At 64.6% G+C, this 41232-nt stretch carries 39 protein-coding genes (1 of these 39 running past the window's edge); 23 read left to right on the forward strand and 16 right to left on the reverse strand.

The genetic code is table 11. The annotated features are described in order from the left end of the window. The 3 genes from cysW to CSC73_RS15095 all read left to right on the forward strand — a co-directional run. On the forward strand, window positions 1-908 hold the 3' portion of the coding sequence (gene cysW, locus CSC73_RS15085) for a sulfate ABC transporter permease subunit CysW (protein ID WP_163841788.1). 61 nt of this gene lie to the left of the window's left edge; only the last 908 of its 969 coding nucleotides appear in the window; its start codon lies off the left edge, out of view; its stop codon occupies window positions 906-908. A 10-nt stretch (window positions 909-918) separates the two neighbouring features. Further along, entirely contained in the window at window positions 919-1968 is a 1050-nt protein-coding gene (locus CSC73_RS15090; RefSeq protein WP_163841791.1) for a sulfate/molybdate ABC transporter ATP-binding protein, read from the forward strand. Between the two features lie 162 nt (window positions 1969-2130). After that, entirely contained in the window at window positions 2131-2913 is a 783-nt protein-coding gene (locus CSC73_RS15095) for a TorF family putative porin (RefSeq protein ID WP_163841795.1), read from the forward strand. A gap of 172 nt (window positions 2914-3085) precedes the next feature. Here the strand turns inward: CSC73_RS15095 and tdh are convergent, their stop codons facing one another. Beyond that, window positions 3086-4120 carry an L-threonine 3-dehydrogenase gene (gene tdh, locus CSC73_RS15100; protein WP_211840899.1) on the reverse strand — a complete coding sequence of 345 codons (1035 nt, stop codon included), beginning with the start codon at window positions 4118-4120 and terminating at the stop codon, window positions 3086-3088. A gap of 146 nt (window positions 4121-4266) precedes the next feature. Here tdh and CSC73_RS15105 point away from each other — a divergent pair, with 146 nt between their 5' ends. From CSC73_RS15105 to CSC73_RS15135, 7 genes are all read left to right on the forward strand, one after another. Further along, window positions 4267-6432, forward strand: coding sequence for a S46 family peptidase (locus tag CSC73_RS15105; RefSeq protein ID WP_211840900.1), 2166 nt, complete (start codon window positions 4267-4269; stop codon window positions 6430-6432). A 194-nt stretch (window positions 6433-6626) separates the two neighbouring features. Then, window positions 6627-7271, forward strand: a complete 645-nt coding sequence (locus CSC73_RS15110; protein WP_163841802.1) for a histidine phosphatase family protein — start codon at window positions 6627-6629, stop codon at window positions 7269-7271. A 4-nt stretch (window positions 7272-7275) separates the two neighbouring features. Next, on the forward strand, window positions 7276-8679 hold the full coding sequence (locus CSC73_RS15115; protein WP_163841806.1) for a bifunctional folylpolyglutamate synthase/dihydrofolate synthase: 1404 nt from the start codon (window positions 7276-7278) through the stop codon (window positions 8677-8679). 68 nt (window positions 8680-8747) lie between these two features. Further along, complete coding sequence (locus tag CSC73_RS15120; protein WP_163841809.1) at window positions 8748-9770, forward strand: SPOR domain-containing protein; 1023 nt, start codon at window positions 8748-8750, stop codon at window positions 9768-9770. A gap of 69 nt (window positions 9771-9839) precedes the next feature. Then, the gene (locus CSC73_RS15125; protein WP_163841811.1) at window positions 9840-10598 is read left to right on the forward strand and encodes a CvpA family protein; all 759 of its coding nucleotides are present in this window, start codon (window positions 9840-9842) and stop codon (window positions 10596-10598) included. Window positions 10599-10618: 20 nt separating this feature from the next. After that, window positions 10619-12088, forward strand: a complete 1470-nt coding sequence (gene purF / locus CSC73_RS15130) for an amidophosphoribosyltransferase (protein WP_163841814.1) — start codon at window positions 10619-10621, stop codon at window positions 12086-12088. Window positions 12089-12184: 96 nt separating this feature from the next. Then, on the forward strand, window positions 12185-13030 hold the full coding sequence (locus CSC73_RS15135) for a ferritin-like domain-containing protein (RefSeq protein ID WP_425502331.1): 846 nt from the start codon (window positions 12185-12187) through the stop codon (window positions 13028-13030). 122 nt (window positions 13031-13152) lie between these two features. On the opposite strand, the gene lpxH is transcribed toward CSC73_RS15135, so the two are convergent. Next, window positions 13153-13899 carry a UDP-2,3-diacylglucosamine diphosphatase gene (lpxH, locus tag CSC73_RS15140; RefSeq protein WP_163841820.1) on the reverse strand — a complete coding sequence of 249 codons (747 nt, stop codon included), beginning with the start codon at window positions 13897-13899 and terminating at the stop codon, window positions 13153-13155. 136 nt (window positions 13900-14035) lie between these two features. Here lpxH and gltX point away from each other — a divergent pair, with 136 nt between their 5' ends. Beyond that, window positions 14036-15442 carry a glutamate--tRNA ligase gene (gene gltX / locus CSC73_RS15145; protein WP_163841822.1) on the forward strand — a complete coding sequence of 469 codons (1407 nt, stop codon included), beginning with the start codon at window positions 14036-14038 and terminating at the stop codon, window positions 15440-15442. A gap of 13 nt (window positions 15443-15455) precedes the next feature. Next, window positions 15456-15941, forward strand: coding sequence for a Fur family transcriptional regulator (locus tag CSC73_RS15150; protein ID WP_163841825.1), 486 nt, complete (start codon window positions 15456-15458; stop codon window positions 15939-15941). A gap of 89 nt (window positions 15942-16030) precedes the next feature. On the opposite strand, the gene CSC73_RS15155 is transcribed toward CSC73_RS15150, so the two are convergent. From CSC73_RS15155 to CSC73_RS15165, 3 genes are all read right to left on the reverse strand, one after another. After that, window positions 16031-17281 (reverse strand): MFS transporter, encoded by a 1251-nt coding sequence (locus CSC73_RS15155; protein WP_246197538.1) that lies wholly within the window; start codon window positions 17279-17281, stop codon window positions 16031-16033. After that, entirely contained in the window at window positions 17278-17724 is a 447-nt protein-coding gene (locus CSC73_RS15160) for a MarR family winged helix-turn-helix transcriptional regulator (protein WP_163841828.1), read from the reverse strand. Before CSC73_RS15160 ends, CSC73_RS15155 begins: the two co-directional genes overlap by 4 nt. 112 nt (window positions 17725-17836) lie before the next feature. Beyond that, window positions 17837-19894: a TonB-dependent receptor gene (locus CSC73_RS15165; protein ID WP_163841830.1), complete on the reverse strand. Its 2058-nt coding sequence runs from the start codon at window positions 19892-19894 to the stop codon at window positions 17837-17839. A 91-nt stretch (window positions 19895-19985) separates the two neighbouring features. Here CSC73_RS15165 and CSC73_RS15170 point away from each other — a divergent pair, with 91 nt between their 5' ends. Beyond that, window positions 19986-20399 (forward strand): MerC domain-containing protein, encoded by a 414-nt coding sequence (locus CSC73_RS15170; protein WP_093290015.1) that lies wholly within the window; start codon window positions 19986-19988, stop codon window positions 20397-20399. 64 nt (window positions 20400-20463) lie between these two features. Continuing rightward, window positions 20464-20649 (forward strand): 30S ribosomal protein THX, encoded by a 186-nt coding sequence (locus CSC73_RS15175; protein ID WP_163841833.1) that lies wholly within the window; start codon window positions 20464-20466, stop codon window positions 20647-20649. 166 nt (window positions 20650-20815) lie between these two features. Here the strand turns inward: CSC73_RS15175 and hutI are convergent, their stop codons facing one another. Together hutI and CSC73_RS15185 are read right to left on the reverse strand one after the other, a co-directional pair. Next, window positions 20816-22051, reverse strand: a complete 1236-nt coding sequence (gene hutI, locus CSC73_RS15180) for an imidazolonepropionase (RefSeq protein ID WP_246197539.1) — start codon at window positions 22049-22051, stop codon at window positions 20816-20818. Continuing rightward, window positions 22041-22220, reverse strand: a complete 180-nt coding sequence (locus tag CSC73_RS15185) for a hypothetical protein (RefSeq protein ID WP_163841840.1) — start codon at window positions 22218-22220, stop codon at window positions 22041-22043. Before CSC73_RS15185 ends, hutI begins: the two co-directional genes overlap by 11 nt. A 65-nt stretch (window positions 22221-22285) precedes the next feature. Here CSC73_RS15185 and CSC73_RS15190 point away from each other — a divergent pair, with 65 nt between their 5' ends. The 4 genes from CSC73_RS15190 (at window position 22286) to CSC73_RS15205 (ending at window position 27298) form a co-directional block, all read left to right on the forward strand. Then, a complete protein-coding gene (locus CSC73_RS15190) occupies window positions 22286-23560 on the forward strand; it encodes a formimidoylglutamate deiminase (RefSeq protein WP_163841843.1) in 1275 nt (424 codons plus the stop codon). 117 nt (window positions 23561-23677) lie between these two features. Then, the gene (locus CSC73_RS15195; RefSeq protein WP_163841846.1) at window positions 23678-25303 is read left to right on the forward strand and encodes a serine hydrolase; all 1626 of its coding nucleotides are present in this window, start codon (window positions 23678-23680) and stop codon (window positions 25301-25303) included. 23 nt (window positions 25304-25326) lie between these two features. Next, window positions 25327-26523 (forward strand): sensor histidine kinase, encoded by a 1197-nt coding sequence (locus CSC73_RS18580; RefSeq protein WP_281352956.1) that lies wholly within the window; start codon window positions 25327-25329, stop codon window positions 26521-26523. Window positions 26524-26536: 13 nt separating this feature from the next. After that, window positions 26537-27298 (forward strand): LytR/AlgR family response regulator transcription factor, encoded by a 762-nt coding sequence (locus CSC73_RS15205; RefSeq protein WP_163841849.1) that lies wholly within the window; start codon window positions 26537-26539, stop codon window positions 27296-27298. 75 nt (window positions 27299-27373) lie between these two features. Here the strand turns inward: CSC73_RS15205 and CSC73_RS15210 are convergent, their stop codons facing one another. The 3 genes from CSC73_RS15210 to CSC73_RS15220 all read right to left on the reverse strand — a co-directional run bounded on the left by CSC73_RS15210 (window position 27374) and on the right by CSC73_RS15220 (window position 31061). Beyond that, window positions 27374-27895, reverse strand: a complete 522-nt coding sequence (locus tag CSC73_RS15210) for a methylated-DNA--[protein]-cysteine S-methyltransferase (RefSeq protein WP_163841853.1) — start codon at window positions 27893-27895, stop codon at window positions 27374-27376. 130 nt (window positions 27896-28025) lie between these two features. Then, window positions 28026-29567, reverse strand: a complete 1542-nt coding sequence (locus tag CSC73_RS15215) for a DNA-3-methyladenine glycosylase 2 family protein (RefSeq protein ID WP_163841856.1) — start codon at window positions 29565-29567, stop codon at window positions 28026-28028. A 252-nt stretch (window positions 29568-29819) separates the two neighbouring features. Beyond that, the gene (locus CSC73_RS15220) at window positions 29820-31061 is read right to left on the reverse strand and encodes an alkaline phosphatase family protein (RefSeq protein ID WP_163841858.1); all 1242 of its coding nucleotides are present in this window, start codon (window positions 31059-31061) and stop codon (window positions 29820-29822) included. A 57-nt stretch (window positions 31062-31118) separates the two neighbouring features. Here CSC73_RS15220 and CSC73_RS15225 point away from each other — a divergent pair, with 57 nt between their 5' ends. Continuing rightward, window positions 31119-31667 carry a YybH family protein gene (locus tag CSC73_RS15225; protein WP_163841860.1) on the forward strand — a complete coding sequence of 183 codons (549 nt, stop codon included), beginning with the start codon at window positions 31119-31121 and terminating at the stop codon, window positions 31665-31667. Between the two features lie 105 nt (window positions 31668-31772). After that, window positions 31773-32114, forward strand: a complete 342-nt coding sequence (locus CSC73_RS15230) for a hypothetical protein (protein ID WP_163841863.1) — start codon at window positions 31773-31775, stop codon at window positions 32112-32114. Between the two features lie 137 nt (window positions 32115-32251). Here the strand turns inward: CSC73_RS15230 and CSC73_RS15235 are convergent, their stop codons facing one another. Beyond that, window positions 32252-32989, reverse strand: a complete 738-nt coding sequence (locus CSC73_RS15235; protein ID WP_163841866.1) for a ThuA domain-containing protein — start codon at window positions 32987-32989, stop codon at window positions 32252-32254. Between the two features lie 140 nt (window positions 32990-33129). On the opposite strand from CSC73_RS15235, the gene hutU reads away from it, so the two are divergent. The 3 genes from hutU (at window position 33130) to CSC73_RS15250 (ending at window position 37167) form a co-directional block, all read left to right on the forward strand. Beyond that, a complete protein-coding gene (gene hutU / locus CSC73_RS15240; RefSeq protein WP_163841869.1) occupies window positions 33130-34797 on the forward strand; it encodes a urocanate hydratase in 1668 nt (555 codons plus the stop codon). 232 nt (window positions 34798-35029) lie between these two features. Beyond that, on the forward strand, window positions 35030-36145 hold the full coding sequence (locus CSC73_RS15245; RefSeq protein WP_163841872.1) for a hypothetical protein: 1116 nt from the start codon (window positions 35030-35032) through the stop codon (window positions 36143-36145). A gap of 494 nt (window positions 36146-36639) precedes the next feature. Further along, on the forward strand, window positions 36640-37167 hold the full coding sequence (locus tag CSC73_RS15250) for an REP-associated tyrosine transposase (RefSeq protein WP_163841876.1): 528 nt from the start codon (window positions 36640-36642) through the stop codon (window positions 37165-37167). Between the two features lie 24 nt (window positions 37168-37191). Here CSC73_RS15250 and CSC73_RS15255 read toward each other — a convergent pair whose 3' ends face one another. The 5 genes from CSC73_RS15255 to CSC73_RS15275 form a co-directional block, all read right to left on the reverse strand. Continuing rightward, entirely contained in the window at window positions 37192-38028 is an 837-nt protein-coding gene (locus CSC73_RS15255; RefSeq protein WP_163841879.1) for a hypothetical protein, read from the reverse strand. A 62-nt stretch (window positions 38029-38090) separates the two neighbouring features. Continuing rightward, window positions 38091-38318, reverse strand: a complete 228-nt coding sequence (locus CSC73_RS15260; RefSeq protein WP_163841882.1) for a hypothetical protein — start codon at window positions 38316-38318, stop codon at window positions 38091-38093. A gap of 142 nt (window positions 38319-38460) precedes the next feature. Then, the gene (locus CSC73_RS15265) at window positions 38461-38877 is read right to left on the reverse strand and encodes a VOC family protein (RefSeq protein ID WP_163841885.1); all 417 of its coding nucleotides are present in this window, start codon (window positions 38875-38877) and stop codon (window positions 38461-38463) included. Then, window positions 38874-39302, reverse strand: a complete 429-nt coding sequence (locus CSC73_RS15270) for a helix-turn-helix transcriptional regulator (RefSeq protein WP_163841914.1) — start codon at window positions 39300-39302, stop codon at window positions 38874-38876. The genes CSC73_RS15265 and CSC73_RS15270 overlap by 4 nt, the downstream gene beginning before the upstream one ends. Window positions 39303-39595: 293 nt before the next feature. Beyond that, window positions 39596-41227 carry a trehalase family glycosidase gene (locus CSC73_RS15275; RefSeq protein ID WP_163841917.1) on the reverse strand — a complete coding sequence of 544 codons (1632 nt, stop codon included), beginning with the start codon at window positions 41225-41227 and terminating at the stop codon, window positions 39596-39598. Window positions 41228-41232 lie beyond the last annotated feature (5 nt).

The following is a 41232-nucleotide window of genomic DNA, read 5'->3' on the forward strand; positions in this document are numbered from 1 at the left end:
CCAGCGACCGCCGCAGCAACGCTACTCCCGCGATCACCGAACCGCGCTGGGTGCAGCTGCTGTTGATCGGCGCCGCGTTGCTGTTCCTGCTCGGTTTCCTGCTGTTGCCGCTGGTGCTGGTGTTCGCCGAAGCGCTGGGCAATGGCGTGCAGGCATTCGTTGATGCGGTTACCGAAACCGACGCCCTGGCCGCGATCGAGCTCACCCTGCTGGTGACCGCGATCGTGGTGCCGCTGAACCTGGTCTTCGGCATCGCTGCAGCATGGGCGATCAGCAAGCACGAGTTCCGCGGCAAGCGCCTGCTGGTGAGCCTGATCGATCTTCCCTTCGCGGTCTCGCCGGTGGTGGCGGGCCTGGTGTTCGTGCTGATCTTCGGCGCGCAGGGCTGGGCCTGGCCGTTGATCGAGGAAGGCTGGCATTTCGATCTCCCGTTGCTCGGCGCAACCACGCTGCAGTTGCCGAAGATCATCTACGCCGTGCCGGGCATCGTGCTGGCGACGGTATTCGTCACCTTCCCCTTCATCGCCCGCGAGCTGATGCCGCTGATGGAGCAGCAGGGCACCGACGAAGAACTGGCTGCGTTGAGCCTGGGCGCCAGCGGCTGGCAGACGTTCTGGCGCGTGACCCTGCCCAACATCCGCTGGGCGCTGCTGTACGGCGTGCTGCTGTGCAGTGCGCGGGCGATGGGCGAGTTCGGCGCGGTATCGGTGGTGTCGGGGCATATCCGCGGCCGCACCAACACGCTGCCGCTGCATGTGGAAGCGCTCTACAACGACATCGGCCAGAGCCATGGCGCCGCCTTCGCGGTCGCCTCGCTGCTGGCCATCACCGCGCTGATCACTCTGGTGGTCAAGGCATACCTGGAATGGCGGCACGGCGAATCGCTCGCCGCCAACCATCGTCATTGAGGCTGCACCCATGACCATCCGCATCGAAAACCTCAGCAAGCGCTATGGCGATTTCACTGCCCTGGATGGCATCAGCCTGAATGTGCGCGACGGCGAACTGCTGGCGTTGCTGGGGCCTTCCGGTTCCGGCAAGACCACCTTGCTGCGCGCCATTGCCGGCCTGGAACAGGCCGATGGCGGCCGCGTGCTGCTGGGCGGCGAAGACGCTTCGCAGTTGAGCGTGCAGGCCAGGCGGGTGGGCTTCGTGTTCCAGCACTACGCGTTGTTCCGGCACATGAACGTACGCGAGAACATCGCCTTCGGCCTGCGCGTGCGCCGCGGCGAAAAGCGCTGGCCCGACGCGCGCATCCGCGAACGGGTCAGCGAACTGCTCTCGCTGGTGCAGTTGGAAGGGCTGGAAGCGCGCTTTCCGTCGCAACTCTCCGGCGGCCAGCGCCAACGCGTGGCGCTGGCGCGCGCGCTGGCGATCGAACCGCGCGTGTTGCTGCTGGACGAGCCGTTCGGCGCGCTGGACGCGCAGGTGCGCCGCGATCTGCGCCGCTGGTTGCGCGAGATCCACGACCGCACCGGATTGACTACCGTGTTCGTCACCCACGACCAGGAGGAAGCGCTGGAACTCGCCGACCGGGTCGCCATCCTCAATCAGGGCCGCATCGAACAGCTGGGCAGTCCGGCCGAGACCTACGACGAACCGGCCAGCCCGTTCGTGTATTCCTTCGTCGGCGCGGTCAATCGGTTGCCTGGGCATTCGACGCAAGGGCGGCTGCGGGTCGCGGGGCTGGATCTGGATCTTCGCGACAAACCGGAGCTGCAGGGTCCGGTCGAACTCTATGTGCGCCCGGAGCATCTGGCGGTGACCGATTCGGGCGATACCTGGCTGGCGACCGTGCTGGCTAGCCAGCGCAGCGGGCCACGGCAGCGTTTGTGGGCGCGTCTGCAGGAAGGCGATGCGGAGGTCGAAGTGGAACTGCCGGGAGGGGCAGGGCTACCGGCTTATCCGACGGGCTCCCAAATCCGGCTGGCGCCATCGCGATTCGGCGTGTTCGCAGCGGGGGAATAGTTCCATCTGAAACATCCGAAAGTTTGCGCGAACTTTATGGCGTGGGTACTTGACGAGGCGAATGTTGCGTCGCAATATCAATTCGGTTAAAAAATCGTGAACCTGCGATTGCGATTTTGTTTAAACCCGCGCCCGAAGCCCACGCCTATCAGGAGAACCCGGATGAAGCCAGTCAAACTCAGTATTGCTCTAGCGGTCGCATTGTTGGCGACACCGTTTGTGTCGTTTGCTCAAGAAGCCGAGGCGCCCGCCGCCGAAGAAGAGGCTTCGTCGCCTTTCAGCGCCACCTTCGCCGTCACCTCCGACTACGTGTTCCGCGGCGTGTCGCAGACCGATGAAGGCCCCGCCTTCCAGGCTGGCGTGACCTACTCGGCGCCCTTCGGCCTGTATGCGGGCATCTGGGGCTCCAACGTGGATTTCGGCGATCCGGATCCGGCAGCCGGCATTCGCGGCCCAAACTACGAGCTCGACTACTTCGTCGGTTGGAACAAGGATCTGAGCGATGCGTGGAATCTCGACCTCGGCGTAACCCGCTACACCTACGAGGACGACAGCAGGTTCTACGGCAACATCAACTACAACGAATATATCGCCAAGCTGACGTGGAGCGGTCCGGTGACGATCGGCGGCATCCTTGCCTATGCCGATGATTACGGCAATGCCGATGCCGAAGAGATATACAGCGGCCTGTCGGCTTCATATGACATCGGTGAGTCCGGCTTCAGCCTTGGCGCATCGACTGGCTACACCTCGATTGAGGCGGCTGATGACGGTGGTCGCTCCGATTACTTCGATGGTTCGGTCACGCTCAGCAAGAGCTTCGGTCCGGCCACCGCCACGGTGGGTTATTACGACACCTTCGGTTCCGATGCCGACGAACTGAAGGACGGCTCGGACATCTACGACGATCGCGTGGCGGTGACCATTACCGTCGCGGTGCCGTAAGCGGTCGCTACAAACCGCTAGAGCAAAAAAACCGGAAGGGCGCCGAAAGGCGCCCTTCTTTGTAGCCATGCCGGTGAGTACGGAACGTGCGTCAATTCCAGCAGTAGGTCGGGGCTACGCCCCCGACACCCGGGAAGGTCGGTTCACGCGTCGGCCACGTAGAGTCAGCCGCTCAGTTCCAGCTCAATACCACCTTGCCGGCCTTGCCCGCTTCCATCAGGTCGAAGCCCTTCTGGAAATCGTCGATAGGCATCTGGTGGGTCAGCACCTTGCCCAGCGGGAAACCGCCCAGCACCAGCTGGGTCATCTTGTACCAGGTCTCGTACATCTTGCGGCCGTAGATGCCCTGCACGGTGAGGCCCTTGAAGATGATGCGGTCCCAATCCACGCCGGCGCCCTTGGGCAGAATACCGAGCAGCGCGATCTTGCCGCCGTGGTACATGCAGTCGAGCATGTCGTTGAAGGCCGCGGGATTGCCGCTCATCTCCAGGCCCACGTCGAAGCCTTCCATGTGCAGATCGGCCATCACGTCCTTCAGCGATTGCTTGGCCACGTTGACCACGCGGGTGGCGCCCATGTCGGCCGCCAGTTTCAAGCGGAAATCGTTGACGTCGGTGACCACCACGTTGCGCGCGCCGATGTGCTTGCAGATGCCCGCGGCGATCACGCCGATGGGGCCGGCGCCGGTGATCAGCACGTCCTCGCCGACCACGTCGAATTCCAGCGCGCAGTGCGCGGCGTTGCCGTAGGGGTCGAAGAACGCGGCCAGTTCGCTGGGAATCTGGTCGGGGATGGGCCACAGGTTGCTGGCCGGCATCACCATGTATTCGGCGAAGGCGCCATCGCGGTTCACGCCGATGCCCACCGTGTGCGGGCACAGGTGCGGACGGCCGCCGCGGCAGTTGCGGCAGTGGCCGCAGACGATGTGCCCTTCGGCGGAAACACGCTGGCCCAACACGTAACCGCTGACGCCCGGGCCCATCTCCACGATGCGACCCACGAACTCGTGGCCGATCACCAGACCCGGTTTGATGGTGCGCTGGCTCCAGTCGTCCCACAGATAGATGTGCAGATCGGTGCCGCAGATCGCGGTCTTCTCCAGCTTGATCAGCACTTCATTGGGGCCGGGCTGGGGCACGGGCACCTGTTCCATCCAGATCCCTTTGCCTGCTTCCCGTTTGACCAGTGCTTTCATCGTTTGCGCCATGACGGTGCAGGCCCTGCCTTGAGAGAGGGCGCGAATTATACGCCGCCGCCCATGGCCGGCCGTTGGCCCTCCCTGCCATAAGTCATGGAGTCGCCGGCAAACAGGCTGGCTACAATCCAAAGTCCATGATCTGCAAGGAATTGCCCGTGCGTTTGAACCTGCTTGCCGTTTCGCTAGCCGTCGCCTTCGCGGCCCAGACCGGCGCCGCCCAGGCCGCCGAAGGCATGTGGGTGCCGCAACAGCTTCCCGAAATCTCCGGGCCGTTGAAGAAGGCCGGCCTCAAGCTCAACCCCAAGCAACTGGCCGATCTGACCGGCGACCCGATGGGCGCGGTAGTGGCGCTGGGCGGCTGCACGGCAAGTTTCGTTTCCCCGGGCGGCCTGGTGGTCACCAACCACCATTGCGCTTACGGCGCCATCCAGCTGAACTCGACCGCGGAGAAAAACCTGATCAAGCAGGGCTTCAACCCGGCTACGCCCGCCGATGAAGTCAGCGCAGGTCCCAACGCGCGCATCTACGTGCTGGATTCGATCAAGGACGCCACCGCCGAGGCCAAGGCCGCCATCGCCTCGGCCGGCGACGATCCGTTGGCGCGGACTCGCGCACTGGAAACCTTCGACAAAAAACTCACTGCCGAATGCGAGGCCGAAGCGGGCTTCCGCTGCAAGCTCTACAGTTTTTCCGGCGGCAATGCCTATCGCCTGTTCCGCAATCTGGAAATCAAGGACGTGCGCCTTGCCTATGCGCCGCCCAGCGGAGTGGGCAAGTACGGCGGCGAAATCGACAACTGGATGTGGCCGCGCCATACCGGCGACTTCGCTTTCTATCGCGCCTATGTGGGCAAGGATGGCAAGCCGGCCGCGTTCTCCAAAGACAACGTGCCTTACCGGCCGAAGCACTGGTTGAAGTTCGCCGACAAGGCGCTGGGCGAGGGCGACTTCGTGATGGTGGCCGGCTATCCGGGATCCACCAACCGCTACGCGCTGGCCAGCGAATTCGACAGCACCGCAGGCTGGAATTATCCGATTGCCGTCAAGCACTACAAGAACCTGATCGCGCTGGTGGACGCGGCAGGCAAGAAGAATCCCGATATCCAGGTGAAGTACGCCAGCACCATGGCCGGTTGGAACAACACCAGCAAGAACTACGAAGGCCAGCTGGCGGGCTTCGAGCGCATCGATGCCGCCTGGCAGAAGCACGCCGATGAAGAAGCGGTTCTGGTGTGGCTGCGTGGCCGCGGCGCGCAGGGAAATGCCGCGCTGGCGGCGCACGACAAGCTGATCGAACTCGGCGAGGCGGCCAAGACCACGCGCGAACGCGATCTGGTCGTCGGCCAGATCAACAACACCGCGATGCTGGGTACGGCGATCCAGTTGTACCGCCTGTCCATCGAACGCGAAAAACCCGACGCCGAGCGCGAGGCCGGTTACCAGCAACGCGACTATCCCTCCATCGAAGGCGCACAGAAACAGCTGGAGCGGCGCTATGTGCCGGCGATGGACCGGCAATTGCAGCAGTATTGGTTGCGGCAGTACGTGCAGCTGCCGGCGGCGCAAAGACTGGCCCCTATCGACAAGTTTCTGGTCGGCAGCAAAGAGCAGAACCTCACCCGTGCGCTGGACCGGTTGGCCAAGACCAGGCTGGGCAGCACCGACGAGCGCATGAAGTGGCTGAAGGCGGACCGCAAGGCGTTCGAATCCAGCACCGATCCCGCCATCCAATACGCCGTCGCAGTGATGCCTTCGCTGCTCAAGCTTGAGGAGGAGCGCAAGACGCGGGCTGGCGAGGCCTTGCTGGTGCGGCCGGTCTATCTGCAGGCGGTGGCCGATTACCGCAAGAGCAAGGGCGAGTTCGTGTATCCAGACGCCAACCTTTCGCTGCGCATCACTTTCGGCAACGTGGTCGGTTACCAGCCGAAGGACGGAGTGGAATACACGCCGTTCACCACTGTCGAAGGCGTCGCCGCCAAGGCGACCGGCGCGGAGCCGTTCGACGCGCCGCAGGCCTTGCTCGATGCGGTCAAGGCCAGGCGTTACGGCGGTCTGGAAGACAAGCGCCTGGGCACGGTGCCGGTGGATTATCTGTCCAACCTGGACATCACCGGCGGCAATTCCGGTTCCCCGGTATTGGATGCGCACGGCAAGCTGGTGGGGCTGGCGTTCGACGGCAACTGGGAGTCGGTCAGTTCCAATTGGGTGTTCGATCCGAAGATGACGCGCATGATCTCCGTCGATGGCCGCTACCTGCGCTGGATCATGCAGGAGGTCTACCCGGCGCCGCGGCTGCTGAAGGAAATGGGCGCGGCGCGCTGATCGACACGGGCATCCGTCCATGGCAATGGTTTGCCCCGGTTCTTGGCGCTGACCACTGTTGGTTTGCCGGCGCGCTGCGGCGCGTTCTGGCGTCATGGCGCTTTGGGTTTGTCGCGGCGCGGTATCATTCGCTCCCGTCGTCGTTTCAAGCCCTGGAACGCCCGGCTTCACCTCTACACGGAACCATTCCCCCAATGCGCATCCTGCTTGCCCGCCACGGCGAAACGCCGTGGAACGCCGAAGGCCGCTACCAAGGCCAGATCGACATCCCGTTATCGCCCATGGGCGAATCGCAGGCCGCTGCGCTGGGCGTGCGCCTGGCGGACGTCGACATCGCCCGCGCGGTGGCCTCGCCGCTGTCGCGCGCGCGCCGCACTGCCGAACTGGCCCTGGGCGAAGCGCGGGTGCCGATGCTCGCCCTGGACCCCGATCTGCAGGAAATCGCGCACGGCGAATGGGAAGGCTTGCTGGCCAGCGAAATCAACGACAAAGATCCGGCACGGCTGCGTGCGTGGCGCGAAGAGCCCGAAACCGTGCTCATGCCCGGCGGAGAATCCCTGCGCCAGGTGCTGGACCGTTCCTGGCAGGGGCTGTCGCGCGCGGCCGATGGCCTGGGCGAGGGCGACACGCTGCTGGTCGTCGCGCACGATGCGGTCAATCGCGTGATCCTGTGCCGCGTCCTCGGCCTGCCCTTGTCCAAGCTGTGGAGCTTCCGCCAGGCGCCGACTACGCTCAACCTGCTGGAAGGCCCGGACGTGGAGCATCTGGAAATCGTCCGTCTCAACGATTGCGCGCACCACACGCCGTTCTTCGGCGAAGCGGTGCATCGGGCGCTGTAAGTCCATGGCGCGCACGCTGCAGGAATGGCTCGATTACATCGAGCAGCAACATCCGAAGTCCATCGAGCTGGGCCTGGAGCGCACACGCGAAGCGGCGCGCCGGCTGTCGCTGGGCAAACCCGCCACGCACGTCATCACGGTTGGCGGCACCAACGGCAAGGGTTCCACGGTAGCGTTCATCGAGGCCATCGCCCGCGCGGCAGGATTGAGAGTCGGCACCTACACTTCGCCGCATCTGCTGCGCTACAACGAACGCGTGCGCATCGAGGGACGCGAGGCCAGCGATGAAGAACTGGTCGCTGCATTCGAAGCGGTGGAGGCGGCGCGTTTGAGCCCCTCTCCCACCGGGAGAGGGGTTGGGGTGAGGGTACGGCGAAGTGGGGATTCCCCAGGTTGCAGTCCAACACCATCCCCACCCAACCTCGTATCAAGTACGGGGCAGGCTCCTCCCCCTGAAGGGGAAGGCTCAAGCGTGCCACTCACCTATTTCGAGTTCGGAACACTGGCTGCGCTCTGGCTTTTCCAACAATCGAATCTCGACCTGGCAGTGCTGGAAGTCGGCCTCGGCGGCCGCCTGGACGCGGTGAACATCGTCGACCCCGACGTCGCCGTCATCACCACCGTCGATATCGACCACATCGACTGGCTGGGCAGCGACCGCGAAAGCATAGGCTTCGAGAAAGCGGGCATCGCACGCGCGTGGAAGCCGCTGGTGCTGGGCGAGATCGACTCGCCTTCCAGCGTCCTGCGCCACGCCTACGCCATCGGCGCCAACGCGGTGCGGCTGGGCAGCGACTTCATCCATGAGCCTGTGGATGAATCGCACTGGCGCTGGCGCGATGCCGGTTTCGCGATCGAGCTGCCGAATCCGAAGCTCAGCGCGCCGGTGCAGCGCGCCAACGCAGCGACCGCCATCGCGGCATTGCGCGCGCTGGATATCGAACTGCCGACGTCCGCATTGGCGAGCGGCGTTGCTTCGGCAACGCTCCCCGGAAGATTGCAACGCTTCGACCTGCATGGCACACCGGTAATCGTGGACGTGGGCCACAACCCGCAGGCCGCGCGCGAACTGTCGGCATGGTTGCGGGCCGAACCTGTGCCTGGACGCACACTTGCGGTGTTCGCTGCCCTGGCCGACAAGGACGTGCAGGGCGTGGTTGCGGCGCTTGAGGGCGAAGTCTCGGATTGGTTGCTCGCCGGCTTGGAGAGCGTGGGCGCGCGCGGGCAATCGGCGGATGAGCTGGCGTCGAAGGTCAGCGGCGCGGCAGCCGCAGGCTCGCGCCACGCCGACGTGCATGCCGCATTGCAGGCGGCTCTGGCGCAGGCGCATTCGGAAGATCGGATACTCGTGTTCGGTTCCTTCCACACCGTTGCCGAAGCGCTGGCGATCCTGCATTCAGGTCAATGACGGGGAAGCCGTTTCGCGGCACCGTATAATTCGCACGGCATTCCCGCCGCGTCGTTTTGCGAGCCCGCATGGATACCGCACTCAAACAACGCCTGATCGGCGCCGTCGTCCTGGTGGCGCTGGCGGTGATCTTCCTGCCGATGCTGATCAAGGGTCCCGCGCCCGACAGCGGCGTGTCGGACGTACCGCTGGAGGTGCCGGCCGCGCCGGGCGGGCAATACGAAACCCGCGAACTTCCCTTGGTGACGCCCGGCAACGCTCCGGCGGGCGGCGTGGTGGGCATGGATGAGAAGCCGGCTGCCGCGCCGGCAAGCGCAAGCGAGGCCGTTCCGCTCGGCGCTGCCCCGGCCACCGCAGCGGGCGCCATGCTGCCGGCCAGCACGGCAGGCGGCAACTACGCGGTCAACTTCGGTGCTTACGCCACCCCGTCAGACGCCGACGCGGTGATCTCGCGCCTCAAGCAGTCCTCGCTTCCGGCTTTCCGCGAGCCCACCACCATCAACGGCAAAACCGCCTATCGCGTGCGTATCGGACCTTACGCCGAGCGCGCCGATGCCGAAACCGTGCGCTTGCAGGCGTCGCAGGTGCGCAGCGACGTGAAAGCGCAGGTGGTGACCCTGGATGCCGCCGCACCTGCGACGGCATCCGCATCGACTTCGGTGCCGCTGGCCGCGCCCGCGCCGTCGGTAACCACGCAGACCTTGCCCGAATCGCCTAAACCCGCACAGACCACGCCCGCACCCGCGCCCGCACCCGCGCCGAAACCTGTGGCAGCGGCGCCGAAACCGGCAGCCGTTGCACCCAAGCCCGCGCCCAAGCCGGCCGAGCCGGTGGTGGCCAAGCCAGCCGCTTCCAATGTGGGTTTCGCCGTACAGCTCGGCGCCTTCTCCAAGGCTGCCGACGCCAATGCCTTGCGCGACAAACTGCGCGCCGGGGGGTTCAGCGCTTTCGTCGAACAGGTCAAGACCGACAAGGGCACGCTGAGCAGGGTGCGCGTCGGCCCGGTCGCCAGTCGCGCCGACGCCGACAAACTGAAGGCTCAGGTCGCGGCCAAGGTGGGCATCAGCGGCATGGTCCGCCCGCATCCGTGACCGCCTGATATTTGACCGGAGCCCGGGGATGAAAGGCCGGCTCGCAGCAATCGGGGGATATCCGTCACGATGATCGACATCGTTCTATTGATCATCATCGGCGGGTCCGCTTTGCTCGGCCTGATCCGGGGGCTGGTGGGCACGCTGGTGTCGACGGCTGCGTGGTTGCTGGCCGGCTGGGTCACTTTCGAATTCGGCGGGCAGGCCGCCTTCTGGCTGTCCGACGACGGCAGACCCACCATGACCGAACTGTTCGGCGGCTATGCGCTGAGTTTCGTGGTGGTGATGGTGGTGGTGGCGCTGATCGGCGCCCTGGCCAAATCGATGGTCCGTTCGGTCGGGTTGTCGGGCGTGGACCGCATGCTGGGCGCGGGCCTGGGCCTGCTGCGCGGAGCTTTCCTGGCCTGCATCCTGGTGCTGTTGATGGGCTTCACGCCCTTGCCGAGCGAGCCTTCCTGGCGCCAGTCCAGCGTTCTGCCGGTATTGCTGCCCGCTGCGGGCTGGATGCGTTCCAAGCTGCCGGACTGGTCCGTTCCGGAAATGGATTTTCGCAATGCCCTCGGCTCAGGCGATAATGTCGCCCCGGATGAAGCGTCCGGACCCTTGCTGGACGGTGTCGTTCAGCAAGTCATCGACAAGGCCAAAGGTGGCGTGTCGCAGCGGCAGGCGGTGGGAAGCGTCCCGGCAGGCAAGGATCCGGCGAACATCGAGGCCGGCGGGCAGGAACCCGCGAACATCGAAGCGAGCGGGCAGGCCCCGGCAAGCGGTCCCGCCAACCTCGAATCATCGAAACGCCCCAACGGCCAGAAACGGCCCAATTCGCAATAAGCAAGCGGAGTACGCAAACCATGTGCGGCATCGTCGGAATCGTCGGCAACCAGAACGTTGCGGGGCAGCTTTATGACGGGCTGACCGTCCTGCAGCACCGCGGGCAGGATGCGGCCGGCATCGCCACCGCCGACGGCACGCGCCTGCGCGTGCACAAGGACAACGGACTGGTGCGTGACGTGTTCAACCCCAAGGCGATGAGCACGCTGGAAGGGCGCGTGGGCATCGCCCATTGCCGCTACCCGACCGCCGGTTCCGAAGGCCTGGACGAAGCGCAGCCGTTCTACGTGAATTCGCCGTACGGCATCGCCCTGGCGCACAACGGCAACCTGATCAACACCGACGCCCTGCGCCAGGATGTGTTCGCTGAGGATCGCCGCAACATCAACACCGATTCGGACAGCGAGGTGCTGCTGAACGTGTTCGCGCACGAACTCGACCGTCAGCGCACGCTTTCGCCCGAGACCGCGATCCGCGCAGTCGCCGGCGTGCATCGCCGGGTCAAGGGCGGCTACGCGGTGGTCAGCGTGGTGCTGGGCCTGGGCCTGGTGGCCTTCCGCGACCCGCACGGCATCCGCCCGCTGGTGCTGGGCAAGCGCGAGCACAACGAAGGCACGGAGTACATCGTCGCGTCGGAATCGGCGGCGTTGGATATCCTGGGCTTCCAGCGCGTGCGCGACGTGCAGCCGGGCGAGGCCATCGTGATCACCGCGCGCGGCGAGCTGTTCGCCGAAATCTGCGCCGAACCGCAAGAGCATGCGCCCTGCATCTTCGAGTACGTGTACTTCGCGCGCCCGGACTCGATGATCGACAACGTCTCGGTGCACAAGGCGCGCATGCGCATGGGCGTGAAGCTGGGCGAGAAGATCCTGCGCCTGCGCCCGGACCACGACATCGACACCATCATCCCCATTCCCGACACCTCGCGCGACGCGGCGCTGGAAATATCCAACGTGCTGGGCGTGAAGTACCGCGAAGGCTTCATCAAGAACCGTTACGTCGGCCGCACCTTCATCATGCCGGGGCAGGGCGAGCGGGTTAAATCGGTGCGCCGCAAACTCAATCCAATCCCGCTCGAGTTCCGCAACCGCGTGGTGCTGCTGGTGGACGACTCCATCGTGCGCGGCACCACCAGCCAGCAGATCGTGCAGATGGCGCGCGACGCCGGCGCGCGCAAGGTCTACCTGGCCTCGGCCGCGCCGCCGGTGCGTTTCCCCAACATCTACGGCATCGACATGCCGGCGGCGGATGAGCTGGTGGCCAACGAACGCAGCATCGAGGAAATCGAGAAATTCCTGGGCTGCGACTGGCTGATCTACCAGGACCTGGAAGACCTGGAAGCCTCGGTACGCGAGGGCAATCTGGATCTGCAGCGCTTCGACTCTTCCTGCTTCAATGGCGATTACGTGACGGGCATCGAGCCGGGCTATTTCGAACGCATCGAAGCGTTGCGTTCGGACGAAGCCAAGCGCAAGCGTCGGGTGTCGTGAAACCCGTTTCGCCCGGATCGTCATCCCAGCGAAATACGGGATCCGTTTTGATCTTGCTTTTGCCTTTGCTGTTCGACATTCAGGAGCAAAGTCAAAATGGATCCCAGCTTTCGCTGGGATGACGATTCGTTTTTCATGTTTTCGTCACTCTTCGACGCCGCTCGGGCATGCCTTGACGCTGCTTCGCCAGACGGCAAAGTCACGCTGACCCAGGAGTACGCCGCCGCGTTCTCCCGTCGCGAACTCCGTGCCGCTCCCGATGCGCCAGCACCGCAGCCCATCCGCATGCCCGGCCGTCCCGAGCGGCCGCGACTGGTGCCGGCGCGCGACCTTCCGCAACGTGGCATAGGCAGCGCCGAAGGCCGTGCTGCCTTCATCCACGCCATCGCCCATATCGAGTTCAACGCCATCGATCTGGCCTGGGACGCGGTCTATCGCTTCCGCGGCCTGCCGCCGCAGTTCTATGCCGACTGGGTGTCGGTGGCCAACGACGAATCACGGCACTTTGTGCTGTTGCGCGGCCGGTTGCGCGAACTGGGACATGAATACGGCGACTTCGACGCGCACAACGGCCTGTGGGAAATGGCCGAGAAGACCGCGCACGACGGTCTGGCGCGCATGGCCCTGGTGCCGCGCGTGCTGGAGGCGCGCGGATTGGACGTTACGCCGGGCATGATCGCCAAACTGCGCAACCTGGGCGACAAGGCCAGCGTGGAGATTCTGGAGCTGATCCTGCGCGAGGAAGTGGCCCATGTCGCCGCCGGTTCGCATTGGTATCGCTGGTATTGCGAACGCGAAGGCAGGGAGCCGCGTTCGACTTTTCGCGAGCTGCTGGTCCAGTACGCTGGACCCGTGCTGCGCGGTCCGTTCAACCATCATGCGAGATTGCAGGCCGGTTTCGACGCCGAGGAAATCGCCGCCCTGGAGCAGCTAGCGCCATAGATTTATAGCGCGCGCGTAGGAGCGACGTAAGTCGCGAAACGATCCATTTGCATTCCAGATCCCGGATATTCGCGACTTACGTCGCTCCTACGCGCTCTACGCATCCCGCGGCCATGGGGGTTTTACGCCTGCAACGACTCCAGGCGATAGCCGTCGGCATCCACGCGCAAGACCGACCCTTGCTCGTACCAGTCGCCCAGCACGATGCGCGTGCATTCCCGTTCGCCCAACCGCAACGTATGCACGGCAGGGCGGTGGGTGTGCCCATGGATCATGGTGTCGATGCCGAAGCGCGCGAACGTCGCTTCCACCGTGGCCGGTGTCACATCGGTCACCGTCTCGAACCGCACATCGTTGCCGCCTTCGCGCAGTTTGGCCTGATGCGCCCGACTGGCCGCACGTGCCTGTGCGGCGAAGGCCAGCCGCGCCTGCAGAGGCTGCGAGAGGAACTGCGCCTGCCAGTCCGGGTTGCGGGTCTGCGTGCGGAAGGCCTGGTAGGCGACATCGTCGGTGCACAGCAGATCGCCGTGCAATAGCAGCGTCGGCTTGCCGTAAAGCACGACCACGGCAGGGTCCGACAGGATGCGGAAGCCGGCATGCGCCGCGTAATCCTGCCCCACCAGAAAATCCCGGTTGCCGCGAATGAAATACACCGGCACGCCGCCATCGGCCACTTCCCGCAATGCAGAGGCGACATAAGCGCCGACTTCGGAGGGGTCGTCGTCGCCCACCCAGGCTTCGAACAGGTCGCCGAGCACATACAGCGCGTCGGCCGATTTCCCTTCGCGCCGTACGAACTGGCCGAATAGTTCGGTGATGGCCGGCCGGGAGGAATCCAGGTGCAGATCGGAGATGAAAAGGGTGGTCATGAGAGAGATTGTAGGCTGCCCCCTGTAGGAGCGGGCCCTGCCCGCGACGCTCCACGGGCGCCCCACGAAAAGCGTCGCGGGCAGGGCCCGCTTCTACAAGGGTAAAATTGCCGGATTCCGCTTTATTGGACCTCAAATGACCTGCCGTACCCGTTTCGCCCCCAGCCCCACCGGTTACCTGCACATCGGCGGCGCGCGCACCGCGCTGTACTGCTGGCTGGAGGCGCGCCACCGCGGTGGCGACTTCATCCTGCGCATCGAGGACACCGACCGCGAGCGCAGCACCCAGGGCGCCATCGACGCCATTCTGGAGGCGATGGAGTGGCTGGGGCTGGACTACGACGAAGGCCCGATCTACCAGACCCAGCGCCTGGACCGCTACCGCGAAGTGGCCGAGCAACTGGTCGCCGACGGCAAGGCCTACTACGCCTACGAGACCAAGGAAGAGCTGGAAGCCATCCGCAACGCCGCCCAGGCCGCGGGCGACAAGCCGCGCTACGACGGCCGCGCGCGCGAACTGAACCTGCCGCACCGCGACGATCCCAACCGCGTGATCCGTTTCAAGAACCCGCAAACCGGCAGCGTGGTGTTCGAGGACCGCATCAAGGGCCGCATCGAGATAAGCAACAGCGAGCTGGACGACCTGGTGATCTTCCGTTCCGATGGCTATCCCACCTACAACTTCGCGGTGGTGGTGGACGACATCGACATGGGCATCACCGACGTGATCCGTGGCGACGACCACATCAACAACACCCCGCGCCAGATCAACATCTACGAAGCGCTGGGCGTGCCGGTGCCGCTGTTCTCGCACATGCCGATGATCCTGGACCCGGAAGGCGCCAAGCTGTCCAAGCGCACCGGCGCGGCCGACGTGATGCAGTACAAGGACGCCGGCTACCTGCCGCATGCGCTGATCAATTACCTGGCGCGGCTGGGCTGGTCGCACGGCGACCAGGAGCTGTTCACGCGTGAGGAACTGATCCAGCTGTTCTCGGTGGAAGACGTCAATTCCAAGGCCGCGCGCCTGGACATGGACAAGCTGGGCTGGGTCAACCAGCACTATCTCAAGAGCGACGATCCAGCCGCCATCGCGCCGCAGCTGGAGTACCAGCTGCGCAAGCTGGGGCTGGAGCCCGCCAACGGACCCGCGCCCGCCGATGTCGTCATCGCCCTGCGCGACCGCGTGCAGACGCTGAAGGAAATGGCCGAGCGTGCCGCAGTCTGGTACCTGCCGCTTGAGAATTACGACGAAGCCGCAGTCGCCAAGCACCTGAACACCGCGGCTTCAGCGCCGTTGGCCGCCGCCCGCGACCATCTGGCCAATGCGGTGGAATGGACCGTCGAATCGGTTTCCGCGGCGCTCCACGATACGGCCGCCGCGCTGGGTCTGGGCATGGGCAAGGTGGCCCAGCCGCTGCGCGTGGCCATCACCGGTACCCAGGTCAGCCCGGATATTTCCCAGACCGTGTACCTGGCCGGACGCGAGCAGGCCTTGAAACGCATCGACGCAGCGCTTATCAAGATACCTGCGGATTCATAATCCTCACTCGACTATGGCCCAGAAGCACTCCTGCACCGATCCCAAGCACCACGTCGACGACGCCCACGGCTTCGTCGCGGCGGTGGAGCATGCGTGCCAGGAACGCGGGTTGCGGCTGACCCCGATCCGCTCGCGCGTACTTTCGCTGATCGCCGACGCCGGCAAGCCGGTCAAGGCCTACGAACTGCTGGAACTGGTACGCGAAAAGAAGGGAGTGGGTGCCGATGCGCCTCCCACGGTGTACCGCGCTTTGGATTTCCTGATGGCCAACGGCTTCGTCCACAAGCTGGAATCGGTGAATGCGTTCGTGGCCTGCCACCACCCCAACAGCGATCAGCATTCGGTGCCGTTCCTGATCTGCGACCGTTGCCATAGCGCGGTGGAGCTGGAAGACCGCGAAGTGGTCACGCAACTGGAAGCCCGCGCCAAGGCGCTCGGCTTCCAGCCGCAGGCGCAGACCCTGGAAGTGCACGGCCTCTGCGCGCGCTGCGCCGCCTGATCGGTAAGCCATAGGGGCGCGTAGGAGCGACGTGAGTCGCGAAACCATAAATATGAATATTCGCGACTCACGTCGCTCCTACGACGCAATTACGCCACGGTAGCGGCTTGCAGGCGCGGCGACTTTTCGCGGATGGGCAGGTTCGCCGCCGCCGCGATCAACGCCAACGCGATGTCCGCGTACCACATCCAGGTGTAGTCGCCGAAGGTCTCCATTGCCACGCCGCCCAGCCATGCGCCGAAGAATCCGCCGACCTGGTGCGACAGCAGAGTCAGGCCGAACAGCGTGCCCAGGTAGCGCGGGCCGAACAATTTACCGATCAAGCCCGCCGTCGGCGGCACCGTCGCCAGCCAGGTGAAACCCAGCGCGGCGGCGAAGATATAGAAGGTCATCGGCGTGGGCGGAGACAGCAGGTAGACCGCGATCATCACCCCGCGGCTCGCATACATCGCCGCCAGTATCAGTTTCATCCGGTAGCGCTGGCCCAGTGCGCCGGCGGCCAGGCTGCCCAACACGTTGAACAGGCCGATCAAAGCGATCGAAGCGCCAGCGACGCCCGGTTTCAGACCGCAAAGCGCGATCTCGCCCGGCAGATGCGTGACCAGGAACGCGATGTGGAAACCGCAGGTGAAGAAGCCCAGGTGCAGCATCCAGTAACTGCGGTCGCGCAAGGAGATGCGCAGCTGTTCGCGCAAGGTGATTTCCGCCGGCGGTGCGGCGACCGCGCTGGCGCCGGTTATTGCCGCGGTCGCAGGTCTGCGCCGCAGCGGCCAGGCCAACGGCAGGGTCAGCAGCGAAGCGGCGGCCAGTCCGAACATCGCCACGCCCCAACCCGCAGCGCTGATCGCCAACTGCACCAGCGGCGCGAATACGAACTGCCCCAGCGATCCTCCGGCATTGATGAAACCGGCTGCGAACGAACGCTTCTCCGGCGCCAGCCGCGAAGCGGTAGCGCCGATCAGGATGGAGAAACTGCCCGCGCCCGCGCCGGCCGCGGTCAACAGCCCAAGGGTGAACATCAGTCCCCACTGCGAAGACATGAAAGGCGTCAGCGCCATGCCCAGGGCAAGCAGGATGCCGCCGGCGACCAGGATGCGCGTCGAACCCTGTTTGTCGGCGATGGCGCCGAACACCGGCTGCACCGCGCCCCATACGAACTGTCCGATCGCCAGCGCGAAACTGATCGCGGCGATACCCACGCCAGTGGATTGGTGGATGGGCTGCACGAACAGGCCGGTGGTCTGGCGCGCGCCCATGGTGATCATCAGCATGGCCGCCGCAGTCAGCAGCAGTCCCCAGTGCATCGCCGGCGCGGCGCGTCCGTTGGTAGCGATGCTCATGCGGCGATCCCCGATTCATGGCGCAATGCGATGTCCAGCAGGTCCAGGTCCGCGCGCAGACGGTCGGTCCTGGCGATGCCGTAGCTGGCTTCGATGCGCCGCTGCGCGCGCAGCCAATGCGGTTTCGCGTTGGCGATGCGCTTGCGCCCGCTGGCGGTGACGGAAATCAGCCGTTGCCGCGCGTCTTCGCCACGCGCTTCTTTCAACCAGCCCGCTTCCAGCAGCGGCTTGAGGTTGCGGGTCAGCGTGGTGCGTTCCATGCCCAGCGAATCGGCCAGTTCGCCCAGCAAACAATGACCGCCACGTTCGGTATGGCGCAGGATGGAATATTCGTTGAGGCTGAGGCCTACCGCCGCGAGCTCGCGATCGTAGATCTGGGACACCTGCCGTGCGGCGCGGCGCAGGCGGAAACAAGTGCAGACGCTTTCGGAAGGAGAGGGCATGCGGTGCGCCGACAGTACGATTCGGCCATTTAAGTGCATATGCACCTATTCTGTCAACAAAAAGGCGGCTGGTCCTTTTGGCCAGCCGCCTTTGCCGGTTACGGCAAGGCCGTCAGAAGAACACCCGGATGCCCGTCGAGAAATTGCGGTCCGGCAGCACCACCGAATCCTTCAGGAAGGAAGTGTGCACGCGCGCGGTTTCGCCGGTCAGGTTGCTGCCGTCCACGAACAGCTCCCATGCGGTGTCGCCCTGGTCGTGGTGGTAGGCGACATGCGCGTCGACCAGCGTGTAGCCCGCAGTCGGGGTTTCGTTGACAGCCACCTTGTCCTGCTTGTCGTAGCGCACCGCACCCAGCGACGCGCGCCAGCCTTCGCGTTCCCAACGCAGCTGCGCGCCGAACCGCGAAGGCGCGATGCGCGGCAGGTTGCCGCCCGCCGCCAGCGTTCCGCGCACCGTATCGCCATACACGCGCAGGTCCCAGGTGCCGTTGTCGTTGTTGGCCAGGTGGAAAGTGGCTTCCCCCTCGAAGCCATGGAAGCGCGCATCGGCCTGGCTCCATTGGCGGATCGGCAGGAATTCGCCCTCCTCGAATTCGGTTTCCTCGCCGGTATCGACCAGATAGATGAAATCGTCGAAACGGTTGTAGTAGACCGAAGCCTTGGCGTCCATGAAGTCGGACTGGTACTGCAGGCCGAATTCCAACTGGTTCGCTTTTTCCTTGCCCAGGTTCGCATCGCCGATTTCATAGGCCAGCGTCGCCAGGTGCGGACCGTCGGAGAACAATTCTTCCTCGGCCGGCGCGCGTTCGGCATGGTCCAGATTGGCGGTCACGCGCCATTGTTCGTTGAGCCGCCAGCCGCCCGCCAGCGACAGGCTCAGCGGTTTGAAATCGCGGGCGGTGCCGTTGACCGGATCGGCCTCGATACTGTCGAGGCGCGCGCCGAGATCAAGCTGGAAATCGTTCCAGTTCTTGCGGGCCACGCCGAACACGCCCAGCGAGCGGGTACTGGTCTCCGGGACGAAGGATTCCTCGCCGATCGCGGCGAAGGTCGACTTGCCGCCCTGTATGCCGACGGCGGTTTTCCATCCCGACATTTCCGCGAACGCGGCTTCCACGCGGCCTTCGTTGGCGTTCTTGGTGAAGGTGGTGCCGACTTCCTCGCCTTCGAACTCGATGTGGTTGTAGTCGGTATGGCCGAAGCTGTAGCGCAGGCTGCTGCCTTCGCCCCAGGGATCGGTCAGGCCGCCCTTGAGGTCGTAGCGGTTCTGGCGCAGTTTCAGCCAGACGCCGCGTTCGCCGGCGGCCAGGTCGCCAGGCTCGCCCGGATTGCCGTAATCGTCTTCGAAACGCGAAGCCGACACGCCGATGAAGCCCCAGTCGCCCAGCAACGAACCGCCGACCGCGCCGGTCTTGGTGTCGATGAAGGTATTGGCCTGCTTGCCGTCCGGCGTGTCGTAGTCCTTGTTGTTGCGGTACACCGCATCGGCGTGCAGGGCGAAGCGGTCGTTGCCGCCGTCGACGCGCACCAGGTCGGTGTTGCCTTCGTTGACGCTGTCGAAACGCACTTCGGCGCGGCCGCTGAAGCCGCCGTCGATGGCCGCTTCGGGAATCCGCCCGTCGACCACGTTGACGATGCCGCCGATGGCGCCGCTGCCGTAGAGCAGGGTGGAGGGGCCCTTCAACACCTCGATCTGGTCGGCCAGGAAGGCTTCCACGGCCGGCGAGTGGTCCTGGCTGACGGTGGACACGTCCTGGCTGGACAAACCATTACTCAGTACTGCAACGCGCGGGCCGTCCAATCCGCGCAGGATCGGCCGGCCGACGCCCGGGCCGAAGTTGGAGCTCTGCACGCCCGGCAGGCTGGAGATGGTCTCGCCCAGGCTGGCGGCGCGGCTTTCGTCCAGGCGCTCGCCGGTCAGCACCTCGGCGGGCTTGCTCAGGGCGTCGGCGGCATCGCGCAGGGGGCTGGCGGTCACCACCACGCTGTCCAGGTCCTTGACGTGACGGTCGCTGGGCTCGCCATCGGTATGGCGGGTATCGGTGGGCGGGACGTCGGCGGCGGTCGCCTCCGTGCTATCGGCGCCGGCGGCCCAAGCCAGGGCGGGGGAAAGGGCCAATGCCAGGGCAATGGCTAGCCTGTGGCGGGAATGCGCGGGGCTGGGATTCATCGGGGGGGTTATTCCGGGAAGTGGAGGGGAGGGTTGACGAATGTTATAATATACCAACATTGGAAAACGACCCCTCCCGAAAGTCATACTGATGCCCATGGATTCCCGCTTCCGCAGCCTGCTAGACCGTTTCGGCGCCACCGGCTCGATGATCTGCGCCGTGCATTGCGCCCTGACCCCGCTTTTACTGGCGGCGATTCCGTCGCTGGGGATATCGGCGTGGCTGGGCGACGGTTTCGAGCGCGGTTTCGTGCTGTTCGTGACCGTGCTGGGCCTGTTCAGCCTGCTCTGGGGCTATCGCCGCCATCGCGCTTTCCGCGCGCTCACCCTGCTGCTGATCGGTCTGGCGGTGCTTTGGGCCGGCGCCTACTATCCGCCGCTGCACCATCAGGTGGTGGTGCACGCCATCGTCATGACCCTGGGCGGTACGCTGGTGGGGCTGGCGCATATCATCAATCTGCGCCTGAACCACTGGCACATTCACGATGCCAGCTGTGCTCATTGAGGCCTGCGTGATAGGCTTTGCGGCCTCGCGCGCAAGGCGCTACAGCTGAATACAGGAGCAAACCATGGGCAAAGGTGATCGCAGGACCGCCAAGGGCAAGCGCAATATCGCTAGCTACGGCAACGCACGCACGCACGTTTCCAAAGTCGCCGTCGGCCCGGCCGCGCCTGTCGCGAAGAAGACCGTGACCAAGGCGGCGGCGCCGGCGAAGAAGGCCGTTGCCAAGAAGACGGTGGCCAAAGCCGGCTGATCGGCTCACTGCCGCGATGCGCAAAACGCGACGCCTGGCGTCGCGTTTTCGTTTGTGTCGGCGGCACGGCGATTCTCTTCACTTTGTAGAGCCGAGCTTGCTCGGCTGCTCTTCGTGCAAGATCAAAAGCAGCCGAGCAAGCTCGGCTCTACAAAATGGTGCGCCGCTAAAGCCGGTTTCCTGCCGCGTAGGCGGCCATGAGCGGATCGCCGCCAAGCCAGTAGGCGAGTTCGGCCGGTTGGCGGATGTTCCAGTGCGCGAAATCCGCGCGCATGCCTACCTGCAGCGTTCCGCGGTCCCGCAAGCCCAGCGCGCGGGCTGCGTTGAGCGTGGCCCCACGCAGGGCTTCTTCGGGCGTCAGCCGGAAATGGGTGCAGGCCAGCGACATCGCCAGCCGCAACGACTGCAATGGCGAGGTGCCGGGATTGCAGTCGGTGGCCACGGCCATCGGCACGCCGTGCTGGCGGAACAGATCGAGCGGAGGCAGCACGGTCTCGCGCAGGCAGTGGAACGCGCCCGGAAGCAACACCGCCACGGTGCCGGCGGCTGCCATCGCACGCACGCCGGCTTCGGAGGTGTGCTCGACATGGTCGGCGGAAAGCCCGCCGAATTCGGCCACCAGCGCCGCACCTTCGCCATCGCTCAGCTGATCGGCATGCAGCTTGACCGGCAGGCCCAGCGCCCGCGCCGTTTCGAACACGCGCCGCGTCTGCGCAAGCGTGAAGCCTATGCGCTCGCAGAAGGCGTCCACCGCATCCACCAGCCCCTCGCCATGCAGGCGAGGCAGCCATTCGCAGACCGCAGCGATGTAGTCGTCCGCACGCCCCGCGAACTCGGGCGGCAGCGCATGCGCGCCCAGGAAGGTGGTGCGCACGGTAATTCCCAGTTCGTCGCCGATGCGTCGCGCCACGCGCAGCATCTTGCGTTCGTTGTCGAAGTCCAGACCGTAGCCGGACTTGATCTCCAGCGTGGTCACGCCGTCGCCGCGCAAGGCGCTCGCGCGCGGCAGAGACTGGACGAACAGTTCCTCTTCGCTCGCTTCCCGCGTGGCGCGTACGCTGGAAACTATGCCGCCGCCATCGCGGGCGATCTGCTCGTAGCTGACGCCGCGCAGGCGCTGCTCGAACTCGCCGGCGCGGTCGCCGGCGAACACCGCGTGGGTGTGGCAATCGACCAGGCCGGGGGTGATGCAACCGCCGGAAGCGCGGATCACTTCCCGCGCGCAACGTTCGGGTTGGGCCGGCAGATCGGCAGCACGGCCGACGAACCGCAGCACGCCGTCGCTCCATGCCAGAGCGCCATCCTCTATCGCGCCGTAGCCGCCGTCTCCCTCCAGCGTCACCAGATCCGTTCCGAGAATCAGACCGTCCCAGCGCGCACCTTGCCCCGTATCAATCCCCACTGCCGCCTCCATCGCCGCAGCCGCCGTCGCTGGAATCGCACGCGCTGCCGGAGTCGCCGTCATAGCCGCTATCGCCGCCGCCGTCGGAACGCTGGCTGGGACGGCGCGAGCGAGCGAGCAGCCAGGCGAATGCCAGCACGACCAGCAATGCGATCAGAAACAGTTCCATAGGTGTCAGGGAAGCGGCGACGCGTTAGCCTAACGCAATCCGCCTTCCGGCAATCGGGAATCCGCATGTCCGCACCGCCAGCCAGTCCGTCGGCACTGTTGTCGCAAACCCCGCAGGGCCGCTGGCGCGTTCCGGGTATCCCCAATCTGCATTCGCATGCGTTCCAGCGCGCGATGGCCGGACTGGCCGAACGCCAGACCCATCCCGAGGACAGCTTCTGGACCTGGCGCGAAACCATGTACCGGTTCGCCGCGCGCATGGATCCGGACAGCACTTATGCGGTCGCCGCCCAGCTGTATGCCGAGATGCTGGAGGCCGGTTACACCACCGTGTGCGAGTTCCATTACCTGCACCATGCGCCGGATGGAAAACCCTACGCGGACCCTGCGGCGATGTCGCGCGCGCTGATCGCCGCAGCGCGCGATACCGGCATCCGCATGACCTTGCTGCCGGTGCTGTACATGACCGGCGGCTTCGACGGCCGCGCCTTGTCCGCGCGCCAGCAGCGCTTCGGTCACGATGTCGAGGGGTTCCTGCGTTTGCTGCAGACCCTGCGCGCCGAGCAAAGCGGGCTGCTGCGCATCGGTTGCGCGTTCCACAGTCTGCGCGCGGTGCCCGAAGCGGCCATGCGCGAAGTGCTGGCGGCATTGCCAGCGGATGCGCCCTTGCACATCCATATCGCCGAACAGGTCGGCGAGGTGCAGGACTGTCTTTCGCTGCGCGGCGCGCGGCCGGTCGAATGGCTGCAGCAGAACTTCGAGGTCGATTCGCGCTGGACCCTGGTGCACGCCACCCACCTGACCCCGGTGGAGACCAAGCAGCTCGCCGCCAGCGGCGCCACCGTGGCGATCTGCCCGACCACCGAAGCCAACCTGGGCGATGGCCTGTTTCCGTTGCGCGCCTATCTGGATGCGGGCGGCGCCTGGGGCATCGGTTCGGATTCGCATATTTCGGTATCGCCGGTGGAAGAACTGCGCTGGCTGGAATACGGCCAGCGCCTGGTCACCCGCCATCGCAACATCGCGGTAAGCGCCGGCTCCAGCAGTGCCAACTCCAGCAGTGTCGGCGAAACGTTGTTGCGCGGCGCGCTGGCCAGTGCGCCGCAGGCGACAGGCCAGGACGTAGCGCAAGATTTTGTGGTGCTGGAAGCCGATGCGCCGATCTTCGCCGGAGCGCATGCGGACGATGTCATCGATCGCTGGATATTCAGCGGCAATCGCCCAGCGGTACGCGAAGTGCATGTCGGCGGTCGGCGAGTGGTCGCCGACCGCCGCCACCTGGAGCGCGATGCCATCGCGCAGGGTTACCGGCAAGCCGTGGCCGGCCTGTTAGCGGACTGAGCCTGGCTTACTCCACCGATCGCGGGTTCCGTCGTCTGGCGGTCGGGGTTCGTCGCAAGTCCGGGCGGCCTCCGGGAAAATCCGGAATCGTGCAGGCTCTTGAATAGGGAGAACGCCATGAAACTCCGTTTCGCCACCCTGGCTCTCGCTCTGGCCGCCGCCAACGCCCATGCGATGACCGATACCGAACTGCGCGAAGTCGTCAACCAGCGTCTGCATGGCGACCGCACCGGCGCCTGCATGGCGGTGGCGGTCATCGAGAAAGATGCCGTCGCCCGCACCTTCGCCTGTGCCGACGACAAGGATGTCGCGCGCATCGACGCCAAGAGCGCCTTCGAGATCGGCTCGGTCAGCAAGACCATGACCGCCGCACTGCTCGCCGACCTGATCGGGCAGGGCAAGGCTTCGCTGGACGATCCCCTGGCCGACTATCTGCCGACAGGCACCAAGGTGCCTGTGTTCGAAGGCAAGAAAATCCTGCTGCGCCATGTGGTCACCCACACCTCCGGTCTGCCGGCGCTACCGGCACGGCTTGGCGCAACGGACATGAACGATCCCTACGTCAACCTGACCGAGGAGGCGCTGCTGGCCTCGCTCGGCGATGCCACGCTCTCCGCCGCGCCGGGAACGAAGTTCGAATATTCCAACTTCGCCTCCATGGTGCTGTCCTATGCGGTCGCACGCCGCGCAGGGGAGGATTACGAAACGCTGATCCGCCAGCGCCTGTTTGCGCCTTTGAAGATGGATGACGCCTACATCAGGCAGTTGCCGGCTGGCGTGCGCGCGGCGCAAGGGCATTCGCCCAACGGCAAGGCGGTGCCGGCCTGGAATTTCAGTACCAATCTTGCCGGTGTCGGCGGCGTACGCGCCACGCTCGACGACATGGTCGACTACGTACAGGGCGAACTCGGTAAACCTGCGGTTTCGATAACGCCCGCGCTCAAGCTCAGCCAGCAGGAAGTGTCGAAGACGCCGCCCATGGCGATGAACTGGATGCTGATGCCGGTGGCGGGGCGGACAGTGCACGTGCACGAAGGCGGCACGGGCGGATTCTCGTCCTTCGTCGCATTCGACGTTGCCAGGCAGCGCGGCGTGGTGATCCTGTCCGACACCACCTGGAACTCGCTCGGCAGCCTGGGCACGCTCGGCCTGCACCTGGTCGATGAGAGCTTCCCGCTGGGCAAGCCGCGCAAGGCGGTCAAACCGCCGGCCGATTTACTGGAGGGACTGGTCGGCGACTATCGGGTCGGCGCCAAGAAGATGAAGCTCAGCCGCAGGGACGGTGCGCTGGTGATCCAGGCCGAAGGGCAGCCCGCCTACACGATGGCCTATGACGATGCGGGCGATTTCTACCCATTGGATTTCGACGCGTTGCTGCGCCCGGGGCGCACCAGCAGCGGTTACGGCTTCACCTGGATGCAGATGGGCGGGGCGATGGCGGCACAGCGCGTGGATGGCGTGGCGACGGCGCCGAAGATCGCGCTGCCGGCCGGAAAATTGCGCGAATACGCCGGCGAATATCCACTGACATCGGGCTTCGGTCTGACCGTGATGGAAAAAGACGGCAGGCTTTTCGTTCAAGGCACCGGCCAGCAGGCGATAGAAGTGAGCGCGGTGAAAGCGGATGTGTTCGTAGCCGATATCGTGGCCGCGGAGATCCAGTTCGAACGCGATGCGTCCGGCAAAGTGATCGCGCTGACTCTGCTGCAGGGCGGCCAGAAGCTGCGCGGTGAGCGCAAGTGATCGGCCCACGGCAGGACTATCCCTTGAGCGACGCGCTGCCTTCCGATGTGCTGGTCGGCGGCAATGCAGTGTGGAGCCGCTATCGCCGCTACCCTGTCTTCAGTACGCGCTGGCTGCTGGGACGCAGTGCGGTATTCGCGGCGATCCTTCTGTTCGTCGCTGTGGTGATCGGCACCGGAACCGGACTGGCGATGCAGGACTGGTGGGTCGGCGTGCGGATAGGCCTGACCGAGTGGGTCGCCTTCATTCTGATGGCGACGATGGGCCCGGCCTTGGCTACCTGGGTCAGGCACCGGCGCTGGCCGGTGTCACGCGAACGCAAAGCCGTGGTCATTGCCGTGTTGCTGGGCATGCTGATCAGTTTCTTCGTCGACCGGCTCGCTTCGGGCTATGTCGAACAACTGATACGCCCCTGGACGGCGGCAAGAGGGATGGGCTCGGTTCCGCAGATGGGAGCGCTGGCCAAGGCTGTCGGTCTGGCCATGAATCTGGCGGTGCTGATCGTGGTGTACGGCTTGTTCGGCGGCGGTTTGTCGCTGCGTGCCTACTTCAGCGAACGACAGCGCTGGGATCGGCACAACAGCAGGCAACAGCTGGCTGCGGCGCAGGTGGAGGCGCGCGACGCCGACCTGCGCCTGGGCGTATTGCAGGCCCAGGTGGAGCCGCACTTCCTGTTCAACACGCTGGCTTCGGTGCGTGCGCTGGTGCGTCAGGATCCGGCGCAGGCGGAAAACACATTGGACGCGCTGGTGGATTTCCTGCGCGCCAGCATTCCCAAGCTGCGCGATGGCGAATCGAAACTGCATTCCACGCTGGGGCAGCAATTGGATCTTTGCCACAGCTATCTGGCCTTGATGCAGGTACGCATGGGCGGAAGACTGAGCTACGCGGTGGAAGCCGATCCTGCGTTGCGCACTGCGGCATTCCCGCCGTCCATCCTGATCACCCTGGTGGAGAACGCGATCAAACACGGCATCGAACCCAAGCCCGGGCCCGGACGCGTGCATATTCTCGCCTCCCTGCATGAGGGCAGGCTGCTGGTGCGGGTTGTCGACGATGGAGTAGGCCTGCAACCAGGACTGGGTAGCGGCATGGGTCTGGTCAATGTGCGCGAACAGCTGGCAAGCCGCTTCGGTGGGCGCGCAAGCTTCAACCTGCATCCGTTGCCCGGCGCAGGAGTGAGCGCGGAGATAAGCATACCGATGGAACACAGCACATGAAGGGACAGTCCGCATGAAACCCGTCACCGCTCTGATTGCAGAAGACGAAGCGCCGCAACGGATCGCACTGCAGGGACAACTGTCGGAAGCCTGGCCGGAATTGGAAATCGTCGCGGTCTGCGAGGACGGGCTGTCGGCGCTCGATGCGGTCGCCATGCACAAGCCTTCGGTGGCGTTCCTGGATATCCGCATGCCCGGCGTCAGCGGCCTGGATGTGGCCATGGCGGTGGTGGAGAACGGCGGACTGGTGGTGTTCACCACCGCCTACGACGACTACGCCATCCGTGCGTTCGAAGCCGGCGCTGCCGATTATCTGCTCAAGCCCGTGCAACCGGCGCGGCTGGCGCAGGCCGTCGAACGCCTGCGCGAACGATTGCAGCAGGCGCCTGCGAACGATCTGCAAGCGGTCGTGGAGCGACTGGAAGCGCGCCTGCGCCCGGCCGGGGACAAGCTGATCCGTTGGATCGCCGCCAGCATCGGCGACAGCGTGCGCATGATCGGCATCGATGAAGTCCTGCTTTTCCAGGCGCAGGACAAGTACGTGCGAGTGGTCACCGCCCAGGACGAATCCATCATCCGCACTTCGCTGAAGGAATTGCTGGCCGGACTGGATCCGGATGAGTTCTGGCAGGTGCATCGCGGCGTGGTGGTGCGGGTAAAGGCCATCGACCGCGTGCGCAAGGACGAATTCGGCCGCCATGTCTTGACCCTGAAGGGCCGTGGCGAAGCGCTACCGGTCAGCGCCGCATTCCAGCAACGCTTCCGCGGCATGTAGGCTCGTAGGAGCGACGTAGGAGCGACGTGAGTCGCGACCGAAAGCAACGGTATGTGCTCGCGACTCACGTCGCTCCTACGCCGCTCCTACGCGCTGATGTGCGAACAGGTCGTCGGCACGCGCCAGCGCGCCTTCCAGTTCCAGCAGGAACTGCTTGGTCGGCAAACCGCCGCCGAAGCCGGTCAGCGATCCATCGGCGCCGATCACGCGATGGCAAGGCAGTACGATCGGCAGGGGATTGCGGCCGTTGGCCGCGCCGACTGCGCGCATCGCCGTGGGCTTGCCGACGCGTTGTGCGAGCTGCGCATAGCTGATGGTCTGGCCGTAGGGAATCGTCGCCAGCGTGTGCCACACCTCCTGCTGGAAGGGTGTGCCTTGCGGCGCTAGCGGGAGGTCGAACTGCTGGCGTGTCCCGGAGAAATACTCTTCCAACTGTTTGCGCGTCGCTTCCAGAATCGCGTTGCTGCCTTCGCTCCAGTCCGCAAGGCGTGACATCGGATGCCGCGGGGTATGGAACTCGATCAACCGCAAGCCGTGCTCATCGGCTGCGAGCAGTAGCGGGTCAACGGGGCTTTCCAGGTACTGGTAGTGGATCATTTTTCAGGTGCTCGATTCTCGCGCAGTAAGAAAACTCCAGCGCAATAGAAGATATCGTCATTCCCGCGAAGGCGGGAACCCAGCGACTTTAGCTCTTCGCGCCACGGTAAATCACCAGCAACAAGCAAAATCACTGGGTTCCCGCCTTCGCGGTAATGACGGTTTTATTTTTCTGAGCTTTCGGCTCCTTGATGGATGATTTCGCGCCCATCGAATCCTTCCACACCTGGATCACCGCATACGCCCGCCATGGCCGCCACGATTCGGCTCGCGCGGTCAGCGCCTTGGCGGTCATGCGCGATCCGTCTGTCGGCACCGCCTTTTGCAGAACCAGATCGTCGGCGGGAAACGCATCCGGGTGCCCCAGCGCGCGCATGGCGATGTAGTTCGCGGTCCATGGTCCGATCCCTGGCAGCGCGACCCAGCGTGCCAGGAAGTCGTCCAGCATGCGTTCGCTGCGGAAATCCACGCGCCCATCCAGCACCGCGCGGGCCACGGTGCGTACGGTGTCGGCGCGCGTGCGGGTCAGGCCGATGCGGGTGAGGTCGGCATCGGCCAGCGCTTCGGGCGTGGGAAAAAGGTGGCGCAAGCCGGGTGCGAAACCCTCGGCCATGGTTTCGCCGAATTCCTGCGCCAGCCTTGCTGTGAACGTACGCGCCGCAGCCACGCTGACCTGCTGGCCGATGATGGCGCGCATGGCGATTTCGAAACCGTCCCAGCCGCTGGGCAAACGCAGGCCCGGGCGTTTCTTGAGCAAGGGCCGCAGACGCGCATCGTGCGAAAGCGCGGCGGCGATGGCGTGCGGATCCGCATCCAGGTCGAACATGCGCCGCAGCCGGTTGACGATATCCAACAGCCGCGTCGGTGCAACGCCATGCAACTCCAGCTTCAAGGCGTGTTCGCTGTTCGGCCATGCGCTCACACGCAACCACCCCGGCGCACTGGCCGGACCGATCACGCGCGCGTAGGCCAGATCGTCCACAGATTCCACGCCGGGCAAGGCGCGTCCGCGCAGGAAATCCAGCATCGCGGTGAAGTCGTAAGGCGGCCGGTAGCCCAATCGCAGCACCAGCGTGCCTTCCTGCGAGATCACGGTCTGACGGCGCAGATCGCGCGGCGCCATCCGGTAGGCTTCCAGGAAAGTGGCGTTGAATCGCCGCAGGCTGCCGAAGCCGGAAGCCAGCGCGACCTCGGTGATGGGCAGGTTGGTTTCGGTGAGCAGTTGCTTGGCGAACAACAGTCTGCGTGTGCCGTGCACGCCGATCGGCGCGGCGCCCAAGCGGTCGGTGAACAGTCTGCGTAATTGGCGCTCGCCCAGCCCCACGCGTTCGGCCAACGCCGACAACGGTTGTTCCGCCAGTAGGCCCTGGTCGATCAACTTCAACGCGCGCGCCACGGCTTCGTCGCCGCGCCGCCATGCGCCGTCGCCGGGCGCCAGTTCCGGGCGGCAGCGCAGGCAGGGGCGATAACCGGCCGCCTCGGCTGCGGCCGCATTGCCGTAATAGGTGATGTTGATGGGTTTGGGGGAGGGCGCCGGACACATGGGCCGGCAATAGATGCGGGTGCTTTTCACCGCAACGAAAAACAGCCCGTCGAAACGCGCATCGCGACTCAAACGCGCCTGTTCGCAGACGCGGGGATCCAGTGCGGTAAAGGCGCCGTTGCTTTCCATGGGGGCAGGTTAGCACCGGTTTGCGGGTCGGACTCGCCGTTTTCGGACATCAATGCTGAGGGCACGAAACGGGTATCAAATCCGTGTGAAAAATCCGTTTGTGGTGAGCTCTTCTAATCCGTTCGTGGTGAGCTTGTCGAACCACGCTTTTCGCAGAGTTTTTCAGCAACGGAAAACAGCCGCCAAGAGCGTGGTTCGACAAGCTCACCACGAACGGACTGAGGACGATTACCGGACCGATATCCGGAAATTCTATTTGTCCGCTTCCAGCGCAGGCAGCAACGGCGCGATATCGCCGTCGTTCTCGCGCGCTGGTATGTCCAGCAATCTGGCCATCAGCGGATACACGTCCACATTGTCGAAAGCATCGATCACCACGCCTTTGCGGAACGCCGGCCCATGCGCGATGAAAGTCGCGCGCATCGAGGCAAGCGCGGGGTCGTAGCCATGCGAGCCGCGTGTGCCGGCGAGTGCGCGTTTGGCCATACCGGCTGCCGGAATGGCGTCCCAGCCTTCGTCCATCTGGCATACGATCGGCGGTACGCGCACATTGCGGCCGTAATGCCAGCGCGCAGGCAGTTCGCTTTTGCGCCAGCACTGGTAGTGGCTGTGGCGGCCGAGCAGGCGCTTTTCCGCCGCTTCCACGCGTCCCGCGCGCGGGGCGATGCCGACCGACTGGCCGATGCTGACAACAACCGCGTCTTCCACCGGCACCATGTCCTCCACCGCCACCACCTGGCCAGGCGGCACCGCCGCCATGCCGTGGTCGGACACCACGATCACATTCACTTGGTCCAGAAGTCTTTTGCGCGCGAGCGAATCGAGCAGGCGGCCGACGGCGGCATCGGCCTGGCGCACGGCCTGGCGCGTCTGCGGCGCATTGGGTCCGTGTTCATGGCCGGCGCCATCCACCATTTCCAGGTACAGCGCGGCGAATCGCGGGCGGGTGGCGGCGGGTTCTTGCAGCCAGCGGGCCACCTCGTCGGCGCGTTGATCGGCGGGTACGGATTCGTCGTAGGGTTTCCAGCGGGTAGGGCGCACACCGTCGATCTCCGCCGCACTGCCGGGCCAGGCCCAGATCGCGGTCGGCAGACCGGCTTTTTCGGCGCCCACCCAGATCGGTTCGGCACGCCACCAGCGTCCGTCGCCCACCGCGGCCAGATCGGCCACCCGGAAATCGCCCAGCCCTTCCTCGCGCATCGTGTTGTGCACCACGCCGTGACGGTCGGGGCGCAAACCGGTGACCAGGGTGAAATGGTTGGGGAAGGTCAGGGCCGGGTAGGAGGGGTTCATCCATTCGGCGCGGACTCCCTGTCGGGCCAGGCGGTCCAGATGCGGCGTGTCGCCCTTGCCCAGATAGTCGGCGCGCAGGGCATCGATGGAAATCAGCAGCAGCGGTGCGGGCTCTGCGGGGGTTCGGGCCGGAGTGGTGGCGCAGCCCGCCAACAACAGCAAAGCGGCCAGCCACGCAAGCCTGAAGAATGGCGGGTGCATAGGCGATCGTCGTGAGAATCTTATGCGCCAAGCTTGGCAGACTCGGGAGTATCGCGCATGACACAAGCCCGCATGACACGGATTCCAGGCATCGCCCGCCTCGCCGTACTGGCCTTGGCCTGGCCATTGGCATCGGCCGCGGAAGCGCCGTCTACCGCGCCCGCTGCCGATTCTGCGCAGTGCCAGGTCTGGCAGCGTGAGCTCAGTTTCGCCAGGTCGGTCGCCGATCACGATGCGTCCGCCTTCGCCGAGCACCTGCATCCCCGGGCGGCATTCGGCGTGGAGCGCCAGCCCAGCATCGGCCGCGAAAAGATCGCTGAGGAATGGAAGGGCATCGTCGACGGCAGTGCGATCAAGCTGGAGTGGTATCCGGACCGGGTCGTGGTGGGCGGCGACGGCCGTACCGCTTTTTCCACCGGGCCCGCGCTGTATCAGGACCCGGCCACGGGCAAGTTCCGGCATGGGCGTTTCAGATCGGTGTGGCAGCAGGAAGCCGACGGCGCGTGGCGGGTGATCTTCGATGACGGCAACCGTCCCGAACCGGCCGACGAAGCTGCGGTGCAGGCGTTCCGTGCAGGCAGCGGCAAGGCGTGCGGCGCGGCCTGAGGCGTTTATGAACGCGGGCGATGGGGTTGCGACCGGTAAATGCCCGTGCGCGTATAACCCATGCATCCTACTTTTTCAGTGCGCCTACTGCGCAGGAGATCTTCCATGAAACGTCTCGCTCTTACCGCAGCGCTGCTGTGCCTGGCATTCGCCGTTTCCGCTCAGACCGCTGTGCCCGCCGCGGCCGTCGATCCTGCCGCAGATCCGCAGGCCGCAGCCGCGGCGCCCGCCGAAACGCCGGTCAATCGGAACAAGACCGATGCCAAGGACGAAATCGCCGACCGCAACTGCCTCAAGCACACCGGTTCGCGGGTCATCCGCGCCGACAGCAAGGGCCGCAAATGCGCCATGGCCGCGGGTAGGGCCTACAACCGCGACGATATCGACCGTACAGGCGCCATCGACCTGCGCGATGCGATCCGCAGGCTGGATCCGGCGGTGCACTAAAGCAGTGTCATCCACAAGGTAATGTCATCCCGAGCGTAGCGAGGGATCTGCTTGGCGGCGGAGAAACAGATCCCTCGCTACGCTCAGGATGACAAGTTTCGGGGTGGAAAGTTTGGGATAGTCGCTTTCCCAGCCCCTCAGCACTCGTCCGAAAACCGCACCACATAACGCAGCCCGCGCTTGAGCTGCGCTTCGAACTGCGGATCCGCGTACAGCTTGATTTCGTGCCCCAGGCCGGTATACCACGCGCGTCCGCCTTCGTAGCTGTGGCACCACGCGATGGGATGGTCGGCCCCCATGGTGCCGCCCTGGTAGTCGCGTTCGTCCACGGTGGCGGTTACCTGCACGGTGCTGCGCGGATTGCTGCGGTAGTTGTAGATCTCGTCGGTCACGGTCCATGCGGGCACGGCGGTCGGAATGCCCTCGTGCTCGAACACGACCTTGGTGGTCTGCAGCCCCGGCGGGTGGCTCTTGAACCACGCGCCCACCAGTTGCCCGTACCACGGCCAGTCGTATTCGGTGTCGGCGGCCGAATGCACGCCCAGGTAGCCGCCGCCGGCGCGCACGAAACTTTCCATCGCCGCCTGCTGGTTCGCGTCCAACACGTCGCCGGTGGTGTTTGCGAAGATCACGGCACGGTAGCGCTGCAGGTTCTTGTCGTTGAAGTCGCCCGCGTCTTCAGTGTGGTCCACCGCCAGGCCTTCCTGCGCGCCCAGCCGTTGCAGCGCAGCAATCGCGGTGGGAATGGAATCGTGCCGCCAGCCGGTGGTCTTGGTGAACACCAGCACGCGCGGTTGGGGCTGGGTCGCGGCGGTGTCCAGGCAGAAGACCAGCGAGAGGAGAGCGATCAGCAGGGTCGGGATAGGTAGGCGCATGGGCCAAGTCTGCCACGACACCCGTCATTTCTGTGGGAGCGCCGTCCCGGCGCGAGCTTTTGCCTTGCCGGGCGGGGAGAGCTCGCGCCGGGACGGCGCTCCCACCGATAATGGGGTTACATCTGCAACTGGATTTCCTCATGACCGACCCGCGCCACGACCCTTCCCGTGTCATCCGCGCCCCGCGCGGCTCCCGGCTCACCTGCAAGTCCTGGCTCAGCGAGGCGCCGTACCGGATGCTGCAGAACAACCTGGATGCGGAAGTGGCCGAAGACCCGACTTCGCTGGTGGTCTACGGCGGCATCGGCCGCGCCGCGCGCGACTGGGCCTGCTACGACGCCATCCTGCAATCGCTGCGCGATCTGGAAGACAACGAGACCCTGCTGGTGCAATCCGGCAAGCCGGTCGGCGTGTTCCCCACCCACGCCGATGCGCCGCGTGTGCTGATCGCCAATTCCAACCTGGTGCCGCACTGGGCCACCTGGGAACACTTCAACGAACTCGATAAGAAGGGTTTGATGATGTACGGGCAGATGACTGCCGGCAGCTGGATCTACATCGGCAGCCAGGGCATCGTGCAGGGCACCTATGAAACCTTCGTGGAAATGGGCCGCCAGCATTACGACGGCAATCTGAAAGGGCGCTGGATCCTCACCGCCGGCCTGGGCGGCATGGGCGGCGCGCAGCCGCTGGCGGCTACGCTGGCGGGCGCCTGCAGCCTCAACATCGAGTGTCAGCAGAAGAGCATCGACATGCGCCTGCGCACGCGCTACGTGGACGAGCAGGCCACCGACCTGGACGACGCGCTGGCGCGCATCCGCACGTACACGGCGGCGGGCGAGGCCAAGTCCATCGCGCTGTTGGGCAACGCGGCGGAAATCCTGCCGCAGCTGGTGCGCATGGGCGTGCGTCCGGACGCGGTGACCGACCAGACCAGTGCGCACGATCCGGTGCATGGCTATCTGCCGATCGGCTGGAAGGTGGAGCACTGGCTGCTGGAGCAGAAGACCAATCCGGACAAGGTGCGCGACGCGGCCAAGAAGTCGATGCGGGTGCATGTGGAGGCGATGCTGGAATTCGAGAAGCAGGGCATTCCGGTGTTCGATTACGGCAACAACATCCGGCAGATGGCGTTCGATGAGGGCTGCAAGAACGCGTTCGATTTCCCGGGTTTCGTGCCGGCCTATGTGCGGCCGCTGTTCTGCCGGGGCGTGGGCCCGTTCCGCTGGGTGGCGTTGAGCGGGGATCCGGAAGACATCTACAAGACCGATGCGAAGGTGAAGGAGCTGATTCCCGACGACGAGCATCTGCACCGGTGGCTGGACATGGCGCGGGAGCGGATCAGTTTCCAGGGTCTGCCGGCGCGCATCTGCTGGGTGGGCCTGGGCCTGCGCCACAAGCTGGGGCTGGCGTTCAACGAGATGGTGCGCAACGGGGAACTGAGCGCACCGGTGGTGATCGGGCGCGATCATCTGGATAGCGGCAGCGTGGCTTCGCCTAACCGGGAGACGGAGGCGATGAAGGATGGCAGCGATGCGGTCAGCGATTGGCCGTTGTTGAATGCGATGTTGAATGTGGCTGGCGGGGCTACATGGGTCTCATTGCATCACGGCGGCGGAGTGGGGATGGGATATTCGCAGCACTCGGGGGTGGTCATCGTTTGCGATGGCACGGCTGAAGCGGACAAGCGGATTGCGCGGGTGTTGTGGAACGATCCGGGGACCGGGGTTATGCGGCATGCGGATGCGGGGTATGAGATTGCGAAGCAGTGTGCGAAGGAGATGGGGTTGAAGTTACCGATGGTTTGAATCTGCGCAACTTCCATCGGGTCTAAGCTCGGCACGCGTAGGGTGCGGTAAGCCACCGGTGCACCGCATCGTTCGCGTAATGACCAGCACTTGATGTATCCGAGCGTTAAGAGTTTCGTGATAGATGCGGTTCGCCTCGCTCACCACATCCTTCGATGGGTGGTCGGAATTACTCTAATTAATATTAAATGTGGCTGGTCGGATAGCTGTGTTAGAGCAATCATCTGACACCATGCTGGAGGACTGGGTGACTAATCAAGGTTTTATAAAGCCAGCGAAATGGCCCCGAGGTGGGTTATATCCCCATCAGGCCGCAGGCTTCATTGAGGAACTGAGGCGATTTATCACGCATGATCTATTGCTAGAGAGAACGAGGGAATATCGTTCTCCCAGTCGAGTTCTTGATGGCGTTCGTATTGCCAGGCTTCGCGAGAAGCAACCACTTATCGAAGCGTTTGAGGACTACGAGAGAGCTACGAGAAATCGCCAGCGAAAGCTACGTAGCGTGACGGGAGAGATATCTGACCTGGCAAATGTGGCTGCCCAGTTTCACGTCGTTGCACCGACGTTAGCCGGTGCAATTCGACGGCATCATTTAGACAAGCTCATAAGTTTGGATGGACAGCTTAAGCCCTTGGTGCTTGAGTGGAGCACCGCAGCGCACTTTGCAAGGACAAGCGGCGCGGAGATAGCTTGGTTGCCCGTAGGTGCCTCCGGTCCTGAGTTTATTGCTAGGGCAAACGGTATCGAATGGGAGGTTGAATGCAAATGGCAGTCGCAAATGATTACGCATCTTCTCGGCTTGGATAAAGCAGACGCGCTTGCGGCCATGATTATTGGTCAGGTGAAGAGTTTGAGTTTGCAGGGCCATCTGCAAGTCATAGTCCCGGTCGAATTCGATTCGTCAACATTAGACAAGAGGCAGGATTGGCTGGCTTCGTTGAGCGCGCTTTGTGGGCCCGGGGCAGTTGATATACAACTGCCTGGCGGTATTCAAGTCCAAGGCGACCTTCGCCCTGTCGATGGTAGCGGGCTGGATGCAGATGAGTGGATGGCATCGATGAAGGCTAGACTTCCAAATGGCGCGAGGCTGTATGCAGAATCGAAGGCAATAGGTCGAACTGCCCAAAATCCATTGGAGCTTCAGATGATATCGCCACGACGAACAGGTGTAGATCTAGTCGAATACTTGTGGGATAGGAAGTTCAGCAAGGCCGCGATGCAATGTAGCGCTGATCGCGGCGGAGTGTTGGTCTTTGAATGGGAAGGGGTCGAGGATCCCGCTGTGTTTTCTGATTCGCCCGGAATTCAAGACCTTCTAGCGAGGACTTATGACCAGATCTCGTAGGTTGGGCATCATGCGGCGGGCTTGAGCCCGCCCTATGTACTACACACTCACGCGGAATTTGTTTCTGATTCCACCTCTCCCCTTGTGGGAGAGGTCGACGCGCTTGCGCGGCGGGAGAGGGGTTGAGCGGAGACTTGAGGCCTCAGACTGCTTTGTCTGACCACGTCGAGTCGCTTGTTGTGTGGATCTCGTTGCTCGACTATCTCTTCTTCGCTCGCCCCCTCTTCCGGCGGCGCGCCACCTTCTCCCACGAGGGGAGAAGGGGTGTTTCCACACGGCGCACGCTTCTGCAGATCTCGTAGGTCGGGCATCATGCGGCGGGCTTGAGCCCGCCCTATGTGCGGGGCGGTGGGTCATAGGGTGGGCCCGGGCCCACCGCATGCGATGACGGAACCAAAGCGGTCCGTGGGCCGCGACTGGACAGGGGAATTTCCTACTCGCACGCCTGGCATAACCCGATGGCGCTCGCATCGTCGGCCGAACACTCTTGCCGCATGCCTGACTATCGCCGCGTCTGGGTGCCGGGCGGCACCTTCTTCTTCACCGTCAACCTGTTGGAGCGGCGCAACCGCCGCTTGCTGGTCGAACACGTCGGTCACCTGCGTGCCGCCTTCCGCGACGCGCAACGGGCACGGCCCTTCGACGTGATCGCCATCGTGGTGCTACCCGAGCACCTGCATTGTCTGTGGCAGTTGCCCGAAGGCGACGCCGACAACGCGGATCGCTGGGCGCGCATCAAATCCGGATTCTCCCGTCGGCTACCGAAGACGGAATGGCGTTCCGATGCCCGCATCGCCAAACGCGAACGCGGCATCTGGCAACGCCGGTTCTGGGAACACATGATCGTGGACGAAGAAGATCTTCAAAACCATTTCGACTACATCCACTTCAACCCGGTCAAGCACGGTTACGCGGCCCGGGCGGTGGATTGGCCCTATTCCTCGTTGCACTGGTATATCCAATCCGGTGAACTGCCCGAAGATTGGGCTTGCCATCCTGGCGCCGGCATGCGGCGGGCTTGAGCCCGCCCTATGCACTAATCCAAATCAGTCGTCGAGCGCGAAGCCACGCTGCGCAGCATCCCAACGGATAGCAACGCGCTCGCCCTTTGGCAGGGGCTCTTCGGCGGACGGGTCGCAGTCGCCGCTGCACAGCCCCATCATCAGCTCGGCCTCGCACTCCCACTCGCCAGGCTTGGCGCTGGGAAGCCGCCGGCAGGATTCCTTGCGTGCATCGAACACCTTGGCGTGGAGGACCACCGACTGCCCGGTGGCAGTCATGGTCACGGGAAGACCACCGGCTTGTTCAAGCCGCTCGTACCTCTCAATGGCGATGCGGCGCACGTCTGCGGCGGACGGCTCATCGTCGGGCACGGGCCCTTCCGCGACCGGCGCTTTGCCAGCCGCGGGTGCGGCCGTGACTATCGGTGTTGGCGACTGGGCGGAGTCGATGGTCGCAAAGCTGCGCCCGCCGAGCTGCGATTGGATGGCGGCAGCCCACTGCATCTCGAAACCGTCGGGCGCCTTGACCAGCAGCCAGCCTTGGGAACTGCGACCTTCCAACGTCAGCCCATAGCGCTCGATGAGTGTCAGGGCGTCGTCTACATTGTCATCATCCGGCTGTACCACGACGCGTCCGGGAAGGAAGGTGCCAGGCGGATCCATCGTGTTTTCCCGTTTGAACTCGGTGCCCTCGACGACAAGGGTAGTGCCGTCATACTTCACGTACTCGTTTCCCTTCGGACCGCTACCGCAACCCGTCAGCAATGCGAAGCACAGAATCCAGCCCACCACTCGCCCGGCACAGGCAGCCCGCTGTACGAAATGCATCGGTGTTTTTCCCTTGGCGCCGTCGTGGCACCGTCCCCGCAGGTAGCTTGCCATGAGGGGGAGGGTTCTTGGCAAGCGCCATAGGTGGGGCATCCTGCGGCGGGCTTGAGCCCGCCCTATGGGGCCTGCGGGGGCTTACGCCATTTGGTCGTATAGGGCAGCACGAACATGTACAGGCCGGTGAGCATGAGCAAGGCGAGCGGCAGCAGCGGGGAGTAGGTGATCCAGGGCGGCGGCATCGCACCGCCGCTCTGCGCCAGGGCGACGAAGTTGGCGATGACCGTCAGCGTGAAAACGATGGCCACCCAGCGGTGGAACTGCCGAATCCATTTGTTCCAGTTCATTGGGAATTCCTCTGCAGATTCACGGATGAAGAAGAGGGGCGTGGGAGCGGCGTCCCGCCGCGAGCTTTTGGCGCAAACTCTCACTCAGAGGAAGAGCTCGCGGCGGGACGCCGCTCCCACGAACGGCGCCCCCACGATCTGTCTAGCTTGATGCGCGGCCGGACTGGATCATCTTCCAGCCATTGCCGGAAGGGTCGCGAAAGTTGGCGTCGATGTTGCCATAGCGCTCCTCCGGTGCCTGGGTGAACTCCACCCCGCGGGCGCTCATACGCTCGTACGCACCGCGGCAATCGTCCACGTTGAGCACCAGCGGCGGCATGGCGCCCTTGGCGACGATCTCGCGCACGCTCTGCGCCGTCGATGCGTCCAGCTCCGGCGCCTGCGGCTTGAACAGGCCGAGCTGCAGGGACGGCTGGTCCGGGTGTTGCACCGTCAGCCAGCGGTAATCGCCGTTGCGTGCATCGGTATGTACGCGGAATCCCAGCTTCTCTACATAGAACTCAAGGGCCTCGTCCTGATCGCGAACGTACAGCCCGACTACTCCAATACCCTGACTCATGGAACCTCCGGTTTCTGCGGGGGCTCTTTTTTAACACCGGCCTCCTGCCGCCGCTTCTCCGAAACTGCGGTTGTGAGTCCGGGCCGGTACGCGGCGCTGACATAGCAGGCCGGCACCCGCTCCAGTTCGTGCCGGGCGGCCCGTTCGCGCGCACGCAACTCGCTGGGGCTTTCCCCGGTGACGTCGCGGAAGGTACGCCCGAACGTGCCCAGGCTGCTCCAACCGGTCTGCAGCGCTATCTCCAAAATGGGTGTATCCGTGTCGCGCAGCAGCGCCTTGGCTCGCTCGATCCGCCGCGTGAGCAGGTAACGGTGCGGCGGCAGGCCGAAGGCTTCCTTGAAGGATCTTGCGAAATGGGCATCCGACACGCTGCTCACCTTCGCCAGGCGCTCCACCGGCCATGCCTCGTGCGAGGCGGCATCCATGCGATCCTTGGCGCGCAGCAGGCGGCGCAGCAGCTCTGGGTCCTGGCGGTTGCGTCCTTGTTTGCTCACGAGCCGTGTCCTATGTGCGACCGATCAGGCGCCTTCATCGAGATTCATGGGTCCGCTTGGGGTAGGTTGCTTCGGTCCATAAGTCGGACATCCTGTTGAACGTGGGAGCGGCGTCCCGCCGCGAGCTCTCCCTCCAGTCTGGGAATGCGCGAAGAGCTCGCGGCGAGACGCCGCTCCCACACACCGCTCGCACACTATGCGTAGCGTCTGCCAGGGCTGTGGCGTTATCGGGGTTCCTGCAGCAAACCCCGCAGCTTCAAATACACACCATTGCTCCAACCGAAGCCGATCACGTTCTCGCTATAGCCGGCGCTGACCTTCACGTCGGCATCGCCGGTAGTCATGTTGTATTTCTCGCGGATGGTGCCGTCGTGGGCCAGGCTGCGGTCGATGGTGGCGACGAACTTGCCGCCGACACGCCGGGCGTCTTCATGGAAACCGTAAGCGTCCAGGCCGGCGACCGCCAGCCAGTTGGTCGGTGCCCAGCCGAAAGGCGCATCCCACTGCGCGCCGCTTTCGTCCGCGCTCATCGCCAGACCGCCCTTGCGTTCGAACAGCGGCAGCTTTTCGCGCACTGCTTGCGCCTGCTGCGGCGATGCCGCGCCGGCCCACAATGGATAGAAAGTGGTGATGTAAGGATCGGCCGCGGATTTTCCGGCGACGAAATCGTAGTCCTGGTACATGCCGGGACCAGGCTTCCACAGGTACTTGTCCATCGCGGCCTTGCGCGCTTCGGCCGCTTTGGCGAAACGCTGCGCGTCGTCTTTCTTGCCCAGGCGCAGGGCGAAATCGCGCAGGGCGATCTCGTAGCGGTAGAGCAGGCTGTTCAAACAGACCGGCGCGTAATGATGGGTGGAACCGGCGAAGGGGCCGAAGTGGAAGTTGACGTCGAAGCCCGATTCGCGCATCGCACGATCGCCGAGATAGTAATCGGCGCTGAGCCGGCGGCCTTTGGCCCAGGCCTGTGCACAGACTTCGGAGGTGCGCACGTCGCAGCTGGTGGTCTTCAGTCGTTGCGCTTCGGCGTCGTCGGGATGTTCGGATGCTTCCACCAGATAGCCGGGGTCGCGCCCGGGATGGGCGAGCAGCCATTCGATCACGCCGCGCAAATAGTCGGCATCGCGCATTTCCAGCACCGGACCGGCGCCGTAGTCGAAATAGCGCGCCAGGCCGGTATCGCCGGCGCGATGCTCGGGGCGGTCCCAGACCGCGTAGTCGCGCAGCGCCAACGGGTACGCGCGCGCCAGCCAGGCATCGGCATCGCGCCGGTCGGCGAAACTGGCGGGAGCATCCAGGACCTCGCGGATCATTTCGCCCAGGAACGGCGGCTGCGAGCGGGTGAGGTAATAGGTGCGGTTGGCGTTGAGTACGCCGCCGTAATGTTCGGCTTCGAACAGGAAGTTGTCGACCATGCCGCGGGCCAGCTTTTCGCGCTTGTCGGCGACCAGGCCCAGCACGATGAAATAACTGTCCCAGCCATACATCTCATTGAAGAACCCGCCCGGCACCACATAGGGGTTGGGCAGGTACAGAAGACCTTGTTGCGGCAGCGTCGAGGGATCGAGTTCGCCGATCTGGGCAATGGTCTGCGGCAGCACGCGCACATCGACCTTGCAACGCTCGGCTATCGCATCGATGGCGGCGGTGCGCTTCAGGTCCGCAGGCAGATAGAGGACCGGCCGGGTCTTGACCTTGTCGTCGTGCAGCGAAGAGCAATCTTCCATGGAACGGGTCAGTGTGGTCCATCCCTGGTCGATGTAGGCGAGGGTTTTCGCAGGATCCGGCTCGGCGGCCTTGGCGCCGAAGGCCAATACCAGCGAAAGGGCGAGCGCGGTGGCGTGAGGCAGGGTGGGCATGGGAG

The organism is Pseudoxanthomonas sacheonensis, assembly GCF_010093305.1.
Classification (GTDB): Bacteria; Pseudomonadota; Gammaproteobacteria; order Xanthomonadales; family Xanthomonadaceae; genus Pseudoxanthomonas_A; species Pseudoxanthomonas_A sacheonensis.

What these genes read in the sequence shown, in the direction of transcription:
- CSC73_RS15090 (WP_163841791.1), top strand. Translation starts at nt 919, where the DNA reads ATGACCATCCGCATCGAAAACCTCAGCAAGCGCTATGGCGATTTCACT.
- CSC73_RS15095 (WP_163841795.1), top strand. Translation starts at nt 2,131, where the DNA reads ATGAAGCCAGTCAAACTCAGTATTGCTCTAGCGGTCGCATTGTTGGCG.
- tdh (WP_211840899.1), bottom strand. Translation starts at nt 4,120, where the DNA reads ATGGCGCAAACGATGAAAGCACTGGTCAAACGGGAAGCAGGCAAAGGG.
- CSC73_RS15110 (WP_163841802.1), top strand. Translation starts at nt 6,627, where the DNA reads ATGCGCATCCTGCTTGCCCGCCACGGCGAAACGCCGTGGAACGCCGAA.
- CSC73_RS15115 (WP_163841806.1), top strand. Translation starts at nt 7,276, where the DNA reads ATGGCGCGCACGCTGCAGGAATGGCTCGATTACATCGAGCAGCAACAT.
- CSC73_RS15120 (WP_163841809.1), top strand. Translation starts at nt 8,748, where the DNA reads ATGGATACCGCACTCAAACAACGCCTGATCGGCGCCGTCGTCCTGGTG.
- CSC73_RS15125 (WP_163841811.1), top strand. Translation starts at nt 9,840, where the DNA reads ATGATCGACATCGTTCTATTGATCATCATCGGCGGGTCCGCTTTGCTC.
- purF (WP_163841814.1), top strand. Translation starts at nt 10,619, where the DNA reads ATGTGCGGCATCGTCGGAATCGTCGGCAACCAGAACGTTGCGGGGCAG.
- CSC73_RS15135 (WP_425502331.1), top strand. Translation starts at nt 12,185, where the DNA reads ATGGATCCCAGCTTTCGCTGGGATGACGATTCGTTTTTCATGTTTTCG.
- lpxH (WP_163841820.1), bottom strand. Translation starts at nt 13,899, where the DNA reads ATGACCACCCTTTTCATCTCCGATCTGCACCTGGATTCCTCCCGGCCG.
- gltX (WP_163841822.1), top strand. Translation starts at nt 14,036, where the DNA reads ATGACCTGCCGTACCCGTTTCGCCCCCAGCCCCACCGGTTACCTGCAC.
- CSC73_RS15150 (WP_163841825.1), top strand. Translation starts at nt 15,456, where the DNA reads ATGGCCCAGAAGCACTCCTGCACCGATCCCAAGCACCACGTCGACGAC.
- CSC73_RS15155 (WP_246197538.1), bottom strand. Translation starts at nt 17,281, where the DNA reads ATGAGCATCGCTACCAACGGACGCGCCGCGCCGGCGATGCACTGGGGA.
- CSC73_RS15160 (WP_163841828.1), bottom strand. Translation starts at nt 17,724, where the DNA reads ATGCCCTCTCCTTCCGAAAGCGTCTGCACTTGTTTCCGCCTGCGCCGC.
- CSC73_RS15165 (WP_163841830.1), bottom strand. Translation starts at nt 19,894, where the DNA reads ATGAATCCCAGCCCCGCGCATTCCCGCCACAGGCTAGCCATTGCCCTG.
- CSC73_RS15170 (WP_093290015.1), top strand. Translation starts at nt 19,986, where the DNA reads ATGCCCATGGATTCCCGCTTCCGCAGCCTGCTAGACCGTTTCGGCGCC.
- CSC73_RS15175 (WP_163841833.1), top strand. Translation starts at nt 20,464, where the DNA reads ATGGGCAAAGGTGATCGCAGGACCGCCAAGGGCAAGCGCAATATCGCT.
- CSC73_RS15185 (WP_163841840.1), bottom strand. Translation starts at nt 22,220, where the DNA reads ATGGAACTGTTTCTGATCGCATTGCTGGTCGTGCTGGCATTCGCCTGG.
- CSC73_RS15190 (WP_163841843.1), top strand. Translation starts at nt 22,286, where the DNA reads ATGTCCGCACCGCCAGCCAGTCCGTCGGCACTGTTGTCGCAAACCCCG.
- CSC73_RS15195 (WP_163841846.1), top strand. Translation starts at nt 23,678, where the DNA reads ATGAAACTCCGTTTCGCCACCCTGGCTCTCGCTCTGGCCGCCGCCAAC.
- CSC73_RS15205 (WP_163841849.1), top strand. Translation starts at nt 26,537, where the DNA reads ATGAAACCCGTCACCGCTCTGATTGCAGAAGACGAAGCGCCGCAACGG.
- CSC73_RS15210 (WP_163841853.1), bottom strand. Translation starts at nt 27,895, where the DNA reads ATGATCCACTACCAGTACCTGGAAAGCCCCGTTGACCCGCTACTGCTC.
- CSC73_RS15215 (WP_163841856.1), bottom strand. Translation starts at nt 29,567, where the DNA reads ATGGAAAGCAACGGCGCCTTTACCGCACTGGATCCCCGCGTCTGCGAA.
- CSC73_RS15220 (WP_163841858.1), bottom strand. Translation starts at nt 31,061, where the DNA reads ATGCACCCGCCATTCTTCAGGCTTGCGTGGCTGGCCGCTTTGCTGTTG.
- CSC73_RS15225 (WP_163841860.1), top strand. Translation starts at nt 31,119, where the DNA reads ATGACACAAGCCCGCATGACACGGATTCCAGGCATCGCCCGCCTCGCC.
- CSC73_RS15230 (WP_163841863.1), top strand. Translation starts at nt 31,773, where the DNA reads ATGAAACGTCTCGCTCTTACCGCAGCGCTGCTGTGCCTGGCATTCGCC.
- CSC73_RS15235 (WP_163841866.1), bottom strand. Translation starts at nt 32,989, where the DNA reads ATGCGCCTACCTATCCCGACCCTGCTGATCGCTCTCCTCTCGCTGGTC.
- hutU (WP_163841869.1), top strand. Translation starts at nt 33,130, where the DNA reads ATGACCGACCCGCGCCACGACCCTTCCCGTGTCATCCGCGCCCCGCGC.
- CSC73_RS15245 (WP_163841872.1), top strand. Translation starts at nt 35,030, where the DNA reads ATGCTGGAGGACTGGGTGACTAATCAAGGTTTTATAAAGCCAGCGAAA.
- CSC73_RS15250 (WP_163841876.1), top strand. Translation starts at nt 36,640, where the DNA reads ATGCCTGACTATCGCCGCGTCTGGGTGCCGGGCGGCACCTTCTTCTTC.
- CSC73_RS15255 (WP_163841879.1), bottom strand. Translation starts at nt 38,028, where the DNA reads ATGGCAAGCTACCTGCGGGGACGGTGCCACGACGGCGCCAAGGGAAAA.
- CSC73_RS15260 (WP_163841882.1), bottom strand. Translation starts at nt 38,318, where the DNA reads ATGAACTGGAACAAATGGATTCGGCAGTTCCACCGCTGGGTGGCCATC.
- CSC73_RS15265 (WP_163841885.1), bottom strand. Translation starts at nt 38,877, where the DNA reads ATGAGTCAGGGTATTGGAGTAGTCGGGCTGTACGTTCGCGATCAGGAC.
- CSC73_RS15270 (WP_163841914.1), bottom strand. Translation starts at nt 39,302, where the DNA reads ATGGATGCCGCCTCGCACGAGGCATGGCCGGTGGAGCGCCTGGCGAAG.
- CSC73_RS15275 (WP_163841917.1), bottom strand. Translation starts at nt 41,227, where the DNA reads ATGCCCACCCTGCCTCACGCCACCGCGCTCGCCCTTTCGCTGGTATTG.